The following is a 57,671-nucleotide window of genomic DNA, read 5'->3' as shown; positions in this document are numbered from 1 at the left end:
AAAAGGTAATAATTATTTTTTTAAGTGGGTTCGTTTTATTTATTGGCGCGATTATAGCATTAGCGAACATCAATTTTAACCGGATTGGAACCGATCAATTATATGTCCAAACAAGTGAGCCTGTAGAAATAGATGAACACACCCAAGACTCGGGAGAAATTGCACGGACATATTGGTATGAAACGACGGCTTACAATGAAAACGGCAACGAAGAAACGGTAGAATATTCCTCTACCAGCGAGTTGAGTCTGGATGCCTATCTCATGCTTTATGTGAGAAATGGAAATGATGTAACTTCTTTCAATGAAGTGTCCTGGGAGGACGTTCCAGAAGCGGCCAAGGAAGAATTAGAATCGTAGAAATAATGGTTAGAAAAAGGAAATATTTTAGACTCTTCGCTCGGAGAGTCTTTTTGTCTTGAGGATTATTGGGGGAGACTGCTGAAAAACCCCTACAAAAATATTGAAATTAAGAAAAAAAATCCTTATAATCCTCTTCATCACTTCAACTTATGAAGCGGTGATGTCTAATGTTACATTCTCAAACTTCTCTTCCAATAAGTCCATATTGGGATTTTATGAAACTGTAATTCCTAAGGATAACTTTCTTCGGCAAATGAAAGAATTGGTCGATTTTTCTTTTGTAGAAGACGCTTGATTGTAAAATGAAATGCAACAGCTAAAGGCATAATAAAAGCCATCGTTATTTCTTTAGGTTCTTTATATATACTATCTCTCATAATCAAATTGAACTGAATAAGAGGTATGGTAATCTTTATAATCTGTCATAGTTACTTTAACTCTATGACCGTGCTTTCCAGCATATATAACGTCGATATCTGCTATAGAGGCTCCTGCCAAAGATGCTGTTAGTAATTCAGCTGTACCATATGGACCAAAACTATAGCCAAACCTACTTAATATTGCATCACCTGCATATGAGGCTGCAGCCTCTGTTATTATCGCAGAAGCTACGGATATTCTTTCGGTCGTCCAATTATCCAATTTGAGTTGTATTTAGATAGAAGAAAAACATCTCCAACGGTCGCATCAATTTGAAATCGAGATCCTGGTCCTTGAACTTCAGATAACGAGTGATTTAAAATATCGCGGTGATCTTTTTCGGATTTTTCTTCCTTTACGTGCTATCGTAGATTCCACAACATCGTAATCTTTTTTATACCAATATCTAAACTGTCTTAAAGAAGGTAATTCATTTTTACCTTTAATAATCACCTTTTGAATGCCATCATCATAATAAATATTTTCAACAAAGAATTCTTTTATAAGCAACTGTCAGCCTATTTTCATTTGAAGTTAGATAATACTTCTCCAAAGCCAAACGGAAGATTTTTTTTATTTGATTGTCCACATTAGGCCCTGATTCCCCAAATTCTCTCGGACGCCCACGCTTTTTCACACCAGCTAGTCTTTCTTTCCCTTTAGCTCCTGAATTTCGATAATCCGGAAGAAGTGCATTCATCGTCAAACCTCTCTGCCAGTATTTACGTAGTATTTTCTGACAGTTGGATATGTAACTTTAAATTTTTCCATTGCTTCTGGAATGTAAGTAGAACGTTTTTTCTTCTCAAATATAGAAAGGGCAGAGCTTTACTGTCATGAAGATCAATTAGAAAAGCAATAATATTGCTTTCATCTATCCATAGAATGCGATACATATCCTCAGATTCATGGATCCATTAATATTTCATTCACATAAAAATTCATGTTGCCCACCTGTCATCCCATAATACGATGGGATCTTCCACTTGAGGGAACGTCTTGATTGTTTAACCAAGGCTTATAATTAGAAAGATCTCCATAACCTCGACTCTCTTTAATGTATTTTTTTATCTTAGCTTCAGTCCAGGTGTTCTTTTTTTGTCACTCTGACCATCTATAATTTTCCAATAAAAACTGTCAGCACGGAAATTGTAGTCTTTCCATGCTGACAGTTTTCAACTTCATTATTTTTTCATGCCTTTATTATTTTTAAACACATAATCTATTTTCCTGTTCCTTAAAACTATTCCACCGTCACACTTTTTGCAAGGTTTCTCGGTTTATCCACGTCGCATCCTCTATGCAGCGCGGCGTAATAGGAAATCAGCTGCAGTGGTACAACAGAGATGAGCGGAGTGAGCAGCTCGTTGATATTCGGCAGCACGATATTGTCGCCTTCTTCTTTCGTCGCCTCTGTGCTGATGATGCAGGCGTTGGCGCCGCGGGCGATGACTTCCTGGATGTTGCCGCGGATGTTAGCGTTGACATGCTCCTGAGTTGTCACCCCGACAACCGGCGTCCCATCTTCAATCAGGGCGATCGTGCCGTGTTTGAGCTCGCCGCCGGCGAAGCCTTCCGCCTGAATATATGAAATTTCTTTCAGCTTCAGCGCGCCTTCCTGCACGACATGATAGTCCATGGCGCGGCCGATAAAAAAGCAGTTCCGTGTATCGAACATGTAGTCACGGGCCACCTGCTCCATGCGGTCTTTCTGGTCACAGAGGGTTTCCATTGCATTGGCAATGAGACCAAGTTCGTTAATGGCGTTAAAACCAGTATTGATCCCCTGCGCGCGGGCGCCGTCCATCGCCAGAATGGAAAACACGGCCATCTGCGCTGTATAAGCTTTGGTGGAGGCTACTGCGATCTCCGGTCCGGCATGCGTGTGCAGCGTGAAATCTGCTTCCCGGGTCAGCGTAGAGCCGGGTACGTTCGTTATGGTTAAGGATTTATAGCCTTTTTCTTTCACATTGACGAGTACACCGCGGCAGTCTGCGGTTTCGCCGCTTTGTGAAATAAAGATAAAGAGCGGGTTTTTGGACAGCAAAGGCTCATTATATAAAAATTCGCTTGCGATATGAACTTCTGTCGGTTTGTCTGCTACTTTTTCCATCAGTTCTTTGCCGACAAGGCCTGCGTGGTAACTCGTGCCGGCTGCGATGACATACAGGCGGTCCGCGTCGTTTAACGCCGCCCGGATAGCGTTATCCAGTTTTATATCACCGTCGTCATCATCCTGATATTTCTGAATGATATTACGGATAACAAACGGCTGCTCATCGATTTCTTTCAGCATAAAGTGATTGTACGTGCCTTTTTCCGTGTCGCTTTCATCGATGTCCGTGGTAAACGTATCACGCTCTACTACCGTGCCATCAAGCTTTTTCACCTGAATACCGTCCTGCTTCACAATCACGATTTCCTGATCCATGATTTCGACGAATTCTTTCGTGATATGAAGCATGGCCATGGCGTCAGAGGCAACGACGCTGACGTCATCTCCTACTCCAACAAGAAGCGGACTCTTGTTTTTACCGACATAGATCGTATCGTTATCTTCCTTATCGATGAGTGCGATGGCATAAGAACCATGCAGCAATGATAAGGCCCTGCGGAAGGCTTCGTCGATGTTTTCCCCTTTTTCCGCAAAGGATTCAACGAGCTGAACGATGACTTCTGTATCCGTTTCGCTGGCCATATTCACATCTGCCAGATATTCACGTTTCAGCTGCTGATAATTCTCAATAACTCCGTTATGCACGAGCGTGAAGCGGCCGCTGATGCTCTGGTGGGGGTGGGCATTCTCCCTGCTCGGCGCGCCGTGTGTCGCCCAGCGGGTGTGACCGATGCCGGTGGTCCCTTTTCCTTCCTTTCCAATCGCATCTTCAAGGGCGGCAATCCGTCCCTTTTCCTTATGGAGCTCCACGCCGCTGTCATTCACCAGGGCAATGCCGGCGGAGTCATAGCCGCGGTATTCGAGCTTCTGCAGTCCTTTGATGAGTATATCCTTTGCCTGATTGTTTCCGATATATCCTACAATTCCACACATACTGTCATGACCTCCTGAGGGCGGGCCATGGGATGCACGGGGCACACCATGCCCCGCTCTTTTTTTAAAGTTAGGCCGTCATCATCCAAACTATTGGGCACAGAGTCGCCTCTGTGGTTTGAACCTGGATTTTCGGTTGTGACAGGCAACCGGGAGGCATCCGCCGATCGTTCGATGAACCTCCTCCTCGTCAACTGTTCCGCTTCACCGTCCGGGAACAGTCCGGGCGCTTTTTAATGATGAAGTTGTCCTTACCCTCCTTATCTTTCCGCTTAGATTCTGGATTAATCATACAATAAGAACCTTATCCTGACAATTCTTTTCATCGATTCCGTGACCCTGCCCTCCCGGAATAATGAGCCGGCATGGACATTTGATCACTTATTCCGTGTTTTTTACACTTAGTTCAGGATGTAGAGGACATTGTTCCGCTCATTGCTATTCTTCATCAAAAAAAGCCTTCTTTTTCTCCGAATAGCGGATTAGATGTCCCCTTATCCTGTATTATGACGGCATAGAAGGGAAATAAAGGAACAATTGTCCTCCCTGTCAAACTGGCATCACACTAGAGACACCAGAATCTGAAAGATGTCTTTCCCTCTCTTCCTTTTCATAAAACCTGTTTCTCTGCCAACGTATGCACGAGGTGACGGAGAAGTGCGGGCGGAGGAGACTTGCTTAAGCTTCTTCCTTCCGGCCCATATACTTCTCGACTACATCTGCTACTTCCTGCACATACTTATCACACAACTCTTTTGTTTCGGCTTCTGCCATGACACGGACAAGAGATTCCGTGCCGGAAGGCCTTACCAGTATACGGCCGTTGCCGTCCATTTCCTTTTCCACTCGTTCGATGGCTTCACTCACGTGGGTATTGCTGTGGATATTATGTTTATCCACGACCGGCACATTTACGAGCGTTTGCGGGAATTTCTCCATTTCCCCTGCTAATTCTGAAAGAGGTCTGCCGGAAGACTTAATGATATCCACCAGCTGCAGTGCTGTCAGCATCCCGTCTCCGGTCGTCACATGATCGAGAAAAATAATATGACCCGATTGTTCTCCACCAAGGCTGTAACCCCCGGCTCTCATTGCTTCCATAACATAGCGGTCCCCCACCGCAGTTTTTTTCGTTTCAATCCCCAGCTTTTCCAATGCTTTATAAAGCCCGAGGTTGCTCATCACTGTGGTGACAAGTGTATTATCGGAGAGAAGCCTATCTTCTTTTAAGTATTTGGCGCAGATGTACATGATTTTGTCACCGTCCACCACCCGGCCTGTTTCATCAATAGCAATCAGCCGGTCGGCATCCCCGTCAAAGGCCAGACCGACATCGGCTCCCTTTTCCTTAACAAACGAAGCTAAGGTTTCCGGATTGGTGGAGCCGACATCCACGTTAATATTCACCCCGTTTGGATTGTTTCCAATCGTGGATATGTCTGCATCAAGATCCGCAAATAAATGGGGGCCGAGGGAAGAAGCGGAGCCGTTTGCACAGTCAAGCGCAATATGAAGTCCGGAAAAATCCTCCGTGACGGTCTGTTTTAAAAACTGCAGGTATTTCTGTCCGCCTTCGAAATAATCATTCACAGCACCTACGTTTTCCCCTGTCGGGCGGGGCAGTTCATCTTCTCCTTCCAGCAGGTCTTCTATTTCTTTTTCCTGCGCTTCGGAAAGTTTGAACCCGTCTGCTCCAAAAAACTTGATTCCGTTATCCTCCACTGGATTGTGGGAAGCGGAAATCATCACTCCGGCATGAGCACTGACCGCCTTCGTCAAATAGGCGACACCCGGTGTGGATATAACACCAAGCCGCATGACTTCCACTCCAATCGAGAGAAGGCCGGCGATAAGGGCTCCTTCCAGCATTTCACCTGATATTCTTGTATCCCGGCCGATCAGTACCTTTGGATGGTCAGCTTCTTTTGTCAAATAATAGCCGCCGCTGCGGCCAAGACGAAAAGCCAGCTCTGGTGTGAGTTCTGTATTCGCAATACCGCGTACACCATCCGTGCCAAAAATCTTACCCATTACTTGATCTCTCCTTCATTAGCGTCTCTTCCATGATTTGCATTAATTCTCGTTTGTTTCCGCCGAGGATGATTCGTCTGACCACTCTATTTCAATTTCATCTATATCGGGTTCTATTCGAACTTCTGTCGGGCCGTTTGTCTGAAGCGGAAGAACAGCAGGGCTGTCATTATCTTCGGCGTCTTCCCAATCGGCTGACAGAGAGATATCTCCCTGATCCAGGTTGTCCAACACGGAAGCAGAGCCGTACACCGTTACTCCTGTAGTGAGCTCGTCCGGATCCAGCACCGTATAGGAATAGGAATCCGGTATATTATCAATGGTGATGGGGATGTCCTCCATTGTCCTTTCTTCCTGTTCCCCGACTTCTACTGCCACTTCTATGGCTTCGGGGTCCACCTGCTCAATTCCTTCCGGGACTTTTATTGGAATTTCAAGTGTCCCGTTCTCTTCAATCTGCGTTAAGTTCAGTACAGCTTCCAGGGTGTTTATTTCCTCCATTACGTCAGCCGGTCCATAAATCGTTGCTTCCGTAGGTTCAATATCAAGCGATACGATACTTAAATCATCGGGCAGCGTTCCCTGCCGGGATAAGCTGATGGGAACCCTGGCATTTGGACTGTCGACAGGCAGTGAAATCGTAACGGTTTCTGGTTCAATAGGAACATCCACTTCATTCCCATCAGCATCGTATGCGATAACGTCTGCTTCTGTCTCCAATGCTTCATTCACTCCGGCCGCATCTACCTCCGCACGAACCCTTTCAATTTCTTCATGAACGGACTGCGGGGCTTTAATATTTACTTCTTCCGGGGAGGCTTCCGCTTCCCCAAGGGAATAACCCTCTTCTGTTTCGTCTTCATTGTTCACATCTATTTCTACAGGGTAGGAGACCGTCTTCTGTTCCTGCAGTTCTATGCTGACCACTCTTGGATTAATGGATACATCCAGATCAGCAGGAAAATCCCGATGCTGCAGTCGAACGTTGTGAACACCTGCTCCCTGTTCCTCTAAATCAGCATACACTTCAAAAGAGGGTCTCGACAATTGAAAAAGCATAATTGAGGTCTGAGGTCCCGACAATTCCACATTGACTGTCTCCGGTTCATCCACCACTTCATATTCTTCTTCGTTGTAATAAACCTCTACTTCCACGTTGTTAACAGTATAAGAACTTTCTTCACTATCCGGCAGGACACCAGGCTGGTTACTCACATTATCCATATTTACCATTGTATAAAGCATCACAGCAATAAGCAGGGAAACCAATCTGACAAACCAGGGATTGTTAAACAGTCTATCCATCTTTTTTCCCTCCCCACTGCCATAAACTTGAGGAGTGTTTCACATCTGCAATAAGTTCCCTTTCCAGCATCGCCCGCAGTGTATCTTCATCCAGGTCTCTATGTAGATCTCCATTCTTTGTAACGGAAATACCGCCGGTTTCCTCTGAGACCGCAATAGTCAGAGCATCGGTAACCTCGCTTATCCCCAGAGCGGCCCGGTGCCTGGTGCCAAGCTCTTTGGAGATGAACGGATTTTCGGACAAGGGAAGATAACAGGCAGCTGCTGAAATTTCATTTCTCCTCATAATGACAGCTCCATCATGAAGCGGCGTATTCGGTATAAAAGTATTAATTAATAACTCGGACGTTACCGTGGCGTTCATCGGTATTCCCGTTTCCACGTAATCGTTCATTCCTGTTTCTTTTTCTATCGATATCAAAGCACCAATACGGCGTTTTGCCATGTACTTGACCGATTTCATAATCGCTTCTACCGTTTTTATATCGTTTTCTTCTTCCGGGGTGGCCGTTCTTCCAAAAATACGTCCCCGGCCAAGCTGCTCCAGTGCTCTTCTAAGTTCCGGCTGAAAGATGATAATAATTGCCAGCAAGCCATAAGTGACAGCCTGGGACATAATCCACTGCAGCGTCCGGAGTCCGAAGAAGCTGCTTAAAAACCATACAACCAGAATTACCGTGATTCCTTTTAACAGTTGTACGGCGCGGGTTCCACGAATAACGGTGATTGATTTATAAACAACATAAGCTACAAGCGCAATATCAACAATAGCCCGCAGCAGACTTACAAATTGAAAATCTTCTCCAACAAACATCTCTCTTCCTCCAATTAAGTCTGGCCAGAAAAAGAAAACAACGTCATTATTGTATCATATTTTCTTCTTCTGTTCGTTGGTGACTTTTTTTCTATACAGGATCGTGGACTTATTTTTCAGCAAATAAAAAGAGACACCCGTCCTATTAGTCGACTTGGTGTCTCATTTGTTGCACCTATGATTTTGTAAAAATGTGAAAAGGCAGTTATTCCTGTTCTCCGGTTTCTTCTCCCATAGTAAAAACATCTTTCGTTATTCGTTTCGTATGATACCAAACCCACTCCAGCACCTGATCCACTTCTTCAATCTCTCCGGATACTTCTCCGGCAGAAGCCAGGTACTGCTCTCCGTTAATGACCGTCAAATCACCGGAGACTTCCCCTTTTACTTCCACTTTAGCATTCCTTACCGTGAGATCTCCTTCAACCGTTTCTCCCTCCGGTACAATAACCGTTCCGGCCTCCTCATCAATCGCTACGTCCCGGCTGCCCTGGACGGAGATTTCTTCGCCTGCCTGTTCATTCCATACCGAAATTAGACTGGATGCCATTAATATAATAAATAAAGAGGCAGCGACAAAAAAGGGGTGCCGTCTGGACCACTTTTTCCAGCTCACTCGTTTTTTCTTTTCCGGTAGGTTTTTCATCACATTCTCCGTAAATCCAGCCGGCGCGTCTATATGGGAGGAACTCTGCACAAGCATCATCGTTTTTTTCAGCTCCCGGTAATGCCGGGCACATTCCTCGCACGTTTTCAGGTGATGAAACAGTTCTGTGCGCTCTTCCTGATTAGTTTCCCCATCCAAGTATTTATGCAGTAATGTCTCATACTTTTTTTGGCAAGCCATCTTCATTCCTCCCTCCTTACGCATTGCCAAGCCTTTTGCGCAAGGCTTCCCGGCCTCTGTGTATGTGGGTCTTCACCGTATTCTCCGGAAGGTCCAATACATCACTGATTTCTGTGATAGACAAATCCTCTATGTAACGTAAAACGACTGCTGCCCGGTATTTTTCCGGTAAACCGGAAATTGCCCGCTGCACCCATTCCTGCATTTCCAGAGTGACAACCTGATCTTCCGGCAGGGTTTCCGATGCTGCTACCTGGGAATAGCCAGTCAGTCCATCTGTTCCCTGAATCTCGGCATCCAGTGAATAATCTGGTTTCTTTTTGCGCAGCCGGTCGATACAAAGGTTTGTAGTAATTCGAAACAGCCAGGTCGAGAATTTCCGGCTTTCATCATAGCTTTCCAGATTCGCATAAGCGCGCAGAAATGCTTCCTGTGCCATATCCTGCGCTTCATAACTGTTTCCAGTCATGCGGTATGCGATTTGATAGACTTTATCTTTATACAAATCTACCAATTCAGCAAAAGCATCCTGATCTCCTTCTTTTTTTATTTCTCTTATGAGCCTTTTTACGACCGCATCCATGTTCTCGACCTCCACCCATTTTTTCAGGGTATCTCCTATACGTAGAATAATAGAAATTCGTTTCATATTTTTTTAAAAATATATCCCAATTCGGCAAATAATATTGTATCATGTTATGGGGAATCAAGGTTAGTATTTTACAATTATGTGAAAAAAGGTATTCCCATGTTTTCAAAACTGTGGAAATAAGTAATAATAGTAAAGACTTAGTACGTAAGGGGTGAAATCAGTGTCTGAACAACTTCTATTGCAGGAAATTGAAATCAAAAGAGAAAAATTAAATAAGCAAGCCTGTAAACAGCCTCTCTTTTCAGAGGAGATCGTGCGGCTAAGTAAAGAACTCGATCACCTGTTGAACAAATATGACGACAATCACTCTGGACTGAGGATGGCAGCTACGATTTAATCCTTATTACAATATCATGTTGTTGCTGGTCTGCCCTTGCATGGGACAGGCTTTTATTTTTGTCTTTTGTTTTCTTCCAAGGCATCCACTGCTGGGGAATGTTAAAAACGAATACTATAGACGGAATACCTTGCGGACATTTGTTCCGTTAAATGGCCGATTTATAGTCGGGAGGCAGCTTTTTTGGACATTTGTTCCGCTATCCGGGCTCTGGACCGCTTTTTTTACGCGGAAAAAAGGAAATAACGGAATAAATGTCCTATAGCGCCTTCAACATGGGAAAAATGGCAGAAATAGCGGAACAAACGTCCGTTTCTCAAGAAATGAGTAAATAAAAAACCTTAGCACTCAAGAGAGCTAAGGATTAGTTTATGTATTTGGTGGAGCCTAGCGGGATCGAACCGCTGACCTCCTGCGTGCAAAGCAGGCGCTCTCCCGGCTGAGCTAAGGCCCCGGTCTATGTATATAATGGAGCGGGTGATGGGAATCGAACCCACGACATCAGCTTGGAAGGCTGAGGTTTTACCACTAAACTACACCCGCATGAATGGAGCGGAAGACGGGATTCGAACCCGCGACCCCTACCTTGGCAAGGTAGTGTTCTACCACTGAACTACTTCCGCCTATGACATTATTACCTCTTATTACGAAGCGGAAGCCAGTGCTGTCGCTGTATTCCGTTTCAAGGACTATTTATCTTAAAAAATGGTGAGCCATGGAGGATTCGAACCTCCGACCCTCTGATTAAAAGTCAGATGCTCTGCCAACTGAGCTAATGGCTCCTGTGTAAAAATCTTCTGGCTGCCTCTTTCGTCCCGGCTACCTAAAAGCATATGTAATAGCTAACAGCCATTGTACTCCATTTTATCCAGAAATTCAAATGTTTAAACAAATGGTGGAGGGGGACGGATTCGAACCGCCGAACCCAGAGGGAGCAGATTTACAGTCTGCCGCGTTTGGCCAACTTCGCTACCCCTCCTATTTCGAAAGACACCGTTTCATTTAAACAAAAAAACGGTAGGTTGTCAAGCATTTGTTTATGTAGATGGTGACCCGTACGGGATTCGAACCCGTGTTACCGCCGTGAAAGGGCGGTGTCTTAACCACTTGACCAACGGGCCATGGCCACAGCAAGAAAGCACCCTCTCTTGCTGACACATGGTATTATATCTTAAACCTTGGATCCTCTGCAAGACTTTTTTTATATTCATCTGCTCCGGATTAAATGGGCAACAAGCCGTTTCTCTAAGACTGCCGCTTGGACCCGTTTTTACTTCCCTTCATCCCTTCCGCGTTTTGCATGGAAAAGAGGTTTGAATCAATCGAGAAGACTAATTTGTCCCGTTCCCGCTTGCGTTTTAAAGCTAATTGTATCAGTTGATCCGTCAACGTGGCATAATCTTTACCAGCAGGGTCCCAGAGATAAAAGGACAATGATCCTGGAATAGTGTTGATTTCATTAACGTATACTTTGTCTTCAGCCTGATCGATGAGAAAGTCGATGCGGGATACACCGCTGCAGCCTAGAATCTGGAATGTATCCTTAGCAAGTTCCTGTATTTCATTAGTAAGGGGCTCCGGCAGTTCCGCCGGGATAATGCGGTCGGTGCTTTCCATTCCTTTAGCACCCTCTCCCTCTTTACTGCCGCCCTGGTACTTGTCCTCATAGCTTAGGATTTCTTCTGATTTCAGGACTTCTTCAATCACAGAGGCCTCAACGTCTTCATAATCCCCCAGGACAGAACAATTTACTTCTTTCATATCCTGCACCATTTTTTCCACTAACAGCTTGGAAGAGAACTCCATCGCTTCTTCCACGGCTTCTTCCAGTTCTTCCTTATTTTCCGCTTTTTTGATACCGACACTGGAGCCAAGGTTTGCCGGTTTAACAATAACTGGGTAGCCCAGTTTTTCTTCAATCATCGTAATCATGTCTTCACTGTCTTCAATCCAATGGCTGCTGTAAAACCAGACATAATCCAGCACAGGCAGGCTTGAGTCCCGCAGGATTTGTTTCATCGCCACTTTGTCCATGCCGCTGGCTGAGGACAGCACGTCACAGCCGGCATACGGAAGGTTCAACAATTCAAAAAAGCCCTGAAGAACCCCGTCTTCTCCAAAAGTACCATGCACAATCGGGAAGGCGACGTCGATTTCCGCCACAATTTTCTTTCCAAATCGGGGAACGGGGTTTTTCTGCAATACGACACTTCCATCGTCCGAAGTCGTTACTGTGATTTGCTGCGCCGACTCCAGCAGTTTATTCAGGTCTTTATAGGCTTCAATATCGAGCAGTTCTTCTCCGGTATACCATTGACGGTCCTTGCTTATATATACAGGAACCGCTTCGTATTTTTGGTCATCCATGGCTTTTACCGCCTGTAGTGCTGAAATGACGGAAACTTCATGTTCCACCGACACTCCCCCGAAAAATACACCCACTCTTGTTTTCATGTATAGCTCTCCTTCGCTTTATTACTCATTAAATGTATCCGGCAGATCATTTTCAAGTAGAACCACGGACTTCTGTACGGCCATTTCATTCATCTTATTGAGGGCATCCTGAAGATTATCCGCTGTATAATAACGATCTGCGGGATAGTTTTTCGCCTGAAGTCCTTCCTGTAAAGGCTCTGTTTGTTTTTTTCCAACAAGAATGACAAAGTCACAAACTTCCGCCGCATGCTCTGCGAAAGCTTTATTCAATTCATATTCTTTTTCACCCAGTTCAATCATTCCTGGCGTTACCAGCATCTTATATTCCGGCATTTGTCCCAGAACGTCCAGGGCCATCCTGGAGCCGACAGGATTGGAATTAAAACTGTCATCCACAATGGTAATGTTCCCGGAAGGTTTTTTCAGTTCCAGGCGGTGTTCAACCGGGGGCACTTGCTTTACAGCTCTGGCGATTTTGTCAAACGGAATTCCTTTTTCCGAAGCCATCGCAACAGCCGCCAGAATGTTATAGATATTATGGCGTCCCAGCAGCTTCGTCTGAATACGGGAAGAGGTGCCGTCATATTTGTAAACGGTAAACTCCGAGCCTTTTGAGGAATAAGAAATATCGGCAGCGCGGTAATGAAGATCGACTGCATCAATACCGTAATACATCGTACGGCACTGATTACGCTGCTGATAGGACATAATGTTATGGTCATCTTTGTTTAAGAAGGCTGTTCCTTCATGGGGAAGCGACTCAATCAGTTCAAACTTGGTCTTTTTAATATTTTCCAGCGTTTTAAAGGTTTCTAGATGCTGTTCCCCAACAGCCGTAAGAATCCCGTATTTCTGGTGGACCAATTCACAGATGTCCTGGATATCGTGCTCCTGTTTCGCGCCCATTTCAGCTATAAATATGTCATGATACGGTTTTAGCATGGTCCGGACCGTTTTGGTCACACCCATTTTGGTGTTATAGCTTTCCGGTGTCATTAATACATTAAACTGAGAGGACAGCACCGTTTCCAGAATGTGTTTGGTGCTTGTTTTACCATAACTGCCCGTTATCCCAATCACTTCCAGATTCGGCATTTGTTTAATGACTTTTTCTGCATCGTGATAATAATACTGGCTGATTTGTGTTTCAATCGGCCAATTGATGACATTAGCAGCCAGGGTGTAGAAACAGACGAGAATGGAGGAAGCCACAGTCAGCAGCACGAACCAGCCGATGCTGCTTTCTTCACCGGTTCCAATCAAAATACCTATACACGCCGTTACCGCAAACAAAACACCTGTAGTTCCAACCAGCCGTTTCACTCTTGCTGTAAATACTAATTTCTTCTTCTCCTGCTGCTCCTCCATAAAATAAGCAATAAGTCCGAAAATAATGATGCCAAGAACCAATACAAGCCTTTCACTTCCGAATAACAAAGGAAGAAAGGCAAACACCGGGGTAATGCTTCGAATCGGAAATGCTTTAGCGGCATGAGACGTTATCCACTTCCAATATCGTTCCGTCCGGTAGGAATTCAGCTGCAGCATATGCGTGCTTGTTTTCACTGCCCGCGCCGTATACCAGCCCCAGGCGGCTAGAAAAAGTACGATTAGTATGCCTGTCATGACTCTCGCTCCTCCTTATCTTTTTGAAGGAAAGAATCGATCACCAATAAAAATTGCTGTAATTTGTCAAGATACGAATAATGTCCCGCTTGTTCCAACACCACAAGGCCGGCATCAGGGAGCATTTTCTCCATGAGACGGGCATCTTCCACCGGCGTCGCCTCATCGTTTTCTCCCCAGACCAGCAGCGTCGGAACTTGAATGTCAGGCAGATGACGGCGTAAATCTTCATTAACCACCTTTACCATAGTCTGCTGCATTGTGCCGGAGACATTTTTATAATCCGTGGAACCGAGCTTTCCTTTTACTTTGGTTAAAATCGTCTCTTTATACCGATTCAGTATCGGAAGATTTAACAGTTTTTTGAACGCTTTATACGTATAAACTTTTACATAATACTGCCATTTCCTTTTTGGTTTAATCCCGGCGCTGTCGACCAGAATTACTTTATGAACTGGATGGGCGGAAGCGTATTTAATCGACACTCTGCCTCCAAAGGAATGACCGATAAGAATGGGCCGGGTAATATGTAATTTTTGCAGAAACGTTCCGAGCATATTTGTATAATCCCCGACGTCCCAAGGCTCTGGTGGTTCTCCGCTGTAACCAAATCCCGGGAAATCGATCGACCATACTCTAAAATGCTTCTCCAGGGATTGATGAATGGGAGCAAAAGCATTCATATCAGCCCCCCAGCCATGAAGAAGCACCACATCCGCTCCTTCTCCGGAGACGCAGTAATTCACTTTCACTCCATCTATATCGATGTTCACAATCATACGCCCCTATTCTACGTTACTTCTATCTGTACTGTATATATAATCGCCTGTGTTTCCGTTTATGTACATTTTAGCAAAACACATCAACACCACTATATCTTATCATATCTTAAAGAAAACGAGAATCGGTATCTTTTCTTCGGATTATCACTGCCTCTTCCTTTTCTTTCATTACTTCTTGTGATACATTTCACATAAAGAATCATTTTAGCGGATTGCATTTCAGGGTACGATGTATATAGGTTTAGAGAGGAGAATGCCTCATGTTTATGGAGTATGATGCTGCAACGTTCAGCCGGATGCTCACCGGACTGACACTTGGTTTTCACATTATATTCGCCACGATCGGTGTCGGTGTCCCGTTAATGATTGCTTTCGCCGAATGGATGGGCATCCGTAAAAATGATGAACACTACCGGCTGCTGGCCCGACGCTGGGCACGCGGGTTTGTGGTTACCGTGGCAGTCGGCGTAGTCACCGGTACAGCGATCGGTTTGCAGCTGAATTTACTGTGGCCGAATTTTATGCAGCTGGCCGGCCAGACAATATCGCTGCCACTGTTCATGGAAGTCTTTGCCTTTTTCTTTGAAGCGATCTTTCTCGGCATCTATTTGTACACATGGGATCGGTTCAAAAGCAGGATGCGGCATCTTCTCCTTATGATCCCTGTAGTGCTAGGTGCTTCCTTTTCCGCATTTTTCATCACAACCGTTAATGCTTTCATGAATGCGCCGCAGGGCTTTGAGCTGGTAGACGGCGTCATTACCGACATCCATCCGATTGCCGCGATGTTTAATCCGGCAACTCCGACCAAGACCGCCCACGTGATCGTCACCTGTTATCTCACCTCCGCGTTTGTTCTCGGTATGATCGGCGCGGTGAAAATGCTGAAAGGCGATCATCATGTGTATCATAAAAAAGCACTGCGCTTAACGATGATGGCAGCCTTCATCTTTTCCATTGGAACGGTCGTCATCGGCGACCTGTCGGGCAAATACCTGGCCGAATATCAGCCGGAAAAACTCGCTGCCGCGGAATGGCACTTTGAAACCGAAGAAGAGGCCCCGCTTGTAGTGGGAGGGATGTTAAATGAAGATGGAAAGGTGAATTATGCTCTAGAAATTCCATATGCCCTAAGTATTCTTGCTCACGGGGATCCTTCTGCCGAAGTCATCGGGCTTGAAGAATTTCCGGAAGAAGATACTGCACCGCTGATCGTGCATTACTTTTTTGACAGCATGGTGTTTATTGGGATGTACCTTGCTTTGGTATCACTGCTGTATCTGCTCTTCAGCTGGAAAAAGAAAGACTGGATGCACCATAAGGTTCTGCTGTGGGCGATCGCAGCCGGCGGTCCGTTATCGATTCTGGCGATAGAATTCGGCTGGGTGTTTGCGGAAATTGGCCGCCAGCCGTGGATACTATACGGCATTATGAGAACCCCGGAAGGAGCAACCACTTCCGAGCACGTGGATGCGATGCTGCTTCTGTTTATCGGACTTTATGCCTTACTCGGCACTTCCAGCGCTATTGTTCTTCGAAAAATGTTCAACAATAATCCGGTCGCACACGAACTGGAGCACCGCGGTATTGAAGATCGGAGGGATCGGTCATGAACTATGAAATCCTGGGCATTGCCGTGCTGTGGTTTTTTTTATATGGCTATTTAATTGTAGCTTCTGTTGATTTTGGAGCAGGTTTTTTTCATTATTACAACAAAGTCTCCCACAAAAACTATCAGGTTAATAAACTGATTCAGCGGTATTTATCCCCCGTATGGGAAGTTACCAACGTATTTCTTGTTTTCTTCTTTGTCGGGATCATCGGTTTTTTTCCAGACACCGCTTATTATTACGGGACGGCGCTGCTCGTTCCAGGGAGTATTTCTATCGTACTGATTGCTATCCGCGGTTCTTACTATGCCTTTAATACGTATGGTTCGAAAGACAGCCGGATTTATTCGTTTTTATATGGGATGAGCGGACTGCTGATTCCGGCTTCCTTTACCATCGTACTGACCATTTCAGAAGGTGGTTATCTGGATGTCTCGGATGGATTGGTCACCCTTCTGCTTGGGGAATTATTCACGAGCATGTATTCCTGGAGTGTCGTTGTTCTGGCAGTCGTCAGCGTTCTGTTCATTTCGGCGTCGTTTCTGACGTATTATGCCTTTAAAGCCGGAGATGTGGCATCATATTGGCTGTTCCGGCGCTATACGCTGTTCTGGTCAGGTCCTACGATTCTTGCCAGCGTGCTGATTTTCTTTGCGATTCGCCGTCACAATCCACAGCATTTCAGCAGCATGCTTGATATCAGCTGGATGTTCCTGCTGTCGCTGCTCTTTTTTCTTGGTGCCGTGTTCCTCATCTATCGAAAACGACAGCTTGGCCTGGCCTTTGTACTCGTGATGCTGCAATTTTTCAGTGCATGGTTTGGGTACGGAGCGTCGCACCTTCCCTATTTATTATATCCGCACTTGACGATATATGATGGGTTTGTCAATGAAACCATGGCACTCGCCCTGATCGCTGCCTTTATTGCAGGACTTCTTCTGCTTATTCCATCGTTAATTCTACTCATGAGACTATTTTTATTTGATGCTGATTATGTGCGGGGAAACCGCTAGCGAAAGGAGACGTGGAGGATGGGCTTTTTTCTGATTATGATTGCGCCGCACCTGGTACTCGGGGCCAGTGTGCTGGCCGTATTCCTATGGGGCGGGCGCCGCGGCGACTACTTTTACGAGGAGTAAATGAAAAAACCAGCTGCTTTTTTGCAGCTGGTTGTGGGCAGCAGGAAGCAGGGCGAGGACATTTATTCCGTTATTTCATGAAATCAATGGCCTTTTGCTGTTAAAAAAGAGAAATAAGAGATCAGGCGTCCGCACGAACCGCCGTCCTGCTCTTATTCTGTTGTGTCGTAATATTCTTCCAGGGTTTCATCCTTATCCTGAAGTTCAGCTGCCAAATCCTCCCCGACATAACGGAGGTGCCACGGTTCATATTGATACCCAGTAATCTCCGTTTTATCTTCCGGATAACGGATGACAAAGCCGTATTCGTACGCATTTTCTTTCAGCCATTGTCCTTCCGGCGTTTCACCGAATTCATCGGTTAATGAAAAGTCAGCCGATTGGGAGCTTACGTCCATCGCCAGACCGCTCTGGTGTTCACTTTCCCCCGCCTGAGCGCTGTATTGATTGGCTTCTTCCACTCCATCTTCTTCGGCGTTAGCGGCAAAAATTGCTTCCTGGCGGTCATAGGAACGATATCCGGAGACAGCAAATAGATTCAGTCCTTCTTCCTCTGCCCCGCTGAATAATTCCTCCAGAGCAGCAGCTGCTGGTTCACGCAGCTGTTTTTTCGGAACGTCTTCTTCAAACGGAAATGGAACATCCGGGACAGTCAAGTCCTCCGGGACATAATCGGAAGGAAGGTGATAGTCTCTGTTCACCAGCGCATCCAGCGCTTCCGGATTCTCCAGCACTCCATTTTCATCTGTTGGCGGAGGAGCTGCTGCTTGGTCTTCTTCCCGATCGGCAGTTTCTTCCTGCTCCTCGTCTTCCTCAAATACCGGCTTCGTTTCTTCCTGATTCGTTTGTTCCTCTTTTGTTTCTGTATCCGGGGTCTTGGCATCTTCCTCGGACTGACCCGCTGCCGAACAACCCCCGGCTGTCAACAGCACGGCAAAGCCTAAACTGATTATTTTTTTATTCATAGTATCCTGTCCTTTTTTTTCTTGATGTGATGAAATAAACTCACTCATATCGTATCATTATTTGTGAGGTGGAAAAACGGCTATTTTGCTTTCCTGATCATCCAGAAGGCGGCGGCCATCGCGCTGAAGCCGCCAACAGCCTTGCCTATCAACATCGGCACGATCATCGGCCGGTCTACTGCCGCGGTAAATCCTAAATGACCGCCTAGAATAAAAGCGCCGCTTACGGCAAAAGCAAAATTCATCAGTTTCCCCTCTTCCTCCATCTCATCGCTTAAGGCAAACATCGGAATCGTGTGGGCCAGCGAAGCAAACCAGCCGGACCAGGCAGTTTCATTCATGAAAAATCGTCCGCCTCTGCCTCGGCCGTGCTTTTGAATAAAATGAACGAGAGGAAAGGCGCCCGCCAGCGAAAATGCAATAGCACCAACGGTTAATAGTCCTTTATCCGAGGAAGCCATTCCTGGAAGAACCGTCCAGCCGGTTAATGATTCAAACACCACCACCGCAGTAGCGAGGGTCGTAAACGCCACCACCAGTCTTCCAAACCGCTGAAACCCTCTTACCATCACCGTCGGTTTCCACCATAATCCGAGTAGAACCAGGCCGGAGCATAATAGAATCGGAATCAAATTTCCGAGCATCTGAGCCATGGAAAAACCAGCAGCCAGCCCGCCTGCGAGCATCCCGGCAGGAATCGTGGAAATACCGGCAAGCATCCCTTTGGCAAACACAGCGTGGTCTTCTTTTTTTAATATAGTGAGGGCAATGGGAATCGTAAAGGTCAATGTCGGCCCAAGCATGGTTCCCAATAAAATACCGGCGAATCTGGCGGATTCTTCTGTTTCCGCCAGTTCACCGGCCAGCGCATAACCACCCATATCCAGTGCCAAAAGTGTCGTTGCAAACATTGCCGGGTCCGCCCCCATCCACTGGTATAATGGAACAACGACAGGACGGAGAATGTCAGCCAGCACCGGTGCAAGGGAAATCATGCCGATCATCACCACTGCAATAGGGCCGATCGCCGAAAAACCTCGTTCAAACGCTTCACCGTATCCATAACGATTTCCTAATGCTTTATCAACAGCCCCAACCATCATGAAGATGGCTAATACCAGAAGGATGGCATCCTGAAGTTCAAACATGGAGACCCTTCTCTCTATCCTTTTTCTTCTTCCTTCATTTGGGCTTTATTGTTCTCATGCTCTTCTCCAAGATAACGTGAAAACAGAAAGCTGTCCACAAAAGCCTGCAGTACCTCAAATTTTTCTTTCTGTCTTACTTCATCCCGCAGTACCTGGATGTACCAGCGGGAATCTTCGATGCGGTCTCTCATTTCATTGACATTGGCTGTACTTTTTCCATGGCCCGGGACAAGCAGGCCGATATTTTTCTGTGATAACACCTGCTCCAGTTTATCAATCGTTCTTTCATACGCTTCGCTGTTATGATGAATAAAGGGAAATTCTACGTCGCTTAAATAATCTCCGGCAATTAGGGTGTGGAGCTCATGGACAACAGCAAACACCCCGTCTGCCTGATGGCCCGGCGCTAAATAGAAAGATACAGAGGTGTTTCCCATTTCAATCGTCTGTTCATCGTAATCAATGATAATATCTATGGCAGGATAATCAATGATATAAGGACGCTGGATGTAATAATGATCGTCAAAATCTTTTATTTCCTGAATCGTTTCTTCCTTGCCGGATCTGGCTGCAAACCCCCGCGATGCAATCGTCACTGCTTCCGGAAATGCATTCCAGCCAAGGATGTGGTCAAAATCAGAATGCGTGAACAACAAATACTGACGCTGGCCCTTATCCTTGCTCTTTACATGTTCCTGGATCGCTGCAATTTCCTCCGGCAGCCAGGCCGGATCCACAATCAGGATCATGTCGTCCGTAGCCACCACCGTGGAGGTCGTTTGATGCAGGGCACTCTGAAACACCGTCACCTGCTGATCTTCATACTGGACTGACATTTGTATCACCCTTTCCCCAGAAGTAATGATTTGTTTCTCACATACCTTACTCTTTGTATTCGTTATTCTCCTTAAATTTCCTGCAATATACAGGGCTTGAGTAGTTATATACCCGTTTTTTCATTCGCGCAAAAGAGAGGAGAGCGTTATCTATGAAATTATATTTATTTCTTGCACTACTGCTGATCACAAGCAGTTGCGGTCATCCGTCTTATGAAGCCGGGGAAAAAGTAGAAGCAGACATTCTTGAGGTCGTGGACGGCGACACCATAAAGGTTGATATGGAAAAAGGCGGCCGGGAAACGATTCGTCTGCTTTTAGTGGATGCACCGGAAACCATCCATCCTGATAAACCCGTTCAGCCTTATGGAGCAGAAGCCAGTGCATTTGCCAAAGAATACTTACCGGAAAACAAGAACGTAACGATAGAAATTGATACGTCCATACGGGATGATTACGACCGGTTTCTCGCCTATATCTGGGTGGACGGGGAAATGTTTAATGAAAAAGTGATAGAAAAAGGTCTGGCCCGGGTTGCTTATATCATCGAGCCAAATACCCGATATGTGGATAGACTGCAGCAAACAGAAGAAAAGGCCAGAGAAGAGAACAGAGGAATCTGGAGCGAAGAGGGGTATGTTACGGATGAAGGTTTCAACCCTGATGCCGTGCAGAGCGGCTCTTGTGAATCACCGGATATAAAAGGGAACCATAGTTCCAGCGGGGATTACATCTACCACACCCCAGACAGTCCGTATTATGAAGCCACCGAAGCGGAAGAAATGTTCTGCTCCGAAGAAGAAGCAGAAAAAGCAGGCTTTCGTCCTGTCCGGCAATAACAATGGGTTCACACTCACTGATGATTAGCAGTGTCCTTTGTAAAATATTTCATGTTCTCCTGTCCCCAAAGATACATACTTTGAATAATTGGCATTAAACTTTCTCCGAGTTCTGTTAATGAATATTCCACCCGCGGAGGAACTTCTGGGAAGACCTCTCGGTGGATAAGACCGTCTTCCTCCAATTCACGCAGCTGCGACGTTAATACTTTGTGCGTAATCGTTGGAAAAAGCCGTTTTATTTCATTAAAACGCATGGCACCATTATGACCGAGATGATAGATTGTTGTAATTTTCCATTTTCCGTTTATAAGCGAAAGGGTTAATTCTTTTTCACAATTGAACGTGCCGTTTTTCACCTTTTTTAACACATCTTTTCTTAAATCCTCCATAAGCCCGCCACCCTTTAAAAGTATCCTTGAAGTTACTGTGTAACCAAAAAGTGCCTTCTTTTCTTTCATTGGCTTGCTCTGTAGACTGTAGGTAAGGAAATAAAATTCAGATAATTTAAACAAGTTCACTTACACTTTATTACATTTTAATGTACCCGCTTACAAACTTCAACACGTTCAATAACATGAACAGGAGGTATGACAATGGGAGGAAACCGTGCTGTTGCCTACGCTGGAGCTGGGAAGGTAGAAGTAAAAGATATTGATTACCCCGAACTGATTTTACGAGACGGGCCTGGGGTTAACCCTCTGAACGTTGGTAGAAAATGTGAACATGGCGTTATTCTAAAAGTGATAACAACCAACATCTGCGGGAGTGACCAACACATGGTCCGCGGGCGTACCACAGCTCCTGAAGGGCTCATTCTTGGTCATGAAATAACAGGCGAAGTGATTGAAACAGGCCGTGATGTTGAATTCATCAAACAAGGGGACATGGTGTCTGTTCCCTTTAACATTGCCTGTGGGCGCTGTCAGTCCTGCAAGGAACAAAATACCCACGTCTGCCTCAACGTCAATCCGGATCGCCCTGGATCGGCGTATGGATACGTCGATATGGGAGGCTGGGTTGGCGGTCAATCCGAATATGTTATGGTTCCCTACGCTGACTTTCAACTGCTGACATTTCCAGATAAAGATCAAGCAATGGACAAGATTCTTGACTTAACCATGCTTTCGGACATATTTCCAACGGGCTTTCACGGTGCTTACAGTGCCGGAGTGAAACCTGGTTCTTCTGTTTATGTCGCTGGTGCTGGACCTGTAGGATTAGCGGCCGCCCATTCCGCTCAGCTATTAGGAGCTTCCGTCGTTATCGTTGGTGATTTAATCCCTGAACGACTCGAACAGGCAAGAAGTTTCGGGTGTGAAACCATAAACTTACGAGATCACGATAAGATAGGAGAACAAATTGAACAGATTCTGGGTGTCCCCGAAGTGGATTGCGCGATTGACGCGGTTGGATTCGAAGCATCCGGCCACGGGAAAGACGCCAAAGAAGCTCCAGCCACGGTCTTAAATTCTATCATGGACGTCACACGGGCTGCCGGAAAACTAGGTATACCAGGTCTTTATGTCACAGAAGATCCCGGGGCTGCAGATGAAGCAGCTAAACAAGGATCTCTCAGCATACGTTTTGGTCTGGGCTGGGCTAAGGGACATACGTTTGTAACAGGACAAACTCCCGTCATGCAGTACCACCGCTCCCTCTTGAACTCCATTCTTCATGGAAAAGCAAATATTGCAAAAGCCGTTAATGCAACGCTCATTTCTTTGGATGAAGCCCCTCAGGGATATAGTGAGTTTGACAGCGGTGTCGCCAAAAAATTCGTTATCGACCCTCATGGCATGTTCAACAAATAATTTTTAACTGAACTGGAGGAGATGTAATGGATAAATTAACATTAGATACGGCTGAAAAAGTGATTGCCGGTGCAGAAAAAGAGGCAGAAAATATCGGAGTGTCCATGGTTATCACGGTTGTCGATGATGGCGGCAACTTAATCGCCAAACACAGAATGGATGATGCCTGGATAGCAAGTATTGCCATTTCCGAAGACAAAGCATGGACATCCGTTGCCCTGAAAATGCCTACATCCAATTTAGCAGAAGCCACCGTCCCAAACTCCGAACTTTATGGGTTAAACACCACCAACAACGGACGTATCGTTGTATTCGGCGGCGGCATCCCGCTGCAGCAGGATGGCAAAGTTGTTGGTGCGGTCGGAGTGAGCGGAAGTGCTGTCCCTGATGATGTCCAAGTCGCAAAAGCCGGAGTTCAAACCTTTGAAGAAATCATTGGTTAAACTTTTAAACCAATGATCATCGAAAACGCAGCTGACTTGAAAATAGGAACCAGGGAATAGACCAGACTGCTATGCTTCTGCATTCGGCGCAGGAGCATGGCAGTTTCATTTTTAAAACGACCGTACTTGACACCACCCAAAAAGGGAATCTTCCTCATTTCATCGTTTTTTCTACCCAAACTTGCGCTTAATAATCCCATACTTTTTTACTTGCCCGCCTGTAAACACCCTGTCTATACTATTTGGTGTAGAAAGACAGGTGAAAATCATGAATTCGTCCACCTCAAAGCGAGATTATTTTTTCGATAATGCGAAATTCATCCTGATCGGCCTCGTGGTATTAACCCATGCCATTACCCCTTTGACCTATGATCAGACTTTTAGCAAAGCTCTGTATCTGTTAATGTTTGCGTTTCATATGCCGCTCTTCTTTTTTATCTCAGGATTTTTTGCTAAAAATGCAACGGCGAGAAAAGAATGGTTGAAGCCGATACAAAGGCTGCTGGTGCCCTACCTTATTTTCCAGGTCATCTATACGTTTTATTATTACGATATGCAGGGGGACCCTCTCGAGTTTCACCTGCTTGAACCGCACTGGTCCCTGTGGTTCCTTGTGACATTATTTGCTTTTTACTTTCTGGTGCACTTGTTTAAGTTCACCCCTTATATGCTGATTCCTGCTGTTCTGCTTGGTACCGGTGTTGGTTTTGCCAATGCAGATACTCTGATTAATCTTTCGAGAATGGCGGTGTTCTTTCCGTTTTTTCTTGCCGGCTTTTATGTCAAACGCTGCCACTTAAACTTTATTTATTACTGGGGCATGAAACTAGCAGCTGTGCTTTTATTTCTGCTGGCATTTCTCGGTTTTTATCTTTACGCCTTTGACATTCCAAGGAATTTGTTTTTCGGCGATGAAACGTATCAAATGCTTGGGTTTGAAACATGGGAAGGCAGCTTGTACCGAATGCTTGCTTACGTCTTGTCCGCCGCCTTATCCATTTGTTTCTTAATCCTGGTACCAAAGCAGAAAATCGTCATTTCGGAATATGCCCAAAACACCCTGTATGTCTATCTTCTGCACGGTTTCATATTCCGATACCTGCGGGAAACGTCCTTTTATGAAGGGATGGACACCGTATTCGAAGTACTACTGCTTATGATAGGAACCGCTGCCTTCACGTATTTCTTATCTACTCCGCTCGTTAAAACAATTGCTCAGCCTGCGGTTGAACCGTTTGCCTTTTTTAGAAAACCGAGGAGATAAGCTTATTACCGCTTTATTCCTCGTCTTCTTTTATTTTTTGAATAACTTCATCCAAATCAGCAGCGAACTGATGCAGCAGGTCGGCCGAATCCGAAATTTTTTCAATGTGATCAAGCTGCTGATTGGAAGAAGCGCCCATGGCGAAGGTTTCCTCCTGGGTCCGTCCTGCAATGTCCCTTACCTCTTCCATCGAAGCTGCAGCCTGTTCCGTACCGGCCACTAATTGCCGGACTGACGAAGAATGCTCCTTCAACTGGCTGTCTACTTCTTTTGTGGTTTGAAGAATGGTGGAAAAAGATGTTCTTACGTCCTGAAGAGTATGCAGACCAGCTTCCACGTCTTCTTTAACCTTATCCATGCTGTCCACTGTGTCATTGGTTCCATGGGTAATTGTTTTTATTTGTTCTGATATTCGATAGACAGGAGCCCCCGATTGTGCCGCCAGTTTGCGGACTTCTTCTGCCACAACGGCAAATCCTTTGCCTTTCTCCCCGGCTGCTGTGGCTTCAATGGAAGCATTTAGCGACAATAGATTCGTCCGGGCGGCGATATCCCTTATCACCTCAAGCATTTGATCAATCGAACGTATTTTTTCTTCTAACTCCCGAAAAGAATAATAGGATGCTTCTACCGATCCCCTCATGTGTTCAAAAGCATCCATAAATGATTCCATGGTTTTCTCCCCTGCTTCCGCCGTTGCAGCAGTTTCTTCCGACTTATTGATACCTCCACAGAAGTTCCGGCCATTTGCTCCATTCCATCACTCATTTCGTTCATCACATGGACATTCTCGTTTAAACGATTCCACTGTCTCTGGGCGCCCTCTGTAAGTTCGCTGATGGAGGACGCCATCCTGCGGCTGTTGTCGTCTGTTAATTCTGCTTTCTGGTTTAAATGCTTTGCTGTTTCCAATACGCTTGCTGAAGTGGCCGACATACGGCCGACAATATCATCAATCACCGATTTGCGTTCCTGCTTTTTATCCACTTCCAATTGCTTCTGAATGTTTTTGTTCGAAAACACCTGCCATGACGTCGCCCCAGAAGTAAGCACGAGGAATAAGGCATGGATGATCAGCATGCGGAGAGAATAATCGGTATATCCAAAAACAATCTCCGGCAGGACAAAAAAACCAAGAAGATGCTGAACGGCAAAAATAGTAGTCATAATCGAAATCAACGATATACTGCCATAAAAGGCAAGCGCTGCCACAACCATAAAAATAGAAAAATGAAATTCAATTCTTCCGCTTCCTCCAGCAATCATCGAAATACTGGCAAAAGTCAGGCATAACGTGTTCATAAACGGGAGAAGCGTATGCTCTTTTTTTAGTTTGTACAGAAATAAACTTATACCTGCCAGAAATATCGGCAGGAAAAGCAGTGCGTATAATATACCTCCGTAATTTTCTTCCAAATATATGGAAGACACAGCTGAATCGGCAAGCATGGTATAATCAAACAAATGATATACTCTTCCTAAAATATGTATAATGACGGATAATAAAACAGATAAGACCGAAATAACAATCATCACTTTGTTCTTTTGTTTTATCACCAAACTTCCCCCCTTTAGATAAATATCGGTTGAATCCCCTTTCCGATTTAGCATTATTTTACTCATTTAGTTTTCCCTGGCATATATAATTGGAGCCTGGCTAGAATAAACGGTCCCAGTATTATTTGAGACATTTCGCTTCCCCCTTGTTCTTCCTATATCTCTTAACTGGAAATAAAGAACATTCCGGGACGTAACAATGTTTCCAGTCTTCCATCCTGCAAAAAAACAGCCCGGCTGAAAAAACGTGAGGTTCAGCCGGGCTGTTCTTAATTTATTTCCAATTCCTGTGGAGGTTCTCCTGATTTATTCATTAATCTCATGTTCTCCGGGTGAACTTCGAGAACGGTATACTCCGGGTCCTCTATCCCATCAAACCATCTGTTCATCGTCTCACGCCAGATTTTTTCCTTTGTTTCCCGATCTTCTCTGAGCACAGCTTTTCCTGATACTTCGACATAAAGATCGTCCAGCCCCTCTCCTTCATAGCCAAGAAGAATATGCACATATGGATTTTTATTAATTTCTTCGGCTTTGTGCGTTTCTTTATACGTCGGGGTATAAAGAGTTAAATCCTCATGATAGAATGTCATATACCTGGAGTGCGGTTTCCCCTGTTCCACCGTGGCCAGCACCCCTGTTTTATATTTATCAATGATCTCCAGAATTTTATTTTGTAGCTCTGTCTGCTCCATGTTTGTCCCCTTTCTTTTTTTCTCTCTATTCTAATCATTCCCCCGCAGGATAACCTGTAAACACTTGGGAACGATTTCTCCACGGGAGACAGGGGGTTAAACAAACGTTTGATGAAACAGAACACACCTGAAAAGAATCGTGGCAGAAGCCTGGCTGCCCCCCGTTTGACCCGGGTGTCAGGGAAGACGTTCCAATGCGTCTGTTAGCATTGTCCAGAACATGGAATGGTTCAGCTGCCCGGCTACGTTCACATTAGGGGCTTTCCCCGTAGTCTGCAGGTAATCAATGACTGTCATGCCCGTTGTATAGGTTCCAGCGGTTTCCACAGTGACGGGAAGGTGTGTCGTGGAGAATACTCTGTCGTCTATACAATAAGCTACTGCGCAGGCATCGTGAATCGGGGCTCCTGGAAAACCGAACAGCTCTTTGTACGTGGCCGTGAAATAATCCAGCAGTTCTGCTGTGAAGGAAGCGGCTTTCGTATCAGCGTGTCGCAGCCATTCTTTTTCCTTTTCTGCCGCCATCGCTTGATGCGTGAGATCCAGCCCGGCCATCGTCAGCGGCAGCCCGCTTTCAAACACCACATGAGCCGCTTCCGGGTCCGCGTAAATATTAAACTCCGCTGCAGGAGTCCAGTTGCCGAAAGATCCGCCTCCCATCAGCACGATTTCTTTTATATTCTTTTTTACGTGAGGCGCTCTTTTCAGAAGCCAGGCGATGTTGGTCAACGGTCCTGTCGGGACAAGGGTGAGCGGTTCTTCTGGATGATCCAGAAGGTCCGCCATCAGATCAATGGCATGCAACGATTCCTGCTGCTTTGTCGGTTCCTGCAGTTCCGGACCTTCCAGCCCGGACTCTCCATGAATATGAGGAGCTGTTTTCGGCTTTCGGACAAGCGGTTCTTCCGCCCCCTGAGCTACCGGTACTTGAGTCAATTCCGCCATCTCTGCAATAATCAGCGCGTTGCGTGTGGTATGCTGAATAGAGGCATTCCCGGAGACCGTAGTGATCGCTTTTATGTTTAATGCCGGGTGACCCGCTGCCAGAAAGATAGCAATCGCATCGTCATGTCCCGGATCGCAGTCTAGTATTATGTTTTTCGGCATATGTCCCTGCTCCTTATAACTGATGGTATCATGACAAAGAATTAAGGTGGATCCGGACATTTATTCCTTTATATAGACTATAGAGAGAATTTTTCCCCAGGAAACGGACGTTTGTTCCCTTATTTGAAGAAATCAACTAATTTTGAGAGTGAAAACGACAAATAGCGAATCAAATGTCCGAACCTCCCAATATATTCCCATAATACGGGTTGATAACGGAATAAATGTCCTCGCTGGCAAGTATAGACCAATAGGGAGCTGCATCAAAAAGTGACAGCTCCTATAGGTAGTAGCGTCGAGCGTCCGCCTGCAGCGGCTTTGCATCTTCGGCTCCTTTTATTCATGCGAAATGGCAATTTTACCGAAGAACGTTTGGCTTTCCAAGTATTCATAAGCCTGGGCGGCCTCCTCTAACGGAAACACGCTGTCGATGACGGGGACCATTTCTTTATCTCGGATCATGCGGTTCATGTCTTCAAAGTCATTGCGGCTGCCTACTCCGATGGTGCGGGTGGAAGCTCGTCCGAAGAGATCAAAATAATCTATCTTGTCGCCGGTACGGCTGAGCACCCCAATAAGAGCGAGTTCCTCTCCCGGGGCCACCGCTTTGAGGGACTGTTGTATGGTTGCAGGTCCCACCACTTCCACAACACGGTTCACACCGGCCCCTCCGGTTAATTCTTTCGCTTTTTCTCCCCAGTTTGGTGTCTTGTTATAGTTAATTACCTCATCCGCCCCGATGTCTTTCAGCTTGTCTGCTTTTTCTTCACTGGACGTTGTCGCAATGACATTTACACCCATTGCTTTCGCCAATTGTATGGCATACACGGAGACGCCGCCGCTTCCCAGTGTCAATACGGTATCCCCAGCATGAAGCGGGCTTGGGCCGTGCAGTGCGTTCCAGGCGGTGACGCCGGCGCAGGGCAGGGTGGCAGCCTGTTCAAACGTTAAATGGGAAGGCACTTGTACGAGCAGTTCCGGATTAATGACTTTATATTCTGTCAGCCAGCCGTCACTGTGAGAGCCGTACGGTTCTGTGTACGAAGGGCGGCGGCTGCCTCCGAACCATTCTTTTGTAAAGTTGCCGGCAACCCGATCGCCAACCTCAAAGCGCCGTACTCCTTTTCCAACTTCAACAATCTCCCCTGCCCCGTCAGACAGCGGGATAAGATTCGGATGCATCCCTCCCGGGTACTGGTCTTTCAGCATGGCAAGATCACGGTAGTTCAGGGATGTGGCTTTCACTTTTACCAGCACTTCCCCTCGCTGGACCGTTGGGATATCCTCGGTCACCATGTTCAGATTTTCCACGCTTCCCTCTTTTTCAAGCCGGATCGAACGCATTGTTCCTTTACGCTCTGCCATGTTGCAGCCTCCTTCTACTTCCAAATTTTGTTCTCTCTCTCATGTTAAATAATCTGGAAATAGAAAGTCTAACCATTTGCTTGGTTGTCTGGATGAGGTTTTTCTGAGGCTGCTGAAAAACTATATATAAGAATGTCTGCTGTATATTTAGAAGATGCCTTGAATATGCTGCGGGGTCTTCGACTCATGCTTTTCCCGCAGGAGTGTCGCCTTCCGCGGTCACACCTCCTGTGCTGATATAACTGCATCCGTATTTAGATGCATCGTATTTTTGATAGATGCTTTTCAGCAGCCTCGGGTTTCCTCCCTTTATGCCCTGCTTCTATTCTTCCTAACCCGATAAAAAAGATGAGTAACTCCGGGGGCTTCGACCGCCTTCATCCATTCCAGCTCCGCTTTTTGCTCCTTAAACAATCGAATGCCTCCGCCAAGAAGGACCGGCACAAGATGCAGATGCAGTTCATCAACAAGTCCTGCTTCCAAGCATTGCTGTGCTACTACGGCACCCGAAACCCCAATGTTTTTATCTTCTGCTTCCTTTTTTGCCTGTACCACAGCCTGTTCTATCCCATCTGTAACAAAATGAAAAGACGTTGTGCCTTCCGGAACCGTTTCCGGAGCTTGATGTGTCATAACATATACGGGAACACCTTGAAACGGATGGCTGCCGCCCCATCCGCCGACAATATCATAGGTGCGTCTGCCAGTAAGAATTGCCCCCGTATTCTCAAACGATGCTTCCAACACAGAATGACTCGGCTCGGAAAGTTTGAAAAAATCATTATCCCTGATCGGAGCAGTTCCCTGAAACAGCCACTCATGAAGGACACTGCCATTCTCCCCAAGCGGCTGTTTTTCATTATCATGAACGCCGGCAATAAAACCATCCAGGGATAAGGACATATCAATGACGACCTTGGCCATTTTCCTCACCTCACTTCTACCACATAAGACGTTAGTTCTTTCACTTTGCCGTTTTTGAAAGCACTCAGCCTGTATATGTCACAAAACGCATACGTTTTCCCTTGCTTGTCTGCCTTTTTTATTGTCCCATCCACTGCAGCTGTATCACCGTGCGTAATAATGTGATGGATCTCAAGCTCCCAGGCTTCCCCGCTTTTCATTTTTTTCAATTCCCCGGCAAACGCAGATTTTCCTTTGATTGGCGGCGTACCCACCATCGTCCACACCACATCTTCGCTTACATTTTCGATCAAATAATCAACATCTTCCCTGGCAAACGCTTCGTTGAATGCCCGGATAAATTCCTGGTTTTTTGTTCCCATTTTATCGCCTCCCCGATTTGTATGCTTTTAGAATAACAGGCAGGGCCAGGTGATGTTTCTTACGGATTGCTGAGCTGCTGCTCCACCCGCTGCAGAAATTGGTTCATTAATAAAGGGAGGGAAATAAGGATGGGCGGATCTTCCAGCCGCGGAGGATGAAGTTCCAAATGCTGCGGAGCAATAGCGGTAAATGGTTCCACTACGATAGGCTGCTTCGATCTTGTACGCAGGGTGGTATGCGGAAGTAAATAATCGATCGTCGATGTTTTCCAGGAAATAGCGGTGGCCATTAAATAATAAATCCCGGGGGTCACTCCGGAAATGCAGAAGTCACCAAGGGAGGGGATCAATGTACCGTGCGGAGGCAGGCCTTCCGGGATCGGCTTTGGAAATAAACCAATCAGGATAACACCATGTAACGAAGAAGCAGCTTTAATGGTCCCTTCCACGCTTGTATCCGTCTGAGAAAAACGGGGAGCCCTGGACCAGTTATTCAATTGGCGCAGGGAAGAAAAATGAGTGCCGGCCTGGGGGCCGTACTGTCGAAATTGAGAAGGCGACAGCCCTACTTTGTTCGTAAAGCGGGTCGTGAAGGTCCCAAGACTTTGCTGGCCAATTTCCATACCGATATCACGAATGTTTAAATCTGTCCGCAAAAGCAGTTCTTTTGCTTTCTGCAGGCGGAGAGAGGAGACATAATAAAGAGGGGGGAGCCCGGTTCTGGATTTAAAAATGCGGGCAAAATGATAAGGACTGTAAGCGGCCTGGGAAGCCAGCCACGAAAGCTCCAGAGGCTCATCGAGATGGGCATGGATATAGGTAATCACGTCATCGATTTCAGAATGCTGGATTCCCACCGCTTTCCTTTCTCCTTTCTTAACCACTTCTCTATCATACGTAAGATTCGACTTTTATCTGCAAAACCCTTTCTTTCTTTTGATTTTATTTTGATTTGTTACTAGCGGTCGAACCATTTGTTATCTCTCAACACTCCGATCCTCCCGCTTCCCTGCCAGAGCTCCGCTTCATTTTCTGCTGTCTGCACCCATTCCGGTATCATATGGTTTAGAGGGTCCCTCGTTTTACTGCTTGCAAAAACAGCAGTGACAAGATGCACAGGCTGATCTCCGGCGGGAAGAGAATGAGTCAAGGACGGAAGCAGGGCCGGGCTGGCGTATAGAAGATTGGTATTAGGATCTGTTTCTACCAATTTTGCTATTCTCTTCTTTGTTAAATCATAAATAGCACTAGTGCCTGTGTCCAGACACACACCGATACCGTATTCTTCGAAGCTTTCCACGTGGGGGGTGATCTCCGATTTCGGTTTTGTCGGCCGCTGCTCCAGCGGCACAGAAAAAGCGCCTTCGACAGTATCCAGTTCTCTTTCTGTATAAATGTGGTGAATCCGGACATGCCACATCCCCATAGGGATCAGCCACGTCTTCACTTCGACATCCGTCCACGGCTTCCACCGGGAATATAAGGCGCTATCCTGCCACTCCATCGTTTCACATCTCCGTCTTACTCTGTAATACGTATCCTTTTCACTGAAGGCAAGCATAGAGTCAAACGCACCCTGCTTTTCCCCGTAAATTCCTTTCGGGACATGAAAACCAAAATGAGTGGAATAGGCAAACTTGGCATACTTGCTTTCATTATGAGCATGCTCCGTGTCCGAATATTGTCCGGATACGAGAGCATACACATGCTGTTGATCATCCTCTCTTGTAATAACCATGCGCGGATGAGGCAGTTTTTTGATTTTATCCAGCTTTGGCAGCGGCTTTTCTTCGACCTGCCAGAAGGGGTGGCCTGCCCGCAGAGCCAAAACTAAAAATGTTTTCATAGCCCAGTACGGAGAGCCGGGAGAATTGTAGTTTTCAGCCATAATCAGATTCGGATAGCCGTACCCAATCGTGAGCACCCCGTCTTCCGTAAAAATGGGCTGTTTCATCCACCAGCGGAGATGGCGGAAAATCAGCCCTTTGCACACCCCCATGCTTATATCCTCCAGACCCGCATAAATATACGCACTCCAAAACGACACCTGGGCAAACCGGTACGTCAAACTGCGTCCGAACGGAAGGGCAGAACCATCTGCAGCAAACCAGTACATAAAATCCCTGGCGAACATGGAAGCGCGCTGTTTATACAAGCCTGAACGTTCAGGATCGGCTTTTTTCATCAGCTCTGCATATATCAAACCGTAATAATGAAAAGCAAATGAAATATAGTAATCCCATTGTTGCGCGTGACCATCAGCATACCAGCCGTCCCCCTGATAATAGGATTCAATTTTTTCAAACGACTCCTCCTGCCTGGCATGATTTACAGGTAGACCGACCGAGTGGAAACCGGTATTCACTAATATCCGAAAAAACTGCCAATTGTTTTCTACGACCTCATACTGATTTATCTGATCCAGCCACTGATACAGGTTATCTTTTTCTTCGTCATTTAAGGGAGCCCAGACTTTGTCAGGGACAAGGGCCAGAGCCAGACCAAAAGCAGCCATTTCCACCATCCGCTGATCAATCCCGTTTATATCCCCCCAGTATTCCTCGTGATCCGGGTTGGTTCCGTTCTTTATACCCTCCAGGTGCACATTCCACAGTTCTGTCTCCTCTCCGCCTGCGGCCAGTGGAACCATCCCCCAAAGCAGCCGTGAAAAACCTTCCATTCCTGCAATATCAAGCCCGAAATGAGCACTGCTGCTGCCCAGATTCAATCTTGTTTTTCCCTTCGTGTAGTATTTTTCCAACGGGTGGTACAGTTCCGTTATCAGGTGAATCAGATCCTCCCGGGTCTGCAGAGAGTTCTGAGTGATCGAAAGAGCCATGCTTTTATCGTCCTTTCTCCTTCTTTTATCTGATATTTCGAAATTGACTTGGTGCCATTTGATTATATTTTTTAAATAATTTATTAAAATAACTTGTATTGTCATAACCAAGGGAAAAAGATATGTCATCCACGGTTCGGTCCGTGTGAAGCAGATAATGCTGGGCCTGCTCCATTTTTTTCTTGGTGACATATTCGATGAACGTGTCCCCGGTCTCCTGTTTAAACATCCGGCTGAAATGGCTGGGGTTCAAGTGTAAATGCTGAGCCACTTCCTCCATCGTGATGCGTTTATCCATATGAATCTCGACGTATTTCTTGGCCTCCCGAATTTCTTTTCTGTCCATCCTCGCCTGAAGACGTCCGGCTGTTTCTATTTTCTTTTGAATATACGAATCTAAATAATCATGTAATTGAGAAAAATTTTTCAAGGAGTGTATTTCACTGTATAAAACAGAGGAAGATTTATGGGAATAATGCTGCAGCGAGTGGTATTTTAATTCTACTTCGGTCAAGATTTTGTGCGCCCAGCTTTTTATCCGATCCGGATGGTGCTGTTCGTCCCGTAATATTTTGGTCCAGGTTCGCACCCAGGTTTTTACATGGCTGCTGCTTTCCGTTACAATCAGCTGTTTTAACTCATCAAGAGCCGGAGCATAGTGACAAAAAATATCCTCTTCCTGAAAATCCATCAGCCTATCTTCAAGCCGGTATATCCCCGGTTTATCCATATAGAACCATTCATGCTTCAATGCGGCCAGGGACCGGAGACCTCTTTTCATTTCCTTCACACCGGAAATCGTTACTCCTATGACAAAGCATATCTCCATTTCGTTTCTCTGCCACAGCTGCCGCTGCATTTTTTTCAGAGCTGCCGTCATATCTTCCAGCTGACGGCCGGAGGAAAGGGAAGAAGAAACAGGAAACAACCAGTACATGTCCTGAAGACTGCAGATAAAGCTTTCTGCTTCCATTGTTTTTTCCACGGTCTCATGACTTATTTTTTCTACAGCCGGGAGTCTGCCTTCTTCTTCTGTATTGATTACGCGTGCTGTCACTGGAATATGTGTAAGACCGCTAAAATCCATTTCGATGAATTCCATTCCACTGCTTGGCGGCGCTTCCAATGAATGGGTAAGCAGCCCGCGGATCCATTCTTTTTTCATACTGCTCTTCGACTGTTCTGCGATGGATTTCCATTGGTGCATATTCTGTTTTTGTGCTTTTTTATTGGTTACCCGGACCAGAGTACGGTCGAGCACCTCCCCAAGCATATCGGGTTCGAGCTTCTCTTTTAAAATGTAATCGCACACATAAAGACGCAGGGCCTGACGGGCGTATTCAAAATCATCATGGCAGGTAATGACAAGGGACTCGAGCTCCGGGTTTAATTCCTTTATTTTTTCAATAAGTTCGAGGCCACTCATGCCAGGCATACTAATATCGGTAATTACGATATCTGGAACATCTTTCTTGGCTGCCGTCCACGCTTCTGTACCTGTTTCACACTTTCCGGAAACCTGAAGTCCTTTCTTCTTCCACGGAACACAGTCATACATGAATTCAAGCATTTGATAGTTATCTTCAGCTAAAAGTACTTTCAAAGCTTATCCCCCTTTCCGAGCCATCGGAAATTGCATCGAAACAGTAACTCCCCCGCCTGCATTGTTTTCAACATTCATCTGAAAAGCTTTGCCGTAGGTTAACTTCATCCGGTCATAAACATTTTTCAGCCCAATGCCAAACATGCTGTTTTTCTGCTGTTCATAGCTTTCCCTAATATATTTCTTATCCACCAGCATTTTCTCTTTTATTTCTTCGAGTTTCTCAGGTTCCATCCCTGACCCGTTATCTGCTATTTCAATATAAATATTCGGCTCAGCTGTCCAAGAAGATACGATAATGGTACCGGTACTGTCCGGCACCCCATGATAGCAGGCATTTTCAATTATAGGCTGAAGAATAAACTGCGGCACTTCGACTTCCAGCGCTGCCGGCTCCAGTTCGTGTTCAAATTGGACCGAATGTTTACGCATTATGTTCAATAATTTCATATACTCTTCCGATTGTGCGATTTCCTCTTTCAGCGTCACCCATTCTGAGCCCCGGTAGATAGCACGGAGCAGCGTACTCAGAGAGGAAATCAGCTTCGCATTCTCCATATTACCGTCCCGCATGATTTGGATACGGATGGTATTCAGGATATTGAATAAAAAATGCGGCTGTATTTTCGATTGCAGGCTATTTCCGCCTTTCGCTTCATAGCCTGTTCTGTCTTGATCTGGTGGATAGTCTGCTGAATTCTGTGCAGCATGTGATCAAATGCCAAACCCAGCCTTCCTATTTCGTCCTCTCTTTTTAAATTGGCCCGGATATCCAGGTTCCCCTCTTCCACTTTTTCCGCGGTACGGACCAGCTGTTGAATCGGACGGAAAAAACGGTGGATGATCCACATCATCACTCCAATAAAAACGGCAAAAGCACCAGCTTGAATGAAAAAATTCTGCTGATACGCACGGTCCATATCATTGACGGCCTGCTGATATGGAACATAGCTTACAAGCTTCCAATTCTCCTGCTGCAGGCTCTGCTGGACGACAATGTAATCTTCTTCGTTCTCCATTTCACTGATGGTGGAAGAGGCCCCTTCGGTTTCTTTAAAATAGGGAAACATCTCCCCCGGCGGAAATTTTTCACTTCCGTATAAAACCCTGCCCTCTTCATTTAAAAGTAGATAATGGCGGTCCGTTGCTTCATCGGAAAGCAGAACCCGGTCCAGTTCTGCCTGATGAATGCTCGCAAACAAATGAGCGGTCGTCTCGCCATTGTAATTCGCCAGCCTTCTTCCAAGCAGAATAGAAGAATTCATCGTCTCCTTTGCTTCCCTCCCCCGGGGAAGAAACGATGAAGGACCGATCCAATATACTTCAAAAGGTGACATCCCTTCCATAACTTCCATGATCTGCTGATACGTTTCTTCCTCTTCACTGAACGCCGGTCTCCACCGGGAACCGGACATGACCTGGCGGTTTTCCGCTGTAATAATAGAAAGAGAAATATCCTTGTTTCTGGTCAAAAGACTCAGTTGTTCATTGATTCGAAGAATTCCCCGGGCTGCCAGCTCTTTCTCCGGGGTTCCGTTCACGGCACTTCTAACGTCCTCATCGTATTGAACATAATTCATTGTCTGAATCACATCGTCCAATAAGTTGGATAAATAAACCTCTGTTAATTCAGCCGCATTTTCCTCACTTTGGACCATCCGCTGCTGTAAAATATGGAAACTCGTAACATTTAAGTTCAGTACGCTGAACAGCATCGGCAGCAGCATACAGAGAAAAATCAGCGCTAGTAATTTTTGTTTAAAGGAAAAAGAACGCAGCCATCGCACAACGAAAGCCTGCCGCAACCTCCTCATAGGAATTCCCCTTTGCCGTCAAGCATTATCCGTGCGGAAGAAAGTGTACGTCTACGGTAAATTCCTTTCCCGGCTTCAATACGTGTAGATCCAAAACGTTCATCCATTGGGTTGTATTGGAATGGTTTATAAAGGAGCAGCGCTTCAGCGTTGCTTCCAGCTGCCGGGAATCAAAGAAGATCGTCAATGAAAGGCCGCTGCTAATAATGCTTCCTTCCTGAATCTCCATGTCCATGTCGCTCATGATAAACCGTTCCACCACAGTACCTGGTTTTTTCGTGAAGCAGTAACTGTCCCTGACAGTTAACGCCGGTGATGCAGTCTGCTTCCAAATAAACATGCGGTGGAGCGTTTGAAGCTGCGGCAGCATGTACGTATGTTTCAAATCCAATCCAAACGTCACGATATCTTTTTCCGTGTGATAATGCGTCACTTCTGCCTTTTTGTTTATGCCAGCCGACTGATAGACCCCATCAATACAGGGAAGAGAATGTCCTCTGGAACTATTGGTTATAAATTGGTAGCGTTCCCTTCCAAAATACCCCTTTTGATACAGGCCGGCCCCTAAATCTTTTAGCATAAATTGTTCATTGCGGCCGAGTATAAAATGACCGACATCGTTATGATTGTGCGGTTCATCATTATGCCCTCCTTTAGCGGCAAATACAAAATGGTCCGCGCCTGCCGTGTGCCTGGCTGTGAGCCACTGGGATTGCGGAAGATAATACACCGCATCGCTCCAATCTTTGCTTTCCAGCTCCTCATCCATCCATATCCACTCCCGGAGCAATGGAGCCCAGCGCGCACAATGATCGGAAGGAAACGGGAAGCGATAAGCGGCAGAAGGCACCTCTACATCCGGATAAATATGATGAAGGTAATGACTGAGCCCTATCAGAACGGAGCTTTGGGCGGGGCAGTCGGAAAAGTTCGCTGTGTTGTTTTGATAAAGAAAGCATTTCTGCTGGAAGAGCGCTATATGATAAACTTTTTCCTCTTGAAACAAATCCACTGTTCCTTCTGATTTTGTTTTCATCATGTCAGCAAAATATACGAAGAAGCCGAAGCCATACTGCCAGTATTGGTAGCCTTCCTTACAGCCCCCGTCAGCTTCAAATCCTTCTAAAAAACAGTTCATAGAGCGAAGGTTCCGTTCCAGAATCTCACGCAGCACTTCTTCCGCCTCTACAATATGCAGCGCTGCTGCCCCGATGGAACCAGCGCATACCGCAGCCCAGTTATGCCGGGCCGTTTCCCATTCATACGTATAACACCGAAAGGGCTCCAGTACCCTGCGGTGGATTTCTCTATTTATAACGTCCGCCAGCCAGGGATCCAGCCAGGCCTGGGCCAGGCTTCGTATCTCACCGAGTGCAAAAGCCGTTTCTGCAGCGAATAAGTCAATGGGAGCTTTATCGTCGAGATGGACATGCGCCGGAAGACACCAGGTGTATTCATTACAGATATCCCAGATTTCATTATGCAAAGCTTCCAGATACTTTGAATCTCCGGTATGCAGTAATACCATCAATGTAAAAATATTTAACCGTTTTCTTCTTTTAAAATAAAGATTTTCGTACCCTTTTCTGTCTCCTGTTTCAAAATATTCTTTAAAATGGGTGAACGTCAGATGCGGAGCAGGCCTTTGTATTTCCACACCGGCCTCCGCGTAGAGTTCTTCGACTAGTTTTTTATAGGCGGGATCTTTGTTCCGGGTTTCCCACCATTCTTTCTGTCCTGTTTTATCCGGCAGCAGCTGCAGGCCGGAACGTTGGGTCAAGGCGGGAATCGTCATAGTCATTATTCAGCCCTCCAGCTGATACAAGGAAGATTAGAGTCTACGCGGGACTCTAATCTCACTGCCATTTTTACTCCGTATTATTGTCGATAATTTCCTGGACCTGATCATCGGCATTTGTAATAGTCGTTTCTAAATCCTGTTCCCCCAAAAGAAAAGCATCGGATTCGTTCATGTAGGCATCGGCAACCTCCCCAATAAAAGGCGGCGGGATCGTAACGTCAGCGGCTTCCGAATCCTCCAGAACCCGCAGCAGAGATTCTTTATTCACTTTTTCCGGATCAGAGTCCGCTAATAAATTATCAACGACTGTATCTAAATCTGCTTCTTTGTAGTCCGGGAGATATTTCCCCTGCTCGACTATTCCCTCTGTTGTGTACCAGCGGATAAATTCGAATGCCTCTTCCTTATGCTCCGAGCCCGAATACACAGATAAGAAATCAGCTCCGGCAGGAGTTGTCACAGGATCGTCTTCATAGGCTTTCGGATAAGGGGCAAACGCTGTCGTAAATGGCGAGGGGCTGCCGTCAATACCCCCGGCTTCATTAATCATCCAGCTGCCAGTCATAATCATCGCGGCGGATTCATTAAAATATTGATCTCTGTAATTTAAGTCCTGTGAAATAGTTTCGTCATACGGTACCGCAGATCCTTCATCGTGGCCGCGCTCCCGGATTTCCAGTGATTTTCTCATAATGTCACTGTTGATATTGGATGTCTCGCCATCCTCTTTGACAAGATCATTATTTTTCATCTGGTTCATAGCTGCGAGTTTAATATAGTCAATCCAGGTATGAAAGTAGGTCCCGTACATTTTATCGGTTCCTTCTCCCTCTGTCAGTTCCGCGGCATAATCCATGTAATCCTCCCACGTCCATTCGGTCGGAATGTCCAGATTATTTTTCTCGAGGGCATCCTGATTCATCATCACAAAATTCATATTATATTTCCCCGGCAGGGCATAATAACTGCCATCCACACTCGTGTCCACCCTGTACTCGTTATCATAATTGAAATCAGCGTCTTCGATAAAAGCGTCAAGCGGTTCAAACATTCCCTGACTCACCCGCTGGGCATAATTTGCCGGATCATTAATCATGATAACGTCCAGCTGGTCCCCGGAAGAGGCCGCAAGATCGATTTGTTTCATCGTTTCATTGGCATCATTGTTTTCCGGCGTCACCGATTCTACATTAATATTTGGATGCTCCTCTTCAAAGGAAGCTATGACTTCATCCCAATTGTCTTGACTTTCATTATACCAGTGATGCAGACGGACCGTTACTTCCCCGTCATTTTCGCCTGTGTCCGCTTCGCTTTCTTCACTGCCTCCCCCATCGGAACAAGCTGTCAGTCCAGCAATCAATAAAGCACCCATAAGAACAAACCAAGATTTTCTCATATATTCTCCTCCTTCATGTATTATATTTCTTTTACTTATCCTTTCACACCGCCCCGTGCAATCCCTTCAATTACATACTTCTGTCCGATAATAAAGATAAGGAGAAGCGGAAGAATGGCAGACACGGAGCCGGCCATAATTAAACTGTAAAGTTCCCCGCTGGACGTGGAAAACTTATCAATCGCCAGTTGAATGGTCGAAAGCTCTTCCGAACGCAGAAATATGAGAGGACCCTGATAATCATTCCATGTCCAGATAAACCGAAGAATCGCATACGTGGAAATCGCCGGTATCATCATTGGAACGACCACTTTCCGGAACACAGTGAGATGGCTCGCCCCATCCATTTTAGCCGCATCGATAAAGTCATCATGGATACTGGAAAAAAACTGCCGCAGCAGGAACGTCCCCAGTACACTAAAACTGTTTAACAAAATAAGGCCGATATGCGTATCAAACAAATTCAAATAGCGGTACATAATAAACTGAGGAACCAGAATAGCCTGGGCTGGAATCAAAAATGTAGCAAGAACCAGAAGAAACAGCACGTCTCTCCCTTTGAATTTAATTTTAGAGAACCCATATGCTGCCATCGCAGATACTGTAACGGAAATGAAGGTGGTGGCCAGGGTCACTTTAATAGAGTTCCAGTAGTAAAGAATGAAAGGCTGCTCTCCAAACCATACTTTTTCATAGTTCTCCCAGCGCCATTCACTAGGGATCCATTGAATGGGGTAGGAAAACACTTCGATTTCCGGCTTTAAAGAAGCAGACACCATCCATATAAAAGGAAGCAGGAAGAAAATTCCGAATACCCCCATAATAAGAGTGATACCAGCTTTTTTTATGCTTATTTCTTTAAGTTTATCCATCCCTTTTGCCCCCTCCTTTCGTTAATAATTCACCCATTTCTTCTGCCCTACCCATTGAATTAGGGTAATCAGCAGTAACAAGGCAAGCAGTGTGATCGCAATGGCCGAAGCATAACCGGATTTGAGATTATCAAATGCCTGTTCATACAGGTAATAAACGATCACCGAGGTGGAATATCCCGGACCGCCGTCTGTGAGAACCACTATTAATTCGAACGCTTTGAAACTGTAAATAATGCCGGTGATTAATAAAAAGAATGTCGTTGGTGATAACATGGGGACGGTGATCATTCTGAATTTCATCAGCGCCGAAGCTCCATCCATATCGGCCGCTTCATATAGGTCCGTCGGAATATTCTGTAATCCAGCTAGATAAATAATTAAACTAAAACCAATTGACGTCCAGATCGTAATAATAATGACAGAAATCAAGGCCCAGCTTGAGTCAGCCAGCCATTTCGGCGGATTATCTATGCCGACGGCCATTAAGAATTCATTAATCGGGCCAAAGGACGGGTGAAACAACAGCTGAAACACAATTGCAATCGCTACTATACTTGAAATATAGGGCATGAAATAGACAACTTTAAAAAAACCCTTGAAATACACATGCTTGTTAATAATGATAGCCAGAATCAGCGCGATAAACATCGTCACCGGAACGGATAAAATCAGCCAGAAATTATTAACAAGAGATTGAATAAATGGTTTATCCTGCAGCAGCTGCTTGAAGTTTTCAAGACCTACAAAATTCACCTGGTCCAATCCATTGATAAATACCCAATCTGTAAAACTGACGATAAGGGAAAGAATAATGGGGATAATCACAAGAATTGTCGTCCCGATAAACATAGGAGCAATAAATAAATATCCCGCCACATTTTCTTTAAAGGTCTTGCTGCTGAACCAGCGGGACTTTGCTGTTTTTTTCCGCTGCTGCTCTACCTTCTGAGTCTGCGCCTCCGTTTTTGCTTCCATCAACTCACCCCTTTCAACGCAACAAAGGAAGCGTTTTCATTTGTTGTTAAGATTCATTGTACGTTTCTAAGCACATCAATACATGTAACTAATTTGACTGAATTAAAATTATTTTTGCTTGTTCCGTTTCGTAGAGAAGACAAATGAAAATCCAGAACCCTGCAGGAAATAAGAAAACGGACCCTGGGGAAAACACCCAAGATCCGTCCTTTTTTGATTTGATTACTGTTATAGCACATGAGCTGAAGGCAGAAGCATTCTTCTGATTTTCTCACAGCCAGCCAGCATCCGATATATCGTTCCGGCGGAAGATATGCAGGGTAATTGGAGGACAGCAGAGCGGAATTATATTCTCCTAATGGTCCCCACTTGGGAGTGGAGGACGCTACGCTTTCCTTTTTTGCTTTTTGTGGCCGCCAAAATCGTTTGGAGACCGGTCCCTTTCCTTATCCCTTGGCTATAGGGTTCAAAACGAAGTTGGAGAACATTAAGAGCTTCGTTCCGGTGGTTCGCGTCCTCCACCACTGCTTAATCTCCGAAGCAAAGCATCCAAGTTCTGACTGCAGCAATAAAATTCTTCCGATTACGAATTAAAAAAACGGGGGCAAGACTAGAGAAGTCCTATCCTGGAGCCTGGTTAATCTGTCCTCATTCCAAGCGGCCAGCTACATGCGGCCTATCCCTGCCAACAAAAAAGTTTTCAGATTACCGCTATTGTTTTTCCCCTCAATTTCCTCCAGCAGCTTTGCCTATGACCATTCGATTTCATGATTTAGACCGTTTGGAACAACTTGAAACGCCTTATCCTTTGATCATCAAACCAACTTCCGATTGGAAAAAATCGATTTTATTTTATCCCGTATCACTCGTTATGAACAAAATAAACCGCCCGCCTATGAGCTGGAGGGTTGGTATTGGACGGGTACTTCCAATAAGTTTCCTGTAGAAAAAAGCAAACAGGCTGTATCAAATCCAAACAACGACAGAATACTTGGTAACAAAGATGACTCCAGAGCCCAAGGACGAGGATCACCGTGTTTCTTTGCTGCGGATAGTTAAATAACGCACCACGCAAGGTTCATATTATTTTGAAGAGGTAATATGTCATAATGTCCTTTCACAAAAGCCATTTCGTCCGGGTCCCATTTGGTCTCATTCACTGGAGGAAATAAGCCAATCGATATTTTTAAATCATTGGTATGCCTCCTGGGTAATCGGGATAGTTTTAGGTAATCATTACGAAGATTTTTAAAGAAGTTCTGCTCGTTTTGGATGCTAAAACATTTTAATTCCATAATCATCTTCTGATTCTCTGAGAAAGGGATATATAAATCACAGCGCTGCCCATTTCCGTATACTTTTTCTTCACGGGGCGCTGGAATATTATAATGAAACGTAAATTTATTATACAGAAACAGGGCTATTTCACACTGGGCCCAAATCTCCCAGCCTCCCTTAAATTGATATAATATCTCCATCTTATCTGCATTGACTTCGGCCCATTCATAAATACTGGCACTAATTTGCTCCTCTATCGGCATAATGCTATTCCCTCCTTCCATTATTTCCACTCTATCGTATCAACGGACTCTGTTGTCCGCGGCACACGGTGTTTGTGGAATTGTTCATGTATCTGTTCGTTCAACCGGCTTTTGATGGACGACATATACACCGGATCCGAAACCCAAACCTGTAATACAAGGTTCAGATACAGGTCGCCAAATTCTCTGAATTGAACAGCCGGGGCCGGATCGCTTAATACATAAACGTGGTGGTCGATCTCCTTTTGCACCACATCAAGCATAATTCTCCGCGCCTGCTTTACGTCCGCTGCGTACGAAACATTGACCGGAAGATCTACACGAAGACGTGTATCGCCGTGAGAAAGATTGGTGACCCGTTTTTCTAAAAAGTATGAGTTGGGAATAATCATGTGCTCGTTCGTTAATGTCCGCACCACGGCCGCACGGATCTGGATGTCTTCAATATCTCCCGTCACTCCATCCACTTCGACCCGGTCTCCCACCTGGATCGGCCGTTCCATTAACAAAATAATGCCGGCAATGAAATTGGAAGATAAATTTTGCAGGCCAAACCCAATCCCTACACCAATCACACCTGCGAAAATGGAGAGAGCACTCAGATTGACTCCTGCTGTATGCAAACTAACAAATACAGCAATGACCATCAGCGTGTAGTGAAACACGCGATTTAATGTAAAACGGATGCCTTTGTCAAAATCATAGTAATCGTATACTTTTGGAAACAGCAGCCTTGTCATGACTTTAGATAATCGATTGGCCAGGGAAACCAGCATAATCAATACGATAATCAGCACAATGGAAACATTTACATCACCGAGAGAAAATAAGGTCTCTTTGGACCAATTTTCGCTTACAAGGAAATCCCAGTAGACAAACGTAAATAGTAAAATTGCAAAATACGTGCACCAATTGAGCACTGCTGTCAGCATGCTTTGATAAAGCGGTGTTTTATGTTTTCGAACAATAAGAAAAAACCAGCGGAGCAGCCATCGGCACAGAAAAAGGAGTAATACACCAACGAAAAAATCCCCAAATTCAGAAAAATAATGAAAGATTACCTGCTCGTCCATTTCGTTCCCCTTCCTGCACAAATTAGGTTGTACAACGACACGATATGAACAAAAGGAGTGGATTATGAATAGTATTATAAAAACTGGGATTTCCCGAAAAAGCAAGGTGCAGGGAAAAAGAGAGAGGGAACTGCTGAAGAAGGATAAAAATCACTTAATGGCATAAAAAAAACAAGGGTTTCTATTGTTTGAAACCCTTGCCGTTTCTAAACCAGGTCCTGTTTTACGCCGTGCCATCCTGCTGCATGGCTCCGCCGATGCAGCGGCCCATTCCGTATGGAACACATAAAGGGGTTCCGAACAGTGGATCTGCAGAGATTTGGCATTCCATCCCGAATACATGACGAACCGTATCGCAAGAAATAATTTCTTCCGGCCGTCCCTGGGCAAAAATCTGCTTATCTGCAATCGCCGCAAGATTATGAGCGTAGCGGCACGCCAGATTCAAATCGTGGAGCACCATCACAATGGTACGGTTCTCCTTTTGATTAAGATGGAATAAAAGGTCGAGAATTTCAATTTGGTGGGCCATGTCCAGGTATGTCGTTGGTTCATCCAGCAATATGGTATCGGTATCCTGCGCCAGTGTCATCGCAATCCACGCTCTCTGACGCTGTCCGCCGGAAAGAGAATCGACCGGGCGTTCTGCCAATTCATCCATATTCGTTTCTTTTAACGCCTTGTTCACACTGCGCTCATCTTCTTCCGACCACTGCTTCAGCCAACTTTGGTGAGGATAACGCCCCTGCTTCACCAGCTGCAGAACCGTTAAACCTTCGGGAGCTGAAGGGCCCTGGGGAAGGATAGCCATCTCCTTGGCAATGTTGCGCGTGGATAATTTAGAAATCTTTTTCCCATCCAGCATGACAGACCCTGACTCCGGCTTCATTAGTCGGGCCATCGAACGAAGCAGGGTTGATTTGCCGCACCCGTTTGCTCCGATTAAGACTGTAATTTCTCCCTTGGGAATGCGGATGGAAAGCTCATCAATGACTTTGTCCTGACCATAGGATAATGTTAACGATTCAGTTTGCAGCCGACTCATCATGTACCGCTCCTTCAATCTTTCAGATTTTCCCTGACTATGGTTACAAGTTGCGATTCTTAAATAATAGATAAATAAAGTAAGGGGCTCCAATTAATGCAGTGAACACGCCTGCGGGTACTTCCAGCGGAGAGAACACGGTTCTGCCAACCAGATCGGCGGCTAATACGAGCATTGCCCCGATAAAGGCGGAAACGGGGATAAGCGCCCCGAACGCGGAACCTACCAGATTTCTCGCGATATGAGGAGACATCAGCCCGACAAAACCAATCCCTCCCGCAAAGGCAACCGCTCCTCCCGTTAAAGCAGTACTCACAAACAACAGTCCTACACGCTGTACCTGTACTCTGCTTCCCAGCCCTTTAGCCATTTCATCTCCAAGTTCCTGAAGGTTCAAGTTCCTGGATAAGAGAAACGTCGCTGTAAGTAAAACAAGAGCCCAGGGAGTTAATATTGTGACATCATCCCAGGTTGATCCATAAACCGTTCCCGTCAGCCATATGTTCGCCTGACTGGCCCGGTAGATAGGACCAACAATCATCAGTAACGTGGTCAGAGCCTGGGCCAGCGTGGAAATTCCAATTCCAATCAATACGAGACGCACAGGGGAAACACCATTTTTCCAAGCGAGACCGTATACAAGAAAAGCAACCAGCGTAGCCCCGATAAAAGCGGCCAACGGAAGCCAGTGAATACTTACCGTAAGAGCATTGTTTTCATTACTGAATACCGCTAAAAATGTAACAACTGCAACTCCTGCCCCGCCGGTAATACCAATAATATCCGGCGACGCCAGAGGATTCCGGATAATCCCCTGAAGAATCGCCCCGGCGGCAGCCAGACACATCCCAACCAGCATCGCTATGATGATTCTCGGGAGCCGGAATGATGTAATAACCAGCTGCTGTGTCTCTTCTCCTCCCCCAAAGAGAACACGCATCACATCCAAAGGTGGAATGCGCATATCCCCCAAGCTGATACTGGCGATCAGGAGAGTGAGTGTCAGAACCAGCAGGACAACAATTGTAAGGAATGCCTTCCAGTCCAGAAGAAAAGAAAACCAGTTTTTAAATCGAATCGGAAGGTATTTTTTCATTTCATGCTCATCCCCCTCCTGGCAATGTAGATGAAGAAGGGGGTTCCAATAACAGCCGTCATCACCCCGACAGGAACTTCCTGCGGCATAATAATAAATCTTGCAGAGACATCAGCCGCCATTAAAAGAATTCCGCCAAGAACAGCGCAATACGGGAAGATCCAGCGGTGATCCAGCCCTACAAGAGGGCGGACAATATTCGGAATGACGATACCGATAAACCCAATCGGGCCTGCCACCGCGACAGATCCGCCCGCAAGCACAATCACCAGTAAAGCACAGGAGAGCTTGGTTAACCCGATTTTCTGTCCAAGGCCTGCGGCGACGTCTTCTCCGATGGCCAAAGCATTGACCGGCCGCGCGATAAACATGGCCAGGATCCAGGCTGCGCCTATATACGGAAGCACGTATAATAAGTATTCAATGTCCCTTCCCTGCACCGAACCGGCCAGCCAGAACAGCACTTCGTCAAGCGCCTGCTCATTAAGAACAAGCAGGCCTTGCGTGAAAGAGGAAAACAGCGCTGCCATCGCAGAACCGGCAAGGACTAATTTCATGGGGCTGAGCCCTTCTTTTCCGAAAGAACTTAAAAAATAAACAATAAAAGCCGCTGTAGCAGCACCTAAAAAGGCAATCCATATAAAATGCTGCATGCTTGTAATAGAAAATAAGGACACAGCAGTGACCACAAAAAAGCCGGCTCCCGCATTCACCCCCAAGATTCCCGGGGAAGCGAGCGGGTTTCTCGTCAGCGCCTGCATGATGGCGCCGGCTACCGCCAGGCTTGCTCCTATTACAGCAGCTGTTAAGGCACGGGGCATTCTTTCATTTCGTATCACTAAATGTTCATTGGATTGATCAAATTGTGTATAAGCATCAATGACCATTGAAAATGTTATAGAGGTATAGCCGAATATGATACTTCCCAGAATGCATGCAACGAAAACAATCATACCTATAAGCAGTCCCGCCACTTTCGCTTTCGGGGATTTCAGTATCATATGGCCAATCTCCAATCTAACTTCACTAACCATCCTACTCTTGCACCTTTAAGTTTAAAGAAAAGAAGAGGGCATTGTCAATGATGTTGAAAATCATTATCATTAATTTATTGACAGTGAGAATCATTCTCTATAATATCATTATCAGAGAAGAAATCATACTTCTATCCCAATTATTTTAACGCTGGAGGTACATATCAATGGTGAACTATTTAACATCTCGTTCCTGGTTCAGCATTCTCTGTCTTGCTGTAACCTTTATCCTTCTATTATCTGCATGCGGAGCGGAGGAAAACACAGAGGAAGAGGGAGAAAACAGCCAGGACACAGAAGAAACATCAGATGAGACGACAGAAGAAAGCCAGGATTCATACACCGTCGAACATGCGATGGGAACCACAGAGCTCGAAGGAACTCCGGAGGATATCGTTATTCTCACCAATCATGGCACAGAAGCCCTTCTTTCTCTTGGCATCACACCTGTGGGGGCTGTTCAGTCTTGGACAGGAGATCCATGGTATGACCATATCGAAGAGGATATGGAAGGCGTAGAAGTGGTCGGAACCGAAAGTCAGGTAAACCTCGAACAAATTGCGGCGCTCGATCCTGACTTGATTATCGGAAATAAGATGCGGCAGGAAGATGTCTACGAGCAGCTAAATGACATTGCTCCCACGATCTTCGAAGAAAGGCTCCGCGGGGACTGGCAGGCCAACTTTGAGTTGATCGCAGAAGCAGTTAATAAAGAAGAAGAAGGTCAAGCCGTCCTGGATGAATACGATCAGCGCATTGCAGACATTCAAGAACAGGCCGGAGATAAGCTGGATCAGGAAGTTTCCGTTGTCCGCTTTACAGCAGGAGACGTACGGATCTATCAGAAAGATTCCTTTTCCGGTATCATTCTGGATCAAATCGGCTTTAACCGCCCTGAACCTCAGGACGAGGAGGAACTGGCGATCATGGAAGCCACAAAAGAACAGATCCCGCTGATGGAAGGCGACGTTCTTTTCCATTTCACCTATGAAACCGGGGACGGCGAAGCCACCAGCGTTCAGGAAGAATGGCTCGAGGATCCGCTTTTCCAAAACCTTGACGTCGTACAGGAAGGAAACGTTCACGAAGTGAGTGACGCGATCTGGAACACAGCCGGCGGTGTCCGTGCAGCAAACCTCATGCTGGATGATATTGAAGATTATCTCGCCGAAAGTGAATAAGTAAGAAAAACAGAGGTTAAGAAGCCCGCTTAACCTCTGTTTTTTAATGGTGCATGGATAATTCTTAAGCGGCAGTTAGAGAGCTGTCCCAAAAAATCCGGTCCCGGCGCGGACATTTGTGAAATAATGGAATTAATGTTCCGCTGCTTCCCGTCTGCCTCAGCATAGCCTTTCCTATAGATGTCTTCAAAAGCTGTCCGGCGCTGGAAAAACGGAGCTTGGGGAAATCACCCAAGCTCCGTTTTTTAAATACTTTTGCAGCGCATTCACTGCAGAAGTAATCGGAGGACAACAGCGCGGAATTATTTTGTCCTAGGGGTCTCCACTTGGGGATGGAGGCCCCTACGCATTCCTTTTTTGGTTTTTGTGTCCCCCAAATGCTTTTGGAGACCAGTCTTTTTCCTTATTCCTTTACTGTTGGGTTCAAAAGCTAAGTTGGAGGACAATAAGAGTTTCGTTCTAGTGGTTTGTGTCCTCCACAGCTGTTGCTGGCTTTCCTAAGCACCAGGAAAAGGTGCGGCCGGGCTTTTTTTATGCATTTAACGAGGATAGACATTTGTACGGTGCGCCCATTCTTCCCAAATCCTTTTCATCTCCTCTACCTTTTCCGGGTACTTCTCCACCAGGTTATGCATTTCATTTCTATCCGAGTCTATGTGGTAAAGCTCCCACTCTTTTTCTTTTACCTTGGAGAGTTTCCAGCTGCCTTGACGGACGCCGGCATTCTGTTCATGCTCAAAACATAATGTTCTTTCTGTGGCGGTCTCCCCTAAAAAAGCAGGCAGTAAACTTTCGCCTTCCATCGGGAGAATGTCACGACCCTGATGTGTTTTAGGATATTCTACTTCTGTAATATCAACGAATGTGGCCATAAAATCGATAAAATGTCCCGGGCGGTGGTCAATGGCTCCCTTACGTTTCACTTTTTCCGGCCAGTGGGCAATCAGCGGCGTACAGATCCCGCCCTCGTGAATGTAATGCTTATAAAGCTGTAAAGGGGTACTGCAGGCGTTCGCCCATCCGGAGCCGTAACTATGGTACGACCCAGGTCCTCCCATATGATCGATATCTTCTTTTCGATGCAGCATATTGGAAGTGGTGATCCAGTTGTCAAACCCCCATGGATCCCATTCCGCACAGGCGCCGTTATCCGAACAGAAAAGAATTAAGGTATCCTCCAACTCATTTTGCTCCCTTAAATCCTGCAGCACCCTGCCGATGTTTTGGTCCATACGATCCACCATAGCAGCGTAAACTGCCATCCGCCGCGCCAGGTCTTTCTGACGATCTGGATCAATAGACTCCCAAGCTGGATTGATGCCGTGAATATCCCGGTCTCTATTCCAATATTCGGAGCGTGGCGGCAGGGGAACATTTTCATCCACAATGTTTAATTCCTTCATCCGCTCCAACCGCTCTTCCCGAATTATATCCCAGCCTTTTTCATATACTTTTTTATATTTTTCGATGTCTTCTTTCGGTGCTTGCAATGGGAAGTGCGGAGCATTATAGGAAAGATAGAGGAAATAGGGCTGGTCCTTATGACGAGACTCCTCTATAAAATCCAGGGCGTGATCCGTGATCGCATCCGTAGCGTAAAATTCCTCTTCTCTGTAAGTCTGCCCGGGTTTTCCTTCCGGCAGTCGAATATAATTCTTTTTATCCCAGAAACTTGCGAATCCCCCTAAAAGGCCGTAAAAATCGTCAAAACCGCGTTCCGTCGGTCCCGTTTTCCCGACATGCCATTTCCCGGCTAAGTACGTGTGATACCCGCCTTTCTTTAATACCTCTGCGAGTGTTACGCACTGATCTTTTAAATAGCCGCGATAACCGGGGGTTTCACGGTCCTGATCCATTTCTCCGACGCCTGCTTGATGGGGGTACAGGCCGCTTAGGAGGGACGCTCTGCTGGGGCAGCAGCGGGCGGAGTTATAAAATTGGGTGAAGCGCAGGCCATTGCCGGCTAATTGATCGATATTCGGCGTATCGATTTCACTGCCGTAACACCCTAAGTCGGAATAACCTAAATCATCCGTTAATATCAAAATAATATTGGGCTTGTTCGCTGACATTTATTCTGCCTCCTAGAGATATTATATTTCTTGTATCATAAGGGAAGAAGACTCTTTCTTTCTCCCTTGCTGCTGCTTTAAATGGGCACGGTTTATTGCTTTCCCCGCTATTTTCATATGGACAAGAGCCAATATACTGCTGATAGAAACGATGGCTGCCGCCGGCAGTACAAAGAGAAAGAAGGACAGAACCACCGTCCACGCAGCTGCCTGAAGAACGACATAAGGCAGCGACGACATACCAAGGAGCAAGGAATATTTCAACTGACGAAAAAGAGGTTCTTCAAAGTAAATGATGACTGGGAAGATGAACAGCAGAACCAGAAGAAAGAGACCCAGCAAGATTGAAAAAATAAACGTTAACCCGAGCCCTGCGATATGATCGATCCGGGAAACTATAAGCAGATCAGCGCCTAAAAACCCTCCGGTTACGAATAAGATTCCACCCACGGCATTCCCTTTTCGAAATGCCTTTCTATAAGCGCTCCAAAATGTTAGGAATGTACTGGTTTCCTTATGGAACCCTTCCGTCTCCCACTTTCTGATGACTTCATATAGAGCAATTGTGGAAGGAAACACACCAAACAGGATCCCGCCGAGCAGGGAGAACCCAACCCACAGCCCATGCAGGTAAACAATTTGCACTATCCCATCGATCGCTCGAAAAAGGACGTTTCTGGAACTTTCTGTTTTCCCCACTTTTTTTCTCTCCTTTCTTCTCTCTCATCCTTTTATCCCGGAAAAGCTGACTCCTTTAATAATTTGTTTTTCAAAGAGGAGAAAGGCGATGATAACAGGGATGGATGCCAGGGCATTTACCGTCATCGGTTCCACATACGTATCCGAATAAGCTGAATTAAAGGCTGGAATACCAACAGGAAGGGTATAGAGACTTTCAGACACGATAGCTAAATAAGGCCAGAGGAAATTGTTCCAGGACGCAATGAAGGTCAGTATTCCTATCGCGGCCATCGCAGGTTTAGCAAGCGGCAGAACAATATTCCAATATAGGCGCCAATCCGAGCAGCCATCGACTTTTGCACTTTCAATAAGTTCATTGGGAACCCCGTCGAAAAAACTTTTCAAAATAACGACGCCAAGCGGTGTAGCGACCATGGGCAGGATCAGTCCGCTGTACGTGTCGAGCATATTCATGTCTCCTACTATTTCAAAAAGTGGTATGATCATCGCTTCCCCGGGCACCATCAACCCCGCTAAAAAGAAAATAAAGATAAATCTCCGGTAGGTAAAATGCATTTTGGAAATCGCAAAGGCGGCGAGGGAAGTTAGGATTAACGTCACAATAGTAGTCATTATTCCGACAATAAAGCTGTTCCAGGTCCAAAGGAACACATCACTGCCGGTTATAATTTCAATAAAGTTCTCTAACGTATACGGCGGCAGGAACCAGGAAAGCGGCTCTGCTGCCGCGGCCTCCTCTGGTTTTAACGACACAAATATCATCCATACAATGGGAAAGAGAAATATTAACGCCATAACAAACGCAAGAATAACCTTTAGAAAATGAAATGGATCCCGCTTTTTTTCCAGTAAGGTCTGCCCTTTCTGACTCATATGATTCTACCCCCTCTTCCGCCGGATCGCAGTTGTACTATCGACAGCAGCAGCAGCACAATAAATAAAATATAAGACATCGCCGCCGCATAACCGAGGTCGGCCCGCTCAAACCCCATTTCATAAATATATTGAATCATCGGCCTAGTAGCGGTACCGGGCCCTCCTTCTGTAATCAATAATATCTGGCCAAATACTTTGAAGGAAGCCAACACCTGCAGTAAGAGGATAACTCTGGCGATGGGGAGCAGCTGCGGAAAGGTAATCGACCAAAACATGTTCATACGTGTAGCTCCGTCTACTTCTGCCGCCTCATATAAATCCTCCGGAATATCCTGCAGGGCTGTTAAAAAAAGAATCATATTAAACCCTACGGTCCACCACAAGGTCACCGCAATAATCGTTACCCATGCGAGAGACGGCGTGTTCAGCCAAAACGGCTCTACATTTATACCGAACATTTGAATAATATTATTCACCACACCGTTATACGGCTGCGCCATAAAGATCGCGACGTAAGAAATGACGGAAACAGATAGAATACTGGGAAGGAAATAAGCTCCGCGGAACAATGTTTTCATTTTGGTATTTAAGTTAGCGAGCAAGGCTAAGATGAGGGCTAAAATAACCATTCCCGGGGTCGAAAAAATGACGAACATCGTGGTGTTCCGGAAAGCTTCCCAAAAATTCGGGTCCGTCAGTAAACGAGCATACTGCTCAAAACCGATGAACTCCTTCTTTTCAATCAACGTCCATTCAAAAAAACTCATTTGCATCCCTTTAAAAATGGGATAAATCGTAAACAGCATATAAGCAATAAAAAACGGAAGAAGAAAAGGGACCGGCCGCATTTGTGTTTTCCAAAACGATTTTTCCAACAGTTCCCACCTGCCTTTCTTTATTTAGTGACGACTTCTAAATCATTGATCATATTTTCAATTCCTTGTTCTGGACTTATCCGGTCGGCCAGAATTTCATCGAGGTTTCTTATCATTTCTGTTTCTGCCGGGCGGTAGTAGATGGATTTTGGCGGGTAATCTACGTAATCAGCGACTTCCACATAGTCAGCACGGTGAGGGAGTTCCTGAAAAGCTTCGGACTCAATGGTGTCGTTATGGGCAGGAATATGGCCTGCCTCGGACCAGGTCAAACCGCCTTCTGTGGTAACATACTCCATAAAATCCATCGCCGCCCGCTGCCGTTCCTTATTTGTGTTTTCTTTTATCGGCATGATCAGCGTATGGGAATTACCAAACGCCCCCTCCTGTTCAAATAATGTTGGAACAGGGTACGCCTGAAAATCCAGCTCTGCTTCTTCCCAAATACCAGTACTCCAAACCCCTGTAATAATGCCGGCCGCTCTTTCATTTTGAAAATCCTGATAAAAATCAGCTAAATTAAGCGGTACAATTTGGTCTTCATACGTCCATCGTTTTAAAAACTCAGCGGCTGCTACAGCGGCCTCTTTATCTATCGTGACGTCGACTTCATTTAATTCTTTCACATCAAAAATAGGTCTCCCGCCCATCTGGTGGTAAAAAGCCCACCACATCCGGTACGCATCGATCGCTCCCGTGGAAAAAGCCAATGGCATTTCTTCCATATTTTCTTGTTTAGGGCGTTGAAAAAAATCTAAAAAGGCCTCCGGTGTTTCTTCTTCCAGTAATAGTTCTCCGTTATCATCGATCATTCCCGCTTCTTCCGCTAATTCGGTATTCAGATACATAACCGAGGTATGTGTATCTAAAGGAACAGCATACCTTTCTCCCTCTACTTCTACGGCTTCAAGAATGTTTTCATTGTACTGCTCCCAGTCAAGATCCGCTTCGTCCGCGATCGAATTCAACGGGATCGTTAACCCCTGGTTAATTAATTCTGGCAGTACCGTAGCGTGGCTGATAGCGACATCCGGCCCGCGGTTTGCAACAACACTCGTCGTAAGCTTCGTATAATATTCATCAAAGTCCTGCAGTACCATGTTGACGTACACTTCATCCTGGCTTTCATTATAATTTTGTACGATTTCTTCCATGAACCCTAAGTCCCCTCCGCCAAACAGAACCCAGTAATCAATCTGCATTTTTCCGTCGGCTGTTGTCTGCGCGGTATTCCCGCAGGCGCCAAGAAATAACAGCATGACCCCGATTAATGCTATTTTTCCTTTTCGACCCATCTCATCCCCTCCTTTATCATTTTCGTTCAATTGAAAAGGTTTTGACTATTTAGTAAAGAGCAGCAATAGTATTCATTGCTGCTTCTTTCTAGTTGGCCCCGGCATCGTTGATTTCTTTAATTTTCTGAAGCGGCACTTTAGGTGTTCTGTCTTCTCTCAGCAGTCCGTTGATTTCCTGCTGAACATCGGTAGTCTGGGTATAACAGTAGCCAACGATATAAGGAATGGCTTTTATTGCCTCGGTGATCTCCTTATAACGCGCCAGGAATTCATCTTCTGTATCGACCTGATGGCCGTATCCCCACCCTTTCCCTTCATTAAAGGCAATACCGCCGTATTCGCTGATGATAATGGGCTGGCCTTTGTATTCATATCCTTTGGCCAACGCATACTTTCCCTTGTTATGCGGGATTTCATTGGCAATAATTGGCTGTTTCTCTCTATAACGCTGAAAAAAGGCACTGCCTGCTTCTTCATAATCATGGAGGGTGATAATATCAGACACGGTATGCTCCCAGCCGTCGTTGACAATAACAGGCCTGGTGGAGTCCAGCGCCTTTGATAAATAATAAATCGATTCTGTAAAGGCCTGTTGTTTTTTATCCTGAAATATGGCGGGCACTCCCCACGATTCATTGAATGGCACCCACGTAATGATGGACGGGTGGTTATAATGCTGTCTCATGACAGCCAACCATTCCTCCGTGAAGGTTGCTACGGCTTCGTCCGTATATTCATAAGCCGCCGCCATCTCCGACCAAACCAGCAGCCCCTTTTTATCACACCAATATAAAAATCGTTCATCCTCCAGTTTTTGATGCTTTCTCACCCCGTTAAACCCCATGTCGATCGTCTTCTCAATATCTTCAAGGACCGCTTCCTCCGAAGGCGGGGTCAGCATGGTATCCTTCCAATATCCCTGATCGAGCAGCAGCTTCTGGTAGAGCGGCCTATTATTTAATAAAACCTGGCCGTCTTTTATCGATACCTTGCGCATCCCAAAATAAGATTCTACTTGATCCACCACCTGATCGTTTCTGTATAAGGAAAAGGTGACATCATAAAGGTGAGGTTTAGCGGGCGTCCAATAAAGGACCTTCCATTCATTGATATCCGAATACATATCTATGTTGATGCTCATCGTTCTCCGATCGGGCGTGAACGAATATTGCTTCAAAGGCTGCCCTTGATACATAATGGTGGTCTTTACGGTGTAGTCTTTGTTCACTGGGGAAGACAAAGTATAATCAAACGATACACTGTTGGTATCAATGTCCGGAGTCATTTTGACATGTTGAATGCTGGCTTCGTTTACAAATTCCAGCCAAACCGTCTGCCAAATCCCAGTCGTCTGCACATACCAGCAGCCAAAATTTTCATCCCGCCAGCGCTGCTTGCCTCGCGGCTGGGTGCAGCGGAGACTATCCTCGACTTTAACGGTGAGTACATGATCTGATTCGTTTGTAAGCGCTTTCGAAATATCGAATGAAAATGCGCTGTTTCCCCCTTTATGCTCTCCTATATAAAGACCATCCACCCACACTTTCGTGAGATAATCAGACGCTTGAAACCACAGAATCGTTTTCTTCGAGGCCTCCTCGGCGGGGATTTGAAAGGGTCTTTGATACCAGACATACGGATGAAATTCTGTATCCCCAATCCCGCTTGCTTCCGTTTCGTAAGTAAACGGAACCAGGATCTCTTTCGAAAATCTCTTCTTTTTCATCCATTGGCTGGACTCCCCCACATTTTCGTCATCAAAAGCAAACGACCAAGTTCCGTTTAGATTCAACCAGGAATCTCGTTTGAATTGAGGACGTGGATACTCTTTTCGCGGAAGTGTGTTTTCCTCCTTCATAACCCTGCACTCCTTCTTTCAACAATCTTTTTTAAAATACTTAATAAAGTAATTAATCTAAGAATACGTGGTCTCCAAAAAAGAGTCAATGGTTCTTTTGTTACTTTCTTGTTTTAAAACATATTTCTTGTATAAAAATCTATGCCATCACATAGAAAAAAAGAGTTATTTTTTTGCAGCTGAACAAAAAATAACTCTTTTGTCGGGCATTGGATGTTCATGCTCTTGTAAATAATACTTTTAGATTTAAGTCCTGGTTAAAATCTCCCATCCCGGCCCCAAAAAGATTGATTCCGCCTTTATGCACCGCGTCGTCCTTAATACCAATTTTGACGGGTAAGACAGAATTGCTCCCGATCGTTATATCATCCACGGTGACCTGGGACAGAAATACATCATCAATGGTGGTTTTGTCCTTTTTCACCTTCCATGTTTTTAACAACCCGTACTGCGTACTGGTTGTTTTTCCCCAGCTCCCCGTATTCAACCGCCCCGGCCTGTCCCCGAAATCACCAGGGCTTGTCCAGGTACCTATTTCCACATCGTTGAACCAAACGGATATGTCAGAAGGCCAATGGGGATCATAGTTGGGGGCCTCAGAGCAAACCTCAGCAGAAAGTTGAATCTCTGTAATCACAGCATCTGCCGGAATAGTAATTGGAAATTTGTATTCAAAATAGCCTTTTCTTGTCCATATCAGCTCGGCATCCGTACGAATCGGGTCATAAAAATGGACCGGGTTGTCTTCTGCTGCAAGCACCCCGTCCCCATTTGCCATTCCACATGTCGGCGAAACCTCAAAGTCCACATACTGGCCGATCGGCATGTTTACAGTCACAAAGTCTTCCTGCTTCGCAGGGTTTTCCGGCGGCTTATTCAACTGGATATGTATATCATCAAAATTTCTGGTACATACCTTCATCACACCCCGTTTGGCCGGCCTCAGCTCTGTAATAATAAGCAGGGCGTCCTCGAGCACTTTTACATG

53 protein-coding genes and 6 tRNA genes (2 of these 59 cut by a window edge) are annotated in these 57,671 nt (G+C 45.7%); 10 read left to right on the top strand and 49 right to left on the bottom strand.

What is annotated here, in order from left to right; translation table 11 throughout:
* On the top strand, positions 1–359 hold the 3' portion of the coding sequence (locus G475_RS0113880; protein WP_026701806.1) for a YxeA family protein. It extends 4 nt beyond the left edge of the window; only the last 359 of its 363 coding nucleotides appear in the window; its start codon lies off the left edge, out of view; it ends in the stop codon at positions 357–359.
* 907 nt (positions 360–1,266) lie between these two features.
* Here the strand turns inward: G475_RS0113880 and G475_RS0113875 are convergent.
* The 7 genes from G475_RS0113875 to sigW all read right to left on the bottom strand — a co-directional run bounded on the left by G475_RS0113875 (position 1,267) and on the right by sigW (position 9,411).
* The gene (locus tag G475_RS0113875; RefSeq protein ID WP_026701805.1) at positions 1,267–1,482 is read right to left on the bottom strand and encodes a hypothetical protein; all 216 of its coding nucleotides are present in this window, start codon (positions 1,480–1,482) and stop codon (positions 1,267–1,269) included.
* A gap of 543 nt (positions 1,483–2,025) precedes the next feature.
* On the bottom strand, positions 2,026–3,831 hold the full coding sequence (glmS, locus tag G475_RS0113870; protein ID WP_026701804.1) for a glutamine--fructose-6-phosphate transaminase (isomerizing): 1,806 nt from the start codon (positions 3,829–3,831) through the stop codon (positions 2,026–2,028).
* A gap of 678 nt (positions 3,832–4,509) precedes the next feature.
* Positions 4,510–5,862, bottom strand: coding sequence for a phosphoglucosamine mutase (gene glmM, locus G475_RS0113865; RefSeq protein ID WP_026701803.1), 1,353 nt, complete (start codon positions 5,860–5,862; stop codon positions 4,510–4,512).
* Between the two features lie 42 nt (positions 5,863–5,904).
* Positions 5,905–7,167 (bottom strand): CdaR family protein, encoded by a 1,263-nt coding sequence (locus G475_RS0113860; protein ID WP_026701802.1) that lies wholly within the window; start codon positions 7,165–7,167, stop codon positions 5,905–5,907.
* Positions 7,160–7,981, bottom strand: a complete 822-nt coding sequence (cdaA, locus tag G475_RS0113855; protein ID WP_026701801.1) for a diadenylate cyclase CdaA — start codon at positions 7,979–7,981, stop codon at positions 7,160–7,162. Before cdaA ends, G475_RS0113860 begins: the two co-directional genes overlap by 8 nt.
* A 205-nt stretch (positions 7,982–8,186) precedes the next feature.
* Positions 8,187–8,828, bottom strand: coding sequence for an anti-sigma factor family protein (locus G475_RS0113850; RefSeq protein ID WP_026701800.1), 642 nt, complete (start codon positions 8,826–8,828; stop codon positions 8,187–8,189).
* A 16-nt stretch (positions 8,829–8,844) separates the two neighbouring features.
* On the bottom strand, positions 8,845–9,411 hold the full coding sequence (gene sigW, locus G475_RS0113845) for an RNA polymerase sigma factor SigW (protein ID WP_026701799.1): 567 nt from the start codon (positions 9,409–9,411) through the stop codon (positions 8,845–8,847).
* A 229-nt stretch (positions 9,412–9,640) separates the two neighbouring features.
* On the opposite strand from sigW, the gene G475_RS26845 reads away from it, so the two are divergent.
* The gene (locus G475_RS26845; RefSeq protein WP_156911704.1) at positions 9,641–9,817 is read left to right on the top strand and encodes an aspartyl-phosphate phosphatase Spo0E family protein; all 177 of its coding nucleotides are present in this window, start codon (positions 9,641–9,643) and stop codon (positions 9,815–9,817) included.
* 378 nt (positions 9,818–10,195) lie between these two features.
* On the opposite strand, the gene G475_RS0113830 is transcribed toward G475_RS26845, so the two are convergent.
* The 9 genes from G475_RS0113830 to G475_RS0113790 form a co-directional block, all read right to left on the bottom strand.
* A tRNA-Ala gene (locus G475_RS0113830) sits at positions 10,196–10,271 on the bottom strand.
* 15 nt (positions 10,272–10,286) lie between these two features.
* A tRNA-Gly gene (locus G475_RS0113825) sits at positions 10,287–10,360 on the bottom strand.
* Positions 10,361–10,365: 5 nt separating this feature from the next.
* Positions 10,366–10,440: transfer RNA gene (locus G475_RS0113820), tRNA-Gly, on the bottom strand.
* An 83-nt stretch (positions 10,441–10,523) separates the two neighbouring features.
* Positions 10,524–10,599 (bottom strand) — tRNA-Lys (locus tag G475_RS0113815).
* 111 nt (positions 10,600–10,710) lie between these two features.
* Positions 10,711–10,796 (bottom strand) — tRNA-Tyr (locus G475_RS0113810).
* Between the two features lie 67 nt (positions 10,797–10,863).
* Positions 10,864–10,938, bottom strand: a tRNA-Glu gene (locus G475_RS0113805).
* Positions 10,939–11,062: 124 nt separating this feature from the next.
* A complete protein-coding gene (locus G475_RS0113800; protein WP_026701797.1) occupies positions 11,063–12,271 on the bottom strand; it encodes a D-alanine--D-alanine ligase family protein in 1,209 nt (402 codons plus the stop codon).
* 21 nt (positions 12,272–12,292) lie between these two features.
* Positions 12,293–13,879: a UDP-N-acetylmuramoyl-tripeptide--D-alanyl-D-alanine ligase gene (locus G475_RS0113795; protein WP_026701796.1), complete on the bottom strand. Its 1,587-nt coding sequence runs from the start codon at positions 13,877–13,879 to the stop codon at positions 12,293–12,295.
* Positions 13,876–14,652, bottom strand: a complete 777-nt coding sequence (locus G475_RS0113790; protein ID WP_026701795.1) for an alpha/beta fold hydrolase — start codon at positions 14,650–14,652, stop codon at positions 13,876–13,878. The genes G475_RS0113795 and G475_RS0113790 overlap by 4 nt, the downstream gene beginning before the upstream one ends.
* 269 nt (positions 14,653–14,921) lie before the next feature.
* On the opposite strand from G475_RS0113790, the gene G475_RS0113785 reads away from it, so the two are divergent.
* From G475_RS0113785 to cydS, 3 genes are read left to right on the top strand one after another with little or no spacing between them, the layout of a single operon-like run.
* Positions 14,922–16,274, top strand: a complete 1,353-nt coding sequence (locus G475_RS0113785; RefSeq protein WP_026701794.1) for a cytochrome ubiquinol oxidase subunit I — start codon at positions 14,922–14,924, stop codon at positions 16,272–16,274.
* On the top strand, positions 16,271–17,284 hold the full coding sequence (locus G475_RS0113780) for a cytochrome d ubiquinol oxidase subunit II (protein WP_026701793.1): 1,014 nt from the start codon (positions 16,271–16,273) through the stop codon (positions 17,282–17,284). The genes G475_RS0113785 and G475_RS0113780 overlap by 4 nt, the downstream gene beginning before the upstream one ends.
* A gap of 18 nt (positions 17,285–17,302) precedes the next feature.
* Positions 17,303–17,410 (top strand): cytochrome bd oxidase small subunit CydS, encoded by a 108-nt coding sequence (gene cydS, locus G475_RS28035; RefSeq protein ID WP_407636206.1) that lies wholly within the window; start codon positions 17,303–17,305, stop codon positions 17,408–17,410.
* 152 nt (positions 17,411–17,562) lie between these two features.
* Here cydS and G475_RS0113765 read toward each other — a convergent pair whose 3' ends face one another.
* The 3 genes from G475_RS0113765 to G475_RS0113755 form a co-directional block, all read right to left on the bottom strand.
* Positions 17,563–18,375, bottom strand: a complete 813-nt coding sequence (locus tag G475_RS0113765) for a M15 family metallopeptidase (RefSeq protein ID WP_026701792.1) — start codon at positions 18,373–18,375, stop codon at positions 17,563–17,565.
* Positions 18,376–18,455: 80 nt separating this feature from the next.
* The gene (locus G475_RS25135; RefSeq protein WP_035711236.1) at positions 18,456–19,523 is read right to left on the bottom strand and encodes an ethanolamine utilization protein EutH; all 1,068 of its coding nucleotides are present in this window, start codon (positions 19,521–19,523) and stop codon (positions 18,456–18,458) included.
* A 14-nt stretch (positions 19,524–19,537) separates the two neighbouring features.
* The gene (locus tag G475_RS0113755) at positions 19,538–20,359 is read right to left on the bottom strand and encodes an MBL fold metallo-hydrolase (RefSeq protein WP_026701791.1); all 822 of its coding nucleotides are present in this window, start codon (positions 20,357–20,359) and stop codon (positions 19,538–19,540) included.
* 152 nt (positions 20,360–20,511) lie between these two features.
* On the opposite strand from G475_RS0113755, the gene G475_RS0113750 reads away from it, so the two are divergent.
* Entirely contained in the window at positions 20,512–21,198 is a 687-nt protein-coding gene (locus G475_RS0113750) for a thermonuclease family protein (protein ID WP_026701790.1), read from the top strand.
* A 14-nt stretch (positions 21,199–21,212) separates the two neighbouring features.
* Here G475_RS0113750 and G475_RS0113745 read toward each other — a convergent pair whose 3' ends face one another.
* Positions 21,213–21,590, bottom strand: coding sequence for a winged helix-turn-helix transcriptional regulator (locus tag G475_RS0113745; RefSeq protein ID WP_026701789.1), 378 nt, complete (start codon positions 21,588–21,590; stop codon positions 21,213–21,215).
* A gap of 204 nt (positions 21,591–21,794) precedes the next feature.
* Here G475_RS0113745 and fdhA point away from each other — a divergent pair, with 204 nt between their 5' ends.
* Positions 21,795–23,012 (top strand): formaldehyde dehydrogenase, glutathione-independent, encoded by a 1,218-nt coding sequence (fdhA, locus tag G475_RS0113740; protein ID WP_026701788.1) that lies wholly within the window; start codon positions 21,795–21,797, stop codon positions 23,010–23,012.
* Between the two features lie 26 nt (positions 23,013–23,038).
* Complete coding sequence (locus G475_RS0113735) at positions 23,039–23,455, top strand: GlcG/HbpS family heme-binding protein (protein WP_026701787.1); 417 nt, start codon at positions 23,039–23,041, stop codon at positions 23,453–23,455.
* Here G475_RS0113735 and G475_RS27255 read toward each other — a convergent pair.
* Positions 23,452–23,595: a hypothetical protein gene (locus tag G475_RS27255; RefSeq protein ID WP_156911703.1), complete on the bottom strand. Its 144-nt coding sequence runs from the start codon at positions 23,593–23,595 to the stop codon at positions 23,452–23,454. The two genes, G475_RS0113735 and G475_RS27255, sit on opposite strands and share 4 nt — an antisense overlap.
* A gap of 128 nt (positions 23,596–23,723) precedes the next feature.
* Between G475_RS27255 and G475_RS0113725 the strand changes: the two genes are divergently transcribed.
* On the top strand, positions 23,724–24,719 hold the full coding sequence (locus G475_RS0113725) for an acyltransferase family protein (protein ID WP_035711234.1): 996 nt from the start codon (positions 23,724–23,726) through the stop codon (positions 24,717–24,719).
* 13 nt (positions 24,720–24,732) lie between these two features.
* On the opposite strand, the gene G475_RS0113720 is transcribed toward G475_RS0113725, so the two are convergent.
* The 21 genes from G475_RS0113720 to G475_RS0113610 form a co-directional block, all read right to left on the bottom strand.
* Entirely contained in the window at positions 24,733–25,392 is a 660-nt protein-coding gene (locus tag G475_RS0113720; RefSeq protein ID WP_026701784.1) for a methyl-accepting chemotaxis protein, read from the bottom strand.
* Positions 25,359–26,276: a methyl-accepting chemotaxis protein gene (locus G475_RS0113715; RefSeq protein ID WP_026701783.1), complete on the bottom strand. Its 918-nt coding sequence runs from the start codon at positions 26,274–26,276 to the stop codon at positions 25,359–25,361. Before G475_RS0113715 ends, G475_RS0113720 begins: the two co-directional genes overlap by 34 nt.
* Before the next feature lie 269 nt (positions 26,277–26,545).
* Positions 26,546–26,971 (bottom strand): pyridoxamine 5'-phosphate oxidase family protein, encoded by a 426-nt coding sequence (locus G475_RS0113710; protein WP_026701782.1) that lies wholly within the window; start codon positions 26,969–26,971, stop codon positions 26,546–26,548.
* 177 nt (positions 26,972–27,148) lie between these two features.
* Positions 27,149–28,078 carry a nucleoside hydrolase gene (locus G475_RS0113705; RefSeq protein ID WP_026701781.1) on the bottom strand — a complete coding sequence of 310 codons (930 nt, stop codon included), beginning with the start codon at positions 28,076–28,078 and terminating at the stop codon, positions 27,149–27,151.
* A gap of 336 nt (positions 28,079–28,414) precedes the next feature.
* Positions 28,415–29,443: a zinc-dependent alcohol dehydrogenase family protein gene (locus tag G475_RS0113700; RefSeq protein WP_211233930.1), complete on the bottom strand. Its 1,029-nt coding sequence runs from the start codon at positions 29,441–29,443 to the stop codon at positions 28,415–28,417.
* Positions 29,444–29,752: 309 nt separating this feature from the next.
* Complete coding sequence (locus tag G475_RS0113695) at positions 29,753–30,367, bottom strand: dihydrofolate reductase family protein (RefSeq protein WP_026701779.1); 615 nt, start codon at positions 30,365–30,367, stop codon at positions 29,753–29,755.
* A 5-nt stretch (positions 30,368–30,372) separates the two neighbouring features.
* Positions 30,373–30,729, bottom strand: a complete 357-nt coding sequence (locus G475_RS0113690) for a nuclear transport factor 2 family protein (protein ID WP_026701778.1) — start codon at positions 30,727–30,729, stop codon at positions 30,373–30,375.
* A gap of 59 nt (positions 30,730–30,788) precedes the next feature.
* Positions 30,789–31,586 carry a helix-turn-helix domain-containing protein gene (locus G475_RS0113685; RefSeq protein WP_026701777.1) on the bottom strand — a complete coding sequence of 266 codons (798 nt, stop codon included), beginning with the start codon at positions 31,584–31,586 and terminating at the stop codon, positions 30,789–30,791.
* Between the two features lie 101 nt (positions 31,587–31,687).
* Positions 31,688–33,568, bottom strand: a complete 1,881-nt coding sequence (locus G475_RS25130) for a DUF2264 domain-containing protein (RefSeq protein ID WP_035711232.1) — start codon at positions 33,566–33,568, stop codon at positions 31,688–31,690.
* Positions 33,569–33,593: 25 nt separating this feature from the next.
* The gene (locus G475_RS0113675) at positions 33,594–35,171 is read right to left on the bottom strand and encodes a response regulator transcription factor (RefSeq protein WP_026701776.1); all 1,578 of its coding nucleotides are present in this window, start codon (positions 35,169–35,171) and stop codon (positions 33,594–33,596) included.
* A 3-nt stretch (positions 35,172–35,174) separates the two neighbouring features.
* Positions 35,175–35,753 (bottom strand): sensor histidine kinase, encoded by a 579-nt coding sequence (locus G475_RS0113670; RefSeq protein WP_233275786.1) that lies wholly within the window; start codon positions 35,751–35,753, stop codon positions 35,175–35,177.
* Positions 35,754–35,764: 11 nt separating this feature from the next.
* Positions 35,765–36,985 carry a cache domain-containing sensor histidine kinase gene (locus G475_RS0113665; RefSeq protein WP_035711231.1) on the bottom strand — a complete coding sequence of 407 codons (1,221 nt, stop codon included), beginning with the start codon at positions 36,983–36,985 and terminating at the stop codon, positions 35,765–35,767.
* 25 nt (positions 36,986–37,010) lie between these two features.
* Positions 37,011–38,786 (bottom strand): heparinase II/III family protein, encoded by a 1,776-nt coding sequence (locus tag G475_RS25125; RefSeq protein ID WP_051302529.1) that lies wholly within the window; start codon positions 38,784–38,786, stop codon positions 37,011–37,013.
* 67 nt (positions 38,787–38,853) lie between these two features.
* Positions 38,854–40,185 (bottom strand): ABC transporter substrate-binding protein, encoded by a 1,332-nt coding sequence (locus tag G475_RS0113655; RefSeq protein WP_026701773.1) that lies wholly within the window; start codon positions 40,183–40,185, stop codon positions 38,854–38,856.
* A gap of 35 nt (positions 40,186–40,220) precedes the next feature.
* Complete coding sequence (locus tag G475_RS0113650) at positions 40,221–41,057, bottom strand: carbohydrate ABC transporter permease (RefSeq protein ID WP_026701772.1); 837 nt, start codon at positions 41,055–41,057, stop codon at positions 40,221–40,223.
* Positions 41,058–41,078: 21 nt separating this feature from the next.
* On the bottom strand, positions 41,079–42,035 hold the full coding sequence (locus G475_RS0113645) for a carbohydrate ABC transporter permease (RefSeq protein ID WP_026701771.1): 957 nt from the start codon (positions 42,033–42,035) through the stop codon (positions 41,079–41,081).
* Positions 42,036–43,090: 1,055 nt separating this feature from the next.
* Entirely contained in the window at positions 43,091–43,576 is a 486-nt protein-coding gene (locus G475_RS0113630) for a hypothetical protein (protein WP_026701769.1), read from the bottom strand.
* Between the two features lie 20 nt (positions 43,577–43,596).
* Positions 43,597–44,649: a mechanosensitive ion channel family protein gene (locus G475_RS25120; RefSeq protein ID WP_051302527.1), complete on the bottom strand. Its 1,053-nt coding sequence runs from the start codon at positions 44,647–44,649 to the stop codon at positions 43,597–43,599.
* A 223-nt stretch (positions 44,650–44,872) separates the two neighbouring features.
* Positions 44,873–45,694 carry an ABC transporter ATP-binding protein gene (locus G475_RS0113620; RefSeq protein WP_026701768.1) on the bottom strand — a complete coding sequence of 274 codons (822 nt, stop codon included), beginning with the start codon at positions 45,692–45,694 and terminating at the stop codon, positions 44,873–44,875.
* Positions 45,695–45,737: 43 nt separating this feature from the next.
* Positions 45,738–46,790 carry a FecCD family ABC transporter permease gene (locus G475_RS0113615; RefSeq protein WP_026701767.1) on the bottom strand — a complete coding sequence of 351 codons (1,053 nt, stop codon included), beginning with the start codon at positions 46,788–46,790 and terminating at the stop codon, positions 45,738–45,740.
* Positions 46,787–47,791, bottom strand: coding sequence for a FecCD family ABC transporter permease (locus tag G475_RS0113610; protein WP_026701766.1), 1,005 nt, complete (start codon positions 47,789–47,791; stop codon positions 46,787–46,789). Before G475_RS0113610 ends, G475_RS0113615 begins: the two co-directional genes overlap by 4 nt.
* Positions 47,792–47,991: 200 nt before the next feature.
* Between G475_RS0113610 and G475_RS0113600 the strand changes: the two genes are divergently transcribed.
* Positions 47,992–49,005 carry an ABC transporter substrate-binding protein gene (locus G475_RS0113600; RefSeq protein WP_035711227.1) on the top strand — a complete coding sequence of 338 codons (1,014 nt, stop codon included), beginning with the start codon at positions 47,992–47,994 and terminating at the stop codon, positions 49,003–49,005.
* Between the two features lie 539 nt (positions 49,006–49,544).
* Here G475_RS0113600 and G475_RS25115 read toward each other — a convergent pair.
* The 7 genes from G475_RS25115 to G475_RS0113565 form a co-directional block, all read right to left on the bottom strand.
* The gene (locus G475_RS25115; protein WP_051302525.1) at positions 49,545–51,077 is read right to left on the bottom strand and encodes an arylsulfatase; all 1,533 of its coding nucleotides are present in this window, start codon (positions 51,075–51,077) and stop codon (positions 49,545–49,547) included.
* Positions 51,078–51,098: 21 nt separating this feature from the next.
* Entirely contained in the window at positions 51,099–51,776 is a 678-nt protein-coding gene (locus G475_RS0113590; RefSeq protein WP_026701764.1) for a YesL family protein, read from the bottom strand.
* Between the two features lie 24 nt (positions 51,777–51,800).
* On the bottom strand, positions 51,801–52,652 hold the full coding sequence (locus G475_RS0113585) for a carbohydrate ABC transporter permease (protein WP_035711224.1): 852 nt from the start codon (positions 52,650–52,652) through the stop codon (positions 51,801–51,803).
* Entirely contained in the window at positions 52,649–53,530 is an 882-nt protein-coding gene (locus G475_RS0113580) for a carbohydrate ABC transporter permease (RefSeq protein WP_026701762.1), read from the bottom strand. The genes G475_RS0113585 and G475_RS0113580 overlap by 4 nt, the downstream gene beginning before the upstream one ends.
* Positions 53,531–53,550: 20 nt before the next feature.
* A complete protein-coding gene (locus G475_RS0113575) occupies positions 53,551–54,825 on the bottom strand; it encodes an extracellular solute-binding protein (RefSeq protein WP_026701761.1) in 1,275 nt (424 codons plus the stop codon).
* An 88-nt stretch (positions 54,826–54,913) separates the two neighbouring features.
* The gene (locus G475_RS0113570) at positions 54,914–56,683 is read right to left on the bottom strand and encodes a glycoside hydrolase family 2 protein (protein WP_026701760.1); all 1,770 of its coding nucleotides are present in this window, start codon (positions 56,681–56,683) and stop codon (positions 54,914–54,916) included.
* 217 nt (positions 56,684–56,900) lie between these two features.
* Positions 56,901–57,671: the 3' portion of an ArsR/SmtB family transcription factor gene (locus tag G475_RS0113565; RefSeq protein ID WP_026701759.1), read on the bottom strand. It continues 162 nt past the right edge of the window; only the last 771 of its 933 coding nucleotides appear in the window; its start codon lies beyond the right edge, outside the window; it ends in the stop codon at positions 56,901–56,903.

Source organism: Salibacterium aidingense DSM 18341, assembly GCF_000429685.1.
Taxonomy (GTDB): Bacteria; Bacillota; Bacilli; order Bacillales; family Marinococcaceae; genus Salibacterium; species Salibacterium aidingense.
The sequence above is the reverse complement of the archived record's forward strand: the minus strand, read 5'-3'. Positions and strand labels throughout refer to the sequence as shown.

Bases quoted from the DNA above. Each gene is read 5' to 3' on its own strand.
- G475_RS0113875 (WP_026701805.1), bottom strand. From the start codon at position 1,482: ATGAATGCACTTCTTCCGGATTATCGAAATTCAGGAGCTAAAGGGAAA.
- glmS (WP_026701804.1), bottom strand. From the start codon at position 3,831: ATGTGTGGAATTGTAGGATATATCGGAAACAATCAGGCAAAGGATATA.
- glmM (WP_026701803.1), bottom strand. From the start codon at position 5,862: ATGGGTAAGATTTTTGGCACGGATGGTGTACGCGGTATTGCGAATACA.
- G475_RS0113860 (WP_026701802.1), bottom strand. From the start codon at position 7,167: ATGGATAGACTGTTTAACAATCCCTGGTTTGTCAGATTGGTTTCCCTG.
- cdaA (WP_026701801.1), bottom strand. From the start codon at position 7,981: ATGTTTGTTGGAGAAGATTTTCAATTTGTAAGTCTGCTGCGGGCTATT.
- G475_RS0113850 (WP_026701800.1), bottom strand. From the start codon at position 8,828: ATGGCTTGCCAAAAAAAGTATGAGACATTACTGCATAAATACTTGGAT.
- sigW (WP_026701799.1), bottom strand. From the start codon at position 9,411: ATGGATGCGGTCGTAAAAAGGCTCATAAGAGAAATAAAAAAAGAAGGA.
- G475_RS0113800 (WP_026701797.1), bottom strand. From the start codon at position 12,271: ATGAAAACAAGAGTGGGTGTATTTTTCGGGGGAGTGTCGGTGGAACAT.
- G475_RS0113795 (WP_026701796.1), bottom strand. From the start codon at position 13,879: ATGACAGGCATACTAATCGTACTTTTTCTAGCCGCCTGGGGCTGGTAT.
- G475_RS0113785 (WP_026701794.1), top strand. From the start codon at position 14,922: ATGTTTATGGAGTATGATGCTGCAACGTTCAGCCGGATGCTCACCGGA.
- G475_RS0113780 (WP_026701793.1), top strand. From the start codon at position 16,271: ATGAACTATGAAATCCTGGGCATTGCCGTGCTGTGGTTTTTTTTATAT.
- cydS (WP_407636206.1), top strand. From the start codon at position 17,303: ATGGGCTTTTTTCTGATTATGATTGCGCCGCACCTGGTACTCGGGGCC.
- G475_RS0113765 (WP_026701792.1), bottom strand. From the start codon at position 18,375: ATGAATAAAAAAATAATCAGTTTAGGCTTTGCCGTGCTGTTGACAGCC.
- G475_RS25135 (WP_035711236.1), bottom strand. From the start codon at position 19,523: ATGTTTGAACTTCAGGATGCCATCCTTCTGGTATTAGCCATCTTCATG.
- G475_RS0113755 (WP_026701791.1), bottom strand. From the start codon at position 20,359: ATGTCAGTCCAGTATGAAGATCAGCAGGTGACGGTGTTTCAGAGTGCC.
- G475_RS0113750 (WP_026701790.1), top strand. From the start codon at position 20,512: ATGAAATTATATTTATTTCTTGCACTACTGCTGATCACAAGCAGTTGC.
- G475_RS0113745 (WP_026701789.1), bottom strand. From the start codon at position 21,590: ATGGAGGATTTAAGAAAAGATGTGTTAAAAAAGGTGAAAAACGGCACG.
- fdhA (WP_026701788.1), top strand. From the start codon at position 21,795: ATGGGAGGAAACCGTGCTGTTGCCTACGCTGGAGCTGGGAAGGTAGAA.
- G475_RS0113735 (WP_026701787.1), top strand. From the start codon at position 23,039: ATGGATAAATTAACATTAGATACGGCTGAAAAAGTGATTGCCGGTGCA.
- G475_RS0113725 (WP_035711234.1), top strand. From the start codon at position 23,724: ATGAATTCGTCCACCTCAAAGCGAGATTATTTTTTCGATAATGCGAAA.
- G475_RS0113720 (WP_026701784.1), bottom strand. From the start codon at position 25,392: ATGGAATCATTTATGGATGCTTTTGAACACATGAGGGGATCGGTAGAA.
- G475_RS0113710 (WP_026701782.1), bottom strand. From the start codon at position 26,971: ATGGAGCAGACAGAGCTACAAAATAAAATTCTGGAGATCATTGATAAA.
- G475_RS0113705 (WP_026701781.1), bottom strand. From the start codon at position 28,078: ATGCCGAAAAACATAATACTAGACTGCGATCCGGGACATGACGATGCG.
- G475_RS0113700 (WP_211233930.1), bottom strand. From the start codon at position 29,443: ATGGCAGAGCGTAAAGGAACAATGCGTTCGATCCGGCTTGAAAAAGAG.
- G475_RS0113695 (WP_026701779.1), bottom strand. From the start codon at position 30,367: ATGGCCAAGGTCGTCATTGATATGTCCTTATCCCTGGATGGTTTTATT.
- G475_RS0113690 (WP_026701778.1), bottom strand. From the start codon at position 30,729: ATGGGAACAAAAAACCAGGAATTTATCCGGGCATTCAACGAAGCGTTT.
- G475_RS25130 (WP_035711232.1), bottom strand. From the start codon at position 33,568: ATGGCTCTTTCGATCACTCAGAACTCTCTGCAGACCCGGGAGGATCTG.
- G475_RS0113665 (WP_035711231.1), bottom strand. From the start codon at position 36,985: ATGAGGAGGTTGCGGCAGGCTTTCGTTGTGCGATGGCTGCGTTCTTTT.
- G475_RS25125 (WP_051302529.1), bottom strand. From the start codon at position 38,786: ATGACTATGACGATTCCCGCCTTGACCCAACGTTCCGGCCTGCAGCTG.
- G475_RS0113655 (WP_026701773.1), bottom strand. From the start codon at position 40,185: ATGAGAAAATCTTGGTTTGTTCTTATGGGTGCTTTATTGATTGCTGGA.
- G475_RS0113650 (WP_026701772.1), bottom strand. From the start codon at position 41,057: ATGGATAAACTTAAAGAAATAAGCATAAAAAAAGCTGGTATCACTCTT.
- G475_RS0113645 (WP_026701771.1), bottom strand. From the start codon at position 42,035: ATGGAAGCAAAAACGGAGGCGCAGACTCAGAAGGTAGAGCAGCAGCGG.
- G475_RS0113630 (WP_026701769.1), bottom strand. From the start codon at position 43,576: ATGCCGATAGAGGAGCAAATTAGTGCCAGTATTTATGAATGGGCCGAA.
- G475_RS25120 (WP_051302527.1), bottom strand. From the start codon at position 44,649: ATGGACGAGCAGGTAATCTTTCATTATTTTTCTGAATTTGGGGATTTT.
- G475_RS0113620 (WP_026701768.1), bottom strand. From the start codon at position 45,694: ATGAGTCGGCTGCAAACTGAATCGTTAACATTATCCTATGGTCAGGAC.
- G475_RS0113615 (WP_026701767.1), bottom strand. From the start codon at position 46,790: ATGAAAAAATACCTTCCGATTCGATTTAAAAACTGGTTTTCTTTTCTT.
- G475_RS0113610 (WP_026701766.1), bottom strand. From the start codon at position 47,791: ATGATACTGAAATCCCCGAAAGCGAAAGTGGCGGGACTGCTTATAGGT.
- G475_RS0113600 (WP_035711227.1), top strand. From the start codon at position 47,992: ATGGTGAACTATTTAACATCTCGTTCCTGGTTCAGCATTCTCTGTCTT.
- G475_RS25115 (WP_051302525.1), bottom strand. From the start codon at position 51,077: ATGTCAGCGAACAAGCCCAATATTATTTTGATATTAACGGATGATTTA.
- G475_RS0113585 (WP_035711224.1), bottom strand. From the start codon at position 52,652: ATGAGTCAGAAAGGGCAGACCTTACTGGAAAAAAAGCGGGATCCATTT.
- G475_RS0113575 (WP_026701761.1), bottom strand. From the start codon at position 54,825: ATGGGTCGAAAAGGAAAAATAGCATTAATCGGGGTCATGCTGTTATTT.
- G475_RS0113570 (WP_026701760.1), bottom strand. From the start codon at position 56,683: ATGAAGGAGGAAAACACACTTCCGCGAAAAGAGTATCCACGTCCTCAA.